Origin of the sequence: Streptomyces sp. NPDC002130 (assembly GCF_040296465.1) — a bacterium.
In the GTDB taxonomy this organism is placed as follows: domain Bacteria; phylum Actinomycetota; class Actinomycetes; order Streptomycetales; family Streptomycetaceae; genus Streptomyces.
This window is the reverse complement of record NZ_JBEOXI010000037.1, coordinates 1-45,391: the sequence shown is the minus strand read 5'-3', so window position 1 is coordinate 45,391 and position 45,391 is coordinate 1. Positions and strand designations below refer to the sequence as shown.

Genomic DNA, 45,391 nt, shown 5'->3' with positions numbered 1-45,391 from the left:
TGACCGGAGGCCGCGGCGCGCAGGCGGCGGAACCACGCGACACGAACGCATCATCATCATCGAGCGCGGCCACGATGCCGTGCTCGGCGATCGCTCTCGCATCATCGGGGTACACCCCACCCAGGAACTCCAGCCCATGCAGATAATCGTCGAGGTACCTGTTCGGGCGCATCCCCTCATTCTTCCATCATGATCACTCCTGCAAGATCGACAAGCCGGACCTACGTCGTGGGCGATCGGTTGTCTCGTTCTTCTTCGCGCGTCATCGTGTCAGTCTCACCGATCCGATGTCGTTCATTGGGAGATGCAATCAAATCGACAGGCAGCAACCGAAACGAGCTGAGAGCAATTCTGCGGGTTTGGGTGTGCATTTTGACCATCGTCATACCGGACGGTGGAGAACGGGCGACTGGGCGCGACTGATGTCATTTTCAGCCCTCCGGCCCCCGCCGCGGCAGCCGGCGCCGGGGCCGGCATCGCCGCGGCCATCCCCACCGCCTGCGCCGCGAGCCCCCGCATGCCCGCCCCGTTCGTCTCGCTCACCAGACGGTCCACGGCCGCCGTACCCGAGCTGTAGCTGGTCCCGTTGCCCAGCTCGGGTACGGCGGCTCCCCTCCTGGACGTCCCGTAGAGCACCTGTTCCAGGCCGGACACCAGGCGACGCACGTCCACCTGGGGGCGCACCACGAGACGCAGGAAGCGACTGGACGAGCCGATCTTGTTGCCGCACTCGCGGACCAGGATCCGGTGCTCGGTGAGCATCCGGTCACGGACCACGGTGCCCTCGGCGCCCACGGGGAGGCGCACGAAGAGGAAGTTGCCCTGCGACGGGTAGACCGTCAGCCCGGGCAGGGAGGAGAGCTGGCCGGCCATGTCGAGGCGGTCGCGGCGCACCTGCTGGAGGCTCTGCGCGTACTCGGCGCCGTGCTCCTTCAGCATGAAGACGACGTGCTCGGCAAAGGAGTTGAGGTTCCACTTCGGCAGCATCGAGCGGACCCGGCCCGCGAGCGCCGGGTTGGCGACGAGGTAGCCGAAGCGGATGCCGTGCAGGCCGAAGTTCTTGCCGAGGCTGCGCAGCACGACGACGTTGGGCCGCAGCATCGCCTCCTGGACGACGGACGGCTCGGCCTCGGCGTCCGCGAACTCCAGGAACGACTCGTCGATGACGATCAGGTCGAGGTCGGCCATGGCGTCCATGAACTGCACGATGGCGTGCTTGTGCAGGAAGCCGCCGTCGGGGTTGTTGGGGTTGCAGATCACGGCGACGCGGGTGCCGCGGGCCCGGATGAACTCCGCGTACTGGGCGAGGTCGAGGGCGAAGCCGCTGGACTCCTGGAGCGGGAACATGTCGACCCGCTTGCCGGTCTCCATGGGCTGGTCGGTCCAGCGGCCGAAGGTGGGGACGGGCACGGCGAGGGACTCGCGGACCAGCAGGTGGTCGATCCACGTGATGAGCTCGGTGGAGCCGTTGCCCATGGCCACGCACTGCGGGGGCAGCTGGAGCAGGCTGCACAGCTCGGCCGTGATCGTGTCGGCGCTGCTCGGGTAGTACGTGATGATGTCGCGCAGCCGGCCCGCCATGTCCTCGAACATGGCCGGGGTCGGGAAGTAGGGGTTGCAGGGGATACAGAAGTCCACGGGGCCGGCTCCTTCGCCGCCCTCACGTGTCAGAGCCGCCATCGACGGGCTGTGTGCCGCGGTACTGCGGAACAGCGACGTGACGTTGTCGGCCATGGAACCTCCGTATGGGGCGGGTTCGTTGGGGACGGACGGACCCGACGTTTAAGGGCGGCCCGCGCGGGGGAGCGCGGGCCGCCCTTTCATACGGAGACCACGGTGACACCGTTCAACCGTCGGTAAGACGGTCGGAACGTGTGTCCGGTCTGTGAAGACCTGTCAGTGGCGTCAGCAGCCGAACGTGTGGATCGTCGTCGTCCGGTACGTCTGCCCGGGCCGCAGCACGGTCGACGGGAACTTCGGCTTGTTCGGCGAGTCCGGGAAGTGCTGCGTCTCCAGGCACAGCGCGTCGCCCTGCCGGTAGGTGCGGCCGGACGGGCCGGTGAGCGTGCCGTCGAGGAAGTTGCCCGAGTAGAACTGCAGGCCGGGCTCGTTCGTGGCGATCTTCATCGTGCGGCCGGAGGCCGGGTCGCGCAGGGTCGCCACGTGCTCGGGCCGGGCGGTGATGCCCTTGTCGAGGACCCAGTTGTGGTCGAAGCCCTTGGCGGTCACCAGCTGCGGGTGGGAGACGCGGATGTCCCGGCCGATCGGCTTGGTCCGGCTGAAGTCGAACGGCGTGCCCGCGACCTTGGCCAGCTCACCCGTCGGGATCAGACCCGCGTCGGTGGGCGTGTAGCGGGAGGCGGCTATCTGCAGCTCGTGGTCCTCGATCGTGCCGCTGCCCTCGCCGGCGAGGTTGAAGTAGACGTGGCTGGTGAGGTTGACGACGGTGGCCTTGTCCGTGGTGGCCTCGTAGTCGATGCGCCACTCACCGCGCCGGGTGAGCGTGTACGTCACCTTCGTCTTCAGCGTGCCCGGGTAGCCCATCTCGCCGTCGACGCTCGTGTAGTACAGGTACAGGCCGACGTCGGAGCCCTTCACGAACGGCTCGACGTCCCACACGCGCTTGTCGAAGCCCTGGGTGCCGCCGTGCAGGCTCTGCTCGCCGTCGTTGACGGACAGCTGGTAGTTCTTGCCGTCGAGGGTGAACTTGCCCTTGCCGATGCGGTTGCCGTACCGGCCGATCAGGGCGCCGAAGTACGGGGTCTTGGCGACGTAGTCCTCGATGTTGTCGAAGCCCGCGGAGACGTTGGCGTAGCGGCCGCGTCGGTCGGGGATCTCCAGGGACTGGACGACCCCGCCCCAGGAGAGGACCTTCAGGCGGGTGCCGCCGTTCTCCAGCGACCAGCTGTAGATCTTGGTGCCGTCGGCGAGCTTGCCGAAGAGATTCTTCACCGGCTTCCTGCCTTCCGCGGCGTGCGCCGTGCCGCCGAGCGTCGTGGCGGCCACTTCGGCCGCCGCTGCTCCCGGGATGACCGTGGGTCGGTTCAGTTCCATATGTGCGGCTCCACCGCATTGGGAAACTGCTGGGAAAGAGCCGGGCCCCGCCGGGCGGCGGGGCCCGGTCCGGCTTACGAACCGACCTTGCGCTTGTTCCACACGTCGAACCCGACCGCCGCCAGCAGCACCATGCCCTTGATGACCTGCTGCCAGTCGGTGCCGATGCCGACGAGGTTCATACCGTTGTTCAGCACGCCCAGGACCAGGCCACCGATGATCGCGCCGAGCACGGTGCCGACACCGCCGCTCATCGACGCACCGCCGATGAACGAGGCCGCGATCGCCTCCAGCTCGAAGTTGAGGCCGGCCTTGGGAGAGGCCGCGTTGAAGCGGGCGGCGAAGACCAGACCCGCCAGGGCCGCGAGCATGCCCATGTTCAGGAAGACCAGGAAGGTGACCTTCTTGTCCTTCACACCCGACAGCTTGGCCGCCGGGAGGTTGCCGCCGATCGCGTAGATGTGGCGGCCGATGATCGCGTTGCGCATCACGTAGCCGAAGCCGACGAGCAGCACGCCCAGGATGAGCAGCACGATCGGTGCGCCCTTGTAGCTGGCCAGCAGCATGGTGAGCGTCAGCACCGCGGCGCCGATCGCGACCAGCTTCAGCAGGAACAGCTTGGCGGGCGGGACGTCCAGGTTGAACTCCTGCTGCCGCTTGCGGTCACGGACCTCCTGGAAGATCACGAAGGCGATCATCGCGAAGCCCAGCAGCAGCGTGAGATTGTGGTAGTTCGTGTTCGGGCCGACCTCGGGCAGGAACCCGTTGGCGACCTTCTGCAGCCCGTCGGGGAACGGGCCGAGGGTCTGGCCCTCCAGGAAGATCTCCGTCAGACCGCGGAAGATCAGCATGCCCGCCAGGGTCACGATGAACGACGGTATGCCGCCGTACGCGATGAAGAACCCTTGTACGGCACCCGCGACAGCGCCCACGGCCAGGCACAGCACCACGGCGAGCGGCCACGGCAGATCCTGTTTGACCATGAACACGGCGGCCATCGACCCGACGAACGCCGTCAGTGAACCGACCGACAGGTCGATGTGTCCGGCGATGATGACCAGCATCATGCCGATCGCGAGGATCAGGATGTAGCTGTTCTGCAGCACCAGGTTGGAGACGTTGCGCGGCAGCAGCAGGTCGCCGTCGGTCCAGACGGCGAACAGGACCACGATCAGGCCCAGGGCGATCAGCATGCCGTACTGCCGCATGTTGCGGCGCATGCCCTCCATCACCAGCTGCAGCAGGCCGTCGCCCCCGGCCCCGCCGCTCTTGCCCGGCGGCGCGGGGGCCGGGCTCTTGGCGGTCACGTCCGTGCTCATCGGGTTACCTCTTTGTCCTTCGTCATCTGACGCATCAGCGATTCCTGGGAGGCCTCGGCCCGCGAGAACTCACCCGTCAGCCGTCCCGCGGCCATCGTGTAGATGCGGTCGCACATACCGAGCAGCTCGGGCAGCTCGGAGGAGATGAAGACGACCGCCTTGCCTTGGGCGGCCAGCTGGTCGATGACCGTGTAGATCTCGTACTTGGCGCCGACGTCGATACCGCGCGTGGGCTCGTCCAGGATCAGCACGTCCGGACCCGAGAAGATCCACTTGCTGAGGACGACCTTCTGCTGGTTGCCGCCGGACAGCTTGCCCACCGGCTCGAACACCGTCGGCGCCTTGATGTTCATGGACTTGCGGAAGCTCTCGGCGACCTGCCGCTCCTCGTGCTCGTCGACCACACCGCGCTTGGCGACCTTGCCCAGGGCGCTCAGCGAGATGTTCCGGTTGATGGTGTCGATGAGATTGAGGCCGTAGTGCTTGCGGTCCTCGGTGACGTACGCGATGCCGTGCTTGACCGCCTCGGGGACGGTCTTGGTACGGATCTCCTTGCCGTCCTTGAGGACCGTGCCGTCCGCGTACCGGCCGTAGGTCCGCCCGAAGACGCTCATCGCGAGTTCGGTGCGGCCGGCGCCCATCAGACCCGCGATGCCGACGATCTCGCCCCTGCGCACGTGGAGCGATACGTCGTCGCACACCTTGCGCTGCTGGTCGATCGGGTGGTGCACGGTCCAGCCCCGGATCTCCAGGGCCGGCGCGGCGCCCTCCTCGGGCTCGTGCGGCGACCGCTCCGGGAAGCGGTTCTCCAGGTCGCGGCCGACCATCCCGCTGATGATCCGGTCCTCGGTGGTCTCCGCGGCCTTCACGTCGAGGGTCTCGATGGTCTGGCCGTCGCGGAGGATCGTCACCGAGTCGGCGACCTTGCGGATCTCGTTGAGCTTGTGGGAGATGATGATCGAGGTGATGCCCTGCTTCTTCAACTCCAGGATCAGATCCAGGAGTTTGCCGCTGTCCTCGTCGTTCAGAGCGGCGGTCGGCTCATCCAGGATGAGCAGCTTCACCTTCTTCGACAGGGCCTTCGCGATCTCCACGAGCTGCTGCTTGCCCACGCCGATGTCGGCGACGCGGGTGTCCGGGTGGTCGGCCAGACCGACCCGGCGCAGCAGTTCGGTGGCGTGCCGGAGGGTCTCGGTCCAGCTGATGATCCCCCGGGTGGCGTGCTCGTTGCCGAGGAAGATGTTCTCCGCGAGGGAGAGGTAGGGCACCAGGGCCAGTTCCTGATGGATGATCACGATGCCGCGTTCCTCGCTGGCCCGGATGTCCTTGAACTGGCAGACCTCTCCCTCGAAGAGGATGTCGCCCTCGTAGGTGCCGTGCGGGTGGACGCCGGAGAGGACCTTCATCAAGGTCGACTTGCCGGCGCCGTTCTCCCCGCAGATGGCGTGGACCTCGCCCTGGCGGACGGTCAGTGTGACGTCCGACAGCGCCTTGACGCCGGGAAAGGTCTTGACGATCGAGCGCATTTCCAGGACGGGTCCCGCCATGGTCGTGCCTTCCAATCAGTGGTGGAGCGTCGGTCGGTGGCGGGGACTACTTGAGGTCGCTCTCCTTGATGTAGCCGGAGTCGACGACCTCCTTCTGGTAGTTCGACTTGTCGACCGCGACCGGCTCCAGCAGGTAGGCGGGGACGACCTTCGAGCCGTTGTCGTAGGTCTTGGTGTCGTTGACCTCGGGCTTCTTCTTGTTGAGCAGCGCGTCGACCATGTTCGAGGACACCTTGGCGAGCTGACGGGTGTCCTTGTAGACGGTCATCGACTGCTGGCCGGCGATGATCGACTTCACCGAGGCGACCTCGGCGTCCTGGCCCGTGACGACCGGCAGGGGCTTGCTCTTGGAGCCGTAGTCGTCGGACTTCAGCGCCGAGAGGATGCCGATGGAGATGCCGTCGTAGGGGGAGAGGACGGCGTCGACCCGCTGGCTCTTGTAGGCCGAGGTCAGGATGTCGTCCATGCGCTTCTGGGCGGTGCCGCCGTCCCAGCGCAGGGTGGTGACCTGGTTGAGCTTGGTCTGGCCGGAGCGGACGACGAGCTGCTTCTTGTCGATGTAGGGCTGCAGGACGTTCATCGCGCCCTGGAAGAAGTAGCGGGTGTTGTTGTCGTCGTTGGAGCCGGCGAACAGCTCGATGTTGAAGGGGCCCTTCTTGGAGCCGTCCTTCAGGCCGAGCTTCTCGACGATGTAGGTGCCCTGGAGCTCGCCGACCTTCTCGTTGTCGAAGGAGGCGTAGTAGTCGACGTTCTGCGTGCCGAGGATCAGGCGGTCGTAGGAGATGACCGGGATGTTCGCGTCCTTGGCCTGCTGGAGCACGTTGTTCATCGACTTGTTGTCGATCGCGGCGATGATCAGCGCCTTGACGCCCTGCGTGATCAGGTTCTCGACCTGCGAGACCTGCTGGTCGGGGTCGTCCTCGCCGTAGACCAGCTTGGTCTTGTAGCCCTTGGACTCGAGGTCGGCGACGACGTTCTTGCCGTCGGCGATCCAGCGCTCGGAGGACTTGGTCGGCATCGCGATGCCGATGGTGGCGCCCTTGGTGTCGCCCTCGCTCTCCTTGCTGCCGCCCTCGCCGCTCTGGCCGCAGGCGGACAGGGTCAGGGCGAGGGACGCGGCTCCGGCTATGGCGGTGAGAGCGGCTCTGCGGTTACGCATGATCATCATCCTTGATCTGTGGCAGGGCTCGGTCTCAGGCGCGAAGTCGATCCGGGTGGTCGTGCCGGAAAGACCGAGAAGAGATGTGGTGGATTGTGGTCGGCTGTGTCTTCTTTTGTGAAGCCGAGTTTCCGGAACGTTATGCCGGGATTTCGAACCGTTGCAGATCGCCTGGCAGGCGCGAGCCCAACGGCGCCATGTCGCCGTCCGCGCCGTGGCGGGCCAGCAGGTCCAGGGCGAGCCGGCCGCGACGCACCCGCTCCTTGGCGGTGGCCAGGGTCACATCCCGCATGTGGTGCCCGTAGGGGTAGATCCCGGGGGCCTTCGACAGGCCGAACTTCAGGTAGAGCGGCGCGCCGCGTCTGATCAGCTCGGCGACCTCGTACATGCGCACATAGCCACCGAGGTCGTCGGGGGCCTCGATGTACATGTCCATGGGGGCGCCGGAGACCCGGCGGATCTCGGTGAGGTGGTCGAGGGTGAGATCGCTCGGCACGTTGATCGAGTCGCCGCCGAGGTTCTCGTACACGGCGTAGGCGGTCGGGTTGACCGGGCCGATCAGCGCCGACACCTTGAAGGTCGTGTCGGCGGGCAGGATCCCGGCGACACGGGCTCGGTGCAGCGTCCACAGCACGCCCTCGTCGGCGATGAGCAGGCACTTGACGCCCAGCTCGGTCGCGCGGACGGCGTCCTCCACACAGCCGGCGACCGCGTCGTGGCCACGGGCTCTGAGGCCGCCGCCCCTGGAGTCGGTACGGGTCGAGCCGCCGATGTCCCAGGTGCCGCGCGGGCCGGTGAAGAGGCAGAGCTCGATGTCACGCTCGGCCGTCGCCTCCACCATCTCGGTGATCTCGGCGTCGGTCAGCATCCAGATGCCGCTGCCCTGGCTGATCCGGTGGATCGGCACGTCGAGGCGCGAGGACTCCTTGAGGACCACGCCGAGCGCCTCGGGCCCCTCCACGGAGGGCACCTCGGTGCGCCAGCGCCCACCGCCCGGAAAGCTGTGCGGGGAGGTGTCAGCGGGGTCGAGGGCGGGCGCGCTCAGTCCGAGCGCGGCAAGCGCCTGCTCGCCGGGCCGGCGCGGCGACGAAGCGGTGGTGTCGGTCACTGGTTGTCCTTCGCGTTCGATATTTCGGACGAGGTTCGCGGCTCTGGGTGCAACAAGATTGTGGGTGTACGCCGGTACGAAGTCGTCAGGTACCCCGTACCGGCGTACGACTGGGGTGGGTCAAGGTCGCAGCAGGACCTTTCCGACCGTCGGGTCGCCGGACCCCACCAGCTCGATGGCCTGGGGGAACTCCTCCAGCGGAAGCTCGTGCGTGACGAGCGGCAGCGGATCGAGGAGCCCGGCCCCGAAGACCCGCACGGTGTGAGCCCAGGCGTCCGGTGCCGCGCCGAACACCGTCTGCACCTCAAGCTGGCGTACGACCAGATCCGTCGGGTCGAGCCCGTCCGCGCCCGGCGCCGGGATGCCCGTCAGGACCAGGCGGCCACCGCGCCGCAGCAGGGCGGCGGCGGTGCGCGCGGCGTCCGCGGATCCGGCGGTCTCGATGACGGCGTCGAAGTCGCCCGGAAGCTCCTGGTCCTTGGTCAGGAACTCCGTGGCGCCGAACCGCTTGGACAGCTCGGCCCGGTCCGGACGGGTGCCCACGACGAGCAGCTCGGCCGGTGAGGCCGCCTTCAGGAACTGAACGGCGAACATGCCGAGCGTTCCGGTGCCCACGACCGCGACCCGCTCACCGGGAACGGCCCTCGCCTTGAGCGCGGCGGCCGCGATGCACGCGGCCGGCTCCAGCAGCGCCGCCGCCGTCAGATCGGCGTCGTCGGGGAGGACGTGCAGCAGACGGGCGGGGAGCGTCAGCGTGGTGGCCATGGCGCCCGGCTGGGTGAAGCCGGTCTCCTCGTACCCCGCGGTGCACAGCGTGGTCTCGCCCGCGTGACAGCGGTCGCACACCTGGCAGTTGCGGAAGCCCTCGCCAACGACCTTGCAGCCTATGAGACTTGAAGGAACACCGTCTCCGACCGCGGTCACCGTCCCGGACCACTCGTGGCCCGGCGTGAGGGGGTAACGGACGTATCCTTCGGGCCGGTTGCCCTGGAAGACCTCACGGTCGCTGCCGCAGATCCCGGAGGCGTGCACCCGGACCAGGGCCTCGCCGGCCTCCGGCTGTCGAGGCTCGTGCGGCACCAGCCGGTGCTCGCCCGGAGCCTCGATCACCACGGCGGTGTTCACTGGTTCCCCCTGGCGCCGGGGCAGCGGGTCCTCACTGGGTGCCCTTCGGCTTGCGCTGCTCCCAGCCCTCGGCCCACAGGTCGAAACGGGCCTGCTGCTGGGGGAACTCCGCCGCCGCGTCCACGTCCAGCTCGACACCGAGACCGGGCTCGTGGGAGAGGTGGAAGCAGCCGTCCTCGGGGTTGACCTGGGGGGCGCCCTTGATGACCTTCTTGATCTCCGCGTCCGCGAAGTCGTTGAAGTGCTCAAGGATCTTGAAGTTGGGGGCGGTGAAGCCGACCTGCAGAGAGGCGGCGGTCAGCACCGGCCCGCCCACGTTGTGCGGGGCGACCAGCATGTAGTGGGTCTCGGCGGTGGCGGCGAGCTTGCGGGTCTCCCAGATGCCGCCGATGTGGCCGACGTCGGGCTGGATGATGTCGACGGCCTGGCTCTCGAACAGCTCGCGGAACTCGATCCGGTCGTGGATGCGCTCACCGGTGGCGACCGGCATGTCGACCTTGGCGGCGACCTTCTCCAGCGCCTTGAGGTTCTCCGGCGGCACCGGCTCCTCCAGCCACGCCGGCTTGAACGGCGCCAGCTCCTTGGCCAGGCGCACCGCCGTGGCGGGGGAGAAGCGGCCGTGCATCTCCAGCATCAGCTCGGCCTCGGGGCCGATGGCGTCGCGGACGGCCTCGATCAGGGAGACCGCGTACAGGGTCTCCTTGTGGTCCAGCTCGAAGTGGCCGGTGCCGAAGGGGTCGATCTTCAGCGCCCGGTAGCCGCGCTCCATCACGCCCTGGGCGGCCTTGTGGTAGGCCTCCGGGGTGCGCTCGGTGGTGTACCAGCCGTTGGCGTACGCCTTGACCTTGTCGGTGACCTTGCCGCCCAGCAGCTGCCAGACGGGGACGCCGAGGGCCTTGCCCTTGATGTCCCAGCAGGCCATCTCGATCACGGCGATGCCGGACATCACGATCTCGCCGGCCCGGCCGTAGTCGCCGTACTTCATCCGCTTGACGAGATCCTCGACAGCGAACGGGTCCGAGCCGAGAATGTGGTTGGTCTTCGCCTCGTGCAGATAGCCGAGGAGCGCGTCGGTGTGGCCCAGCATGCGGGTCTCGCCGACTCCGGTGAGTCCCTCGTCGGTGTGCACCTGCACGTAGGTCAGGTTCCGCCAGGGCGTTCCTACCACGTGTGTGCTGATTCCCGTGATGCGCACGGTACTCCCTGCCCTCATCGAGTTTGTTCGAATTGTTCGAGATTTCGTCAAGTGTTCGAAATGCTGGTCGCGACAGTAAGGACGGCCGGTCGGGGTGTCAATGGGTCGACGCGACAACGGTTTCAGGTCGCTGACCGGGATCGTGACGAATAGGCAGAAACAGCCCCCGCTCTGGCCCTGGAAAGTAGCACTCATTGTGCGCGCGACGACCCGGATGTTGGTCATGTCCACAGCGGATGCCGGGTCGTACCGGCGGGGCGGGCGGTCTTCGTGGGGCGGGTGTCGAGCGACTGTTTCCGGCCATGGTGGCATGGGGCGGGTGGTGATCGGTTTGAACGCTCCGACCTGTCGAAAGGCGGCTCTGGCGGGCCGATCGGCCCTTGTGCCGCCCCGATCCACGGCGGCGGGGCAGCCCGCGTCAACGCGTTCGGGCCAAGGGACTGTCCCCGGCGGGGACGCACCCCGCAGGAGGCCGCCTTCGTGACACTCGGCGACCGGCGCGTTATTCAACCGTGACGGCCGACCTTGCGCAGCCCTCTTGACCGCCCTGAATTGTTAGCGCTCACAATGTCTCCGCGTTCACCACTCGTCGCCCAATGGCCTCTGAGGAGGTACGAGCGTCGTGCCCCAACCGCGTCAACTCGCCTTCCCGCCCGGTGCCTCGGGGCGTACCGGAACCCCGACGTGAAGCCGGCCGAGCGGACTTGTCCGCCCGTGGCACACGTCTTACCCGCAGCACAGGTCTTACCGGCAGACGATTACCAGGGAGGTGCGGCTGTGACCCACTCGCAGTTGCGACCGCCCACCATGGCCGACGTGGCACGCCAGGCCGGTGTGTCCCACCAGACCGTCTCCCGCGTACTGGGCGATCACCCCAACGTGCGGGAAGCGACCCGGGCCAAGGTGCTGCGGGCGATCGAGGAGATGGGCTACCGCCGCAACTTCTCCGCACGGGCCCTCGCCACCCGGCGCACCCGGACCCTGGGCGTGGTCGCCTCCAACACCACGCTCTACGGCCCGGCCAGTACACTCTTCGCGCTGGAGGAGGCGGCCCGGGCCCAGGGGTACCTCGTCTCGACGGTCAGTGTGCGTGAGCTGACGGTCGAGGCCCTGGCCGAGGCGCTGGACCGCCTCAGCGAGGGAGGGGTGGAGGGGGTGATCGCCCTCGCCCCGCAGCGCTCGGCCGTCCAGGCCCTCGCCGAACTCCGCCACCCCTTCCCGGTGGTGGCCGTCGGCACCGGGTCCGGCGCCGAGATCCCCAGCGTCAACGTCGACCAGCACCTGGGCGCGCGGCTCGCCACCGGCCACCTGCTGGCCGCCGGCCACCGCAGGGTCTGGCACCTCGCCGGACCCGAGGACTGGCAGGAGGCGCGGGACCGCACCGTAGGCTGGCGTGAGACTCTCGAAGAGGCAGGCGTGGAACCGCCGATGCCTCTGCGGGGGGACTGGAGCCCGCTGTCCGGCTACCGGGCCGGCCAGGAACTGGCGGGCTGGGTGGGCCGGGGCCTGACCGCCGTCTTCGTCGCCAACGACCAGATGGCACTGGGGGTGTTGCGGGCCCTGCGCGAGGCGGGCGTGCGCACTCCCCAGGACGTGGCGGTGGTCGGCTTCGATGACATCCCGGAGTCGGAGTTCTTCGCCCCACCGCTCACCACCGTCCGGCAGGACTTCTCCACGGTGGGCCAGCGAAGCATCGCCCTGCTGCTGGACCTCATCGAGGGGCGGCCCCCGTCCGGCACCTCCACGGTCGCGATCGAGCCTCAACTCGTCGTCCGTGCCAGTACGTTCCCGTACATCCCCCAACCGGGCACCGCGCCCGGCTGACGCCCCACCATCTCCTGGCTTCCCCCCACTCCACATCCACATGACCGAAATACCGAACAATGATCGACAGGCTGGACGCACGGGCGGCCGGTCCCATCGAGTGACAACCGGGTACCAGGGGCCCTCCCCGAACCGGCTCTTCAAAGGAGAAGACACATGCTCAACAGACGGAACTTCCTCACCGCGGCGGTCGGCGTGGCGGCGGCGGGCACCCTGGCGGCCTGCGCCAAGGAGGACGGCGGCCCCTCCGGCTCCTCCTCCGGCGGCAGCAAGACGATCACCCTCGGCTTCGCCCAGGTCGGCTCCGAGAGCGGCTGGCGCACCGCCAACACCGACTCGGTGAAGTCGGCCGCCAAGGAGGCGGACATCAAGCTGCAGTTCTCCGACGCGCAGCAGAAGCCGGAGAACCAGATCTCCGCGATCCGCAGCTTCATCGCGCAGAAGGTGGACGTCATCGCCTTCTCGCCGGTGGTCGTCAAGGGCTGGGACGCCGTGCTCAAGGAGGCCCAGGCGGCGAACATCCCGGTCGTCCTGACCGACCGGTCCGTCGAGAGCGACGAGTCCCTGTTCGTCACCCTGGTCGGCTCCGACTTCACCGACGAGGGCCGCCGTGCCGCCAAGATCCTGGAGAAGGTTCTGGAGAAGGCCGGCCACAAGGGCAAGGTGAAGATCGCCCAGCTGGAGGGCACCACCGGTGCCGCCCCCGCGATCGAACGCGCCAAGGGCTTCAAGGAGGTCATGGACGCGGAGCACAAGGACGACTGGGAGATCGTCGCCAGCCAGACCGGTGACTTCACCCGCGCCGGCGGCAAGCAGGTCATGCAGGCCTTCCTGCAGTCCAACCCGGACATCGACGTGCTGTTCGCGCACAACGACGACATGGGTCTCGGCGCCATCCAGGCCATCGAGGCGGCCGGCAAGAAGCCCGGCAAGGACATCCTCATCGTCACGGTCGACGGTGTGAAGGACGGCTTCATCGCCATGTCCGAAGGCAAGATCAACGCGATCGTCGAGTGCAACCCGCTGCTCGGCCCCCAGCTCATGGAGGTCGTGAAGAAGGTGCACGCGGGCGAGAAGGTCGAGCGCTGGATCAAGACCAAGGAGAGCGACTTCATGCAGGACCAGGCCAAGGACGCGCTCCCCACCCGTAAGTACTGACCGACCGCACCCACCGGCAGGGCCTCCGGGCGACCGAATCCCGGTCGGCCGGGCCCTGCGGGCCTGCAGCGGCTCGTTCAAGAGGAGCGCTGCCGTGATCCGCCCCACGTCGGGGCTTTCAGCCCAAAGGCTGCGGTCCAGCCCGAACCGACCCCTTGCGGGGCGTGATCAACCCTTAAACGGAATGAAATCACCACCGGTAGAACCGGTGATCCCCTCACTAGGGAGAGGTATGGCAGAGCCGCGGCCCGTCCTGGAGATGACGGGCATTGTCAAAGAGTTTCCGGGGGTACGGGCTCTGTCGGGCGTCGACTTCCGGCTCTTCCCCGGCGAGATCCACGCCCTCATGGGCGAGAACGGGGCCGGGAAGTCCACCCTCATCAAGGTGCTGACCGGGGTCTACTCCCTGGACGGCGGCACCGTCACCCTCGACGGCAAGGCCGTGCGGATCGGCAGCCCGCTGGAGGCACAGCACGCCGGCATCAGCACGGTCTACCAGGAGGTCAACCTCTGCCCCAACCTCTCGGTGGCGGAGAACATCTTCATCGGCCGTGAACCCACCCGCGCGGGCCGCATCCAGTGGAAGCAGATACGCAAGCAGGCCGCGGAGATGGTCGACCGGCTCGGCCTCGACATCGACGTGTCGGCGCCGCTGTCCTCGTACCCGCTGGCCGTGCAGCAACTGGTCGCGATCGTACGGTCGGTGGGCCACGGCGACAGCGACGGCGAGGGCTCCGGCACCAAGGTGCTCGTCCTGGACGAGCCCACCTCCAGCCTCGACCGCGACGAGGTCCTCGAACTGTTCCGCCTGATGCGGCGGCTGCGGGACGAGGGCGTCGCGATCCTCTTCGTGTCGCACTTCCTCGACCAGATCTACGAGATCTGCGACCGCATGACCGTGCTGCGCAACGGCACCCTGGTCGGCGAGCACATGGTCGCCGACCTCGACCAGGTCGGGCTGATCGAGCTGATGATCGGCAAGGCCCTGGACCAGCTCGAGGAGCTCCACGAGCACCAGATGCGCTCCGACGTCGGCGAGACGCTCGTCAAGGCCGAGGGCCTGGGCCGCACCGGCGGTGTCGCCCCCTTCGAACTGGAGATCAAGAAGGGTGAGGTGCTCGGCCTCGCCGGACTGCTCGGCTCGGGCCGCACCGAACTGGCCCGGCTGCTGTTCGGCGCCGACCAGCCCGACAGCGGCAAGGTGACCATCGCCGGCAAGCAGGTCTCGATGAGCGCTCCCAACGACGCCATCGGCGCCGGTGTCGCGTTCTGCTCGGAGAACCGCAAGACCGAGGGCCTCGTCCCCGATCTCACGGTGCGCGAGAACATCATCCTCGCCCTCCAGGCGTCCCGCGGCTGGACCCGGCCCATCCCGGCCTCCCAGCGCGACGAACTCGTCGCCAAGTACATCAAGGCCCTCGACATCCGCCCCGCCAACCCCGAGGCCCGTGTCGGTCAGCTGAGCGGCGGCAACCAGCAGAAGGTGCTGCTCGCCCGCTGGCTGATCACCCAGCCGAAGCTGCTGATCCTCGACGAGCCCACGCGCGGCATCGACGTCGGCGCCAAGGCCGAGATCCAGAAGCTCGTGGTCTCCCTCTCCGAGGACGGCATGTCCGTGCTGTACATCGCGGCCGAACTGGAGGAGGTGCTCCGGCTCAGCCACACCATCGGAGTGCTGCGCGACCGCAAGCTCGTCGCGCGCATCACCAACGGGCCGGAGATCACCACCAGCAAGATCCTGGAGACCATCGCGAGCGGAGAGCACCAGTGAGTACCCCGGCAGTGACCACCCCCTCCCGCTGGCGAGCACTGACGCACCACCACCTCTTCTGGCCGGTCGCGGTCCTGATCTTCCTCCTGCTCGTCAACGTCCCCTTCACCCCCGACTTCTTCGCGATCAGGATGACGGACGGCCACCTCTACGGCAGCCTCGTCTCGATCGTGCTGTTCGGCTCGCCGCTGATCCTGGTGGCGGTCGGCATGACCCTGGTCATCGCCACCGGCGGCATCGACCTCTCCGTCGGCGCCGTGGTCGCCATCACCGGCGCCCTGACCTGTTCGTACATCAGCGACCAGGCCGACCAGAACGCGCTGGCGGGGGTCTTCCTCGCCATCGGCATCGGCCTGGTGGCGGCAGTGGTCTGCGGCCTGTGGAACGGCTTCCTGGTCGCCCGAATGGGCATCCAGCCGATCATCGCGACCCTCATCATCATGGTCGCCGGACGCGGTGTCGCCCAGCTGATCACCGACGGCCAGATCATCACCATCAACAGCGAGCCGTACAAGCTCATCGGCGGCGGCTACTGGTTGACGCTGCCCTTCTCCATCTTCGTGGTGGCCGCCGTCGTGGCCGTCACCGTCGCCCTGACCCGCCGTACGGCGCTCGGCCTGCTCGTCGAGTCGGTCGGCGGCAACGCCGAGGCCAGCCGCCTGGTCGGCATCAGGTCCATGCGCATCAAGATCATGGTGTACATGTTCTGCGCCCTGTGCGCGGGCATCGCCGGCCTGATGATCAGCTCCAACACCTCGGCCGCGGACGGCAACAACGCCGGTCTGTGGATCGAGCTGGACGCGATCCTCGCGGTCGTCATCGGCGGCACCTCGCTGCTCGGCGGCCGGTTCTCCATCGGCGGCACCGTGATCGGCGCCCTCGTCATCCAGACCCTGACCACCACGATCTACACCATCGGCGTGCCCACGCAGACGAACCTTGTCTTCAAGGCCGCCGTCGTCATCGTCGTCTGCCTGCTGCAGTCCCCGAAGTTCCGGGCCAAGGTCTTCGGCGCGAAGGGCGCCCGGACCACCGCCCCGGCGGAGCCCGCCACCTCTGCCGACGCCGCCCCGAAGATGGAGGTGTCGCGATGAGCGCGACCACCAAGACCCGTACGGCAGCGGAAGGCCGTACGCCGTCCACGCCGGCGAAGGCGTCCACGGCCGCGCGCCTGCTCGGCGACCGGCGGCTGCCCGTCCTGGTCACGGTCGGCCTGTTCCTGGCGATGTACATCGGAGGTCTCAGCCGCTACCAGAACTACGGTTTCGGCGAACCGCAGGTCTTCCTCAACCTGTTCATCGACTACGGCTATCTACTGGTCGCCGCCGTCGGCGCCACCTTTGTCATCATGTCCGGCGGCATCGACCTGTCCGTCGGCTCGCTGATCGGCTTCACCACCATGTTCACGGCGTGGCTGGTGGAGCGTCAGGGCCTGCCGCTGCTGCTGGTCATCCCGCTCGCCCTGGGGGTGGGCGCGCTCGGCGGCTTCCTCATGGGCTATGTGATCCACAATTTCGAGATCCAGCCGTTCATCGTGACACTCGCCGGCCTCTTCCTCTTCCGGGGCCTGTGTCTGGTCATCAGCAAGGAGTCCATCTCCGTCAGCGACTCCACGGTGAGCAGCATGGCCCAGACCCGGGTGTCGCTCGGACTGGGGGAGTTGTCGATCGGCGCCATCGTCGCCCTGGCCGTCCTCGCCGCCGCCTTCTACATACTCCACTACACGCGCTTCGGCCGCCGGGTGTACGCCATCGGCGGCAACGAGCAGTCGGCGCTGCTGATGGGGCTTCCACTGGGCGGCACGAAGATCGCCGTGTACACGGTGAGCGGCTTCTGCTCGGCGCTGGCCGGCCTGCTGTTCATGCTGTACATCCAGTCCGGTGACCCGCTGCACGCCGTCGGCATGGAACTCGAAGCGATCGCCGCGGTCGTCATCGGCGGCACGCTGCTGACGGGCGGCTCCGGCTACGTCCTGGGCACCCTCTTCGGTGTCCTCGTGCTGGGCCTGATCAAGAGCATCATCCAGTTCGAGGGCACGCTCAGCTCCTGGTGGACGAAGATCGCCACCGGTGTCCTGCTCTGCGCGTTCATTCTGATCCAGCGGGCCATGACGACCCGAAAGCAGACCTGACCCGACGAGCACGCCCCCCCCGGGACCCACGCGGTCCCTCCCACCCCACGCGGTCCGTCGCACACCCCCCCCCCGTGCGACGGACCGCGTGGCATGTCCGCCCGCCACCGGAGGATCGCGGCGAATGGTCGGGCTTGACCTCAACTGAGCAAAGCGGAAAAGCGGGTTCCGCACACAATCTTCACAGCGGCCTCTAGGAACGCCCCCCGTGCGGAACTTAGTCTTCCCGCGTCATGGACTACTGCGACCCGTGCCGACGGCACCTCAACGGCGCCCTCGCCTGCCCCGGGTGCGGCACCTCGGCCGACACGCTGCGTCGGCGCGACCCGGTGTACGGCGGATACGGCGCCACCGCGTCGGGGCACGCCGGTGACATGCCGGAGGGGTCGGCGGGACCGCACGAGTCGCGCGCCCCCCACGACGGACACGGCGACGCGTACGGCGGTGACGGGTACGGCGGTGACGGGTACGACGATGACGCGCACGGCGATGACGACGGCGACGCATACGGCGATGACGACGGCGAGCGCGTGGGGCGCGCGGCCCGGCGGCGCGGACACGGGCGCGGCCCGGCCCCCGACGGTCCGGGCGGGTCGAGCCGGCGGGACCGCAAGGCCGCGGCGCACCGCCGCCGGCGCCGCCGCACCCTGTTCGTGGCCGCCGGGTTCGTACTGGCGGCCGGCGGCCTGAGCCTCGCCGAACTCGGCATGGACGCCCCCGGCTCGAAGCCGAAGCCGGCAGCGGCCGGTGGCGAGTCGGCGGACGGGGACGCCTCGCCCGAGGCGGGGGAGCCGGGCAGCGGTTCGGGCGGCAAGAGGACTGTCACTGACGACCCGTCAGGATCCGCTTCTCCGACGACATCTGACACACCGTCCGCTTCCGCGTCCCCGAAGGGCGAGAGCTCGGAGTCCCCGAAGGGCGCCGAACCGTCGAAGGATCCCGAGTCGGCGGCGGGAGGCGCCCCCAGCGGCCCGGCGTCCACTCCCACGGCCGCCCCGCCGACCTCGGGCCCGGGCCCCGCCCCGACGTCGGATCCGACCACCCGGCCCCCGGAACCGGAGCCTTCCGCCTCGGAGCCGTGCAAGCGGTTCCTCTGGTGGTGCACGTAGCGTCCGCTCGGCCGGTTTCGCCGAGAGGCCACCGTCGTGAGTGCGCCGGCCCTGTTCCTCGAACGCGCCGCCGCACCCGGCCCTGAGCCGCGAGATCCCTTGACGGCGGCGCCCGGCCTCAGCCCAGCATGCGCCGCAGTGTGTCCCGCAATGCCACCCGCTCCCCCTCGGAGAGTCCTGCCAGGGGCTCCCGGGCGAACCGCAGGGACTCCCGCAGGCTCCGGGCCACCCGCCGCCCCTCCGCCGTCGCCGCCGCCACCTTCACCCGGCGGTCGGCGGGGTTCGGCTGCCGCTCGACCAGGCCCCGCGCCTCCAGCCGGTCCACGATCCCCGTGACGTTCGACGGCTCGCACTTCAGCTGCTGGGCCAGCCTCCGCATCGGAAGCGGCTCGAGGCACAGCAGACTGAGCAGCCGCGCCTGCGCGCCGGTGAGGGCATGCTCCGCCGCCGCGGACTCGTAGTCCTCGTGGAACCGCGCCACGACCTCCCCGATCAGCTCGACGACGTCGAGAGTCAGCTGATCCGGGCGGGTGCCCGTCATTTCGGGCGTCGGTGTGGTGGAAGCCATGCCGTCGAGGGTACCCGGTTATTTGACAACCTGAAATTTTCAGGAGCATGGTTGTTTCACGTACTGAAGCATCGAGCCAGTGAGGTAAGGCGCACCATGACCGACACCCCCGCCCTCCCCGCCGTCAGCCGCGAGTGGCACCTGGCGAGCCGTCCCGTCGGCTGGCCGAAGCCCGAGGACTTCGCCTTCGTCGAGGTGGACGTACCGCAGCCGCGTGAGGGCCAGGTCCTCGTCCGGAACAAGTACCTCTCCGTGGACCCGTACATGCGTGGCCGTATGAGCGACGCGAAGTCCTATGTCGCCCCCTTCGAGCTGGGCAAGGTCATGCAGGGCGGTGCCGTCGGCGAGGTCGTGGCGTCGAACGCCGAGGGGCTGTCCGTCGGGGATCACGTGCTGCACTTCTTCGGGTGGCGTGAATACGCGGTCGTCGGCGCCGAGAACGCCGTGAAGGTGGACCCGGACGCCGCGCCGCTGTCGACGTACCTCGGTGTGCTGGGCATGACCGGCCTCACCGCCTACGCGGGCCTGCTGCGCACCGCCGCCTTCAAGGAGGGCGACACCGTCTTCGTGTCCGGTGCCGCCGGCGCCGTGGGCGGCCAGGTCGGCCAGATCGCCCGGCTGAAGGGCGCCTCGCGGGTCATCGGCTCCGCCGGGTCGGACGAGAAGGTCAAGCTCCTCACGGAGGAGTACGGCTTCGACGCCGCCTTCAACTACAAGGACGGGCCCGTCGCCGAGCAGCTGCGCGCCGCCGCCCCCGACGGGATCGACGTCTACTTCGACAACGTCGGCGGTGACCACCTGGAGGCGGCCATCGGCTCCCTCAACCAGGGCGGCCGGATCGCCGTCTGCGGCATGATCTCCGTCTACAACAACACCGAGCCCGCCCCGGGCCCGAAGAACCTCGCCCGCCTGATCGCCACCCGCGGCCGCATCGAGGGCTTCCTGGTCGGGGACCACTACGACCTGCAGCCGCAGTTCGTGCAGGAGGTCGCGCCCTGGGTCGCCTCAGGCGAGCTGAAGTACCGCGAGACCGTCGTCGAGGGCATCGAGAACAACCTGGAGGCGTTCCTGGGCGTTCTGCGTGGTGCCAACACCGGGAAGATGATCGTCAAGCTCTGACGCCTTCTGTAGGTTTTCGGCATGCGGTAAGTTTTTTCCGAATCCGCTCGGCCCGGGCGCGAGCCGCGGCGGACGACCGAAGGAACACAACCGCATGCCGATCCAGCAGTCCGACGTCCTGTACACCGCCGTCGCCACCGCCGAGAACGGGCGCGACGGGCGGGTCGCCACCGACGACGGCAAGCTCGACGTCGTCGTCAACCCACCGAAGGAGATGGGCGGGAGCGGTGCCGGAACCAACCCGGAGCAGCTGTTCGCCGCCGGGTACAGCGCCTGCTTCCAGGGCGCTCTCGGTGTCGTCGCCCGTCAGGAGGGGGCCGACCTCTCCGGTTCGACCGTCACCGCCAAGGTCGGCCTCGGCAAGAACGGGGACGGCTTCGGGATCATCGTCGAGATCTCGGCCGACATCCCGAAGGTGGACCGGGGGACCGCCCGGTCACTGATCGAGAAGGCCCACGGGGTCTGCCCGTACTCGAAGGCGACCCGCGGCAACATCACCGTGACGCTGGTCTGACCACGCTCGTTGCGTACGCGGAGGCCGCACCCTTGGACGTGGGGTGCGGCCTCCGCCCGTGCGCGGGCGCAGGGGCCCTCAGAGGGCGAGCGCCGCCGTGTGGACCGCCCGCGCCAGCAGGCCGTTCTCCGGGGCCGCCCCGCCGGGGAAGGCGAACCGGCGGCGCGTGTAGCCGTAGGCGAGGCCGCTCCACGGGTCCGCGAAGGCCTGGGAGCCGCCCGCGCCGCCGTGCCCGATCGTCCCGGCACCGAGGAACGGGTACCACGTGTCAGCCGTCATCTGGAAGCCGAGCCCGAAGGACCTGTGGGCCCGGGCCACCAGGTCGTAGCCGGTCGAGTGGAACTGTCCGAACTCCGCCACCGTGTCCGGTTTCAGCAGCGCAGGCTGTTCGCCCACCCCGCTGATCGCCGCCGCGTACATCCCCGCCAGACCCCGAGCGGACGCCACCCCGCCCACCGACGCCGGGCCCTTCGCCCGGATCAGCGGCATGTTGGGAAGCGAGAAGAGCTCGGTCGGCTCCGCCGCGTTGCCGTTGAACGCGATCGAGGCCAGCGTGTGCGGGCCCGTGGGCGTGGCGTCGAGCACGGCCTGCTGCTCGGGGGTCGGGACCATCGGCTGGATGCCCCGGAAGCGCGGTTCCTCGGGCGCGGGCAGGCCCAGGTGGAAGTCCAGCCCGTACGGGGTCCTGATCCGCTCCTGGTAGACCTCCTGCAGGGTGCGGCCGGTCGCACGGCGCACCACCTCCCCGGCCAGGGCGCCGGCGACCAGCCCGTGATAACCGAACGCCGTGCCCGGGCGCCAGAACGGCCGCTGGTCGGCGAGGCGTTCCGCGAGCTGGCGGTCGTCGGCCAGCTCCGCGAGCGTGAAGCCGGTGTCCGTACCGACCACGCCCGCCCGGTGCGCCAGCAGGTCCCGCAAGGTCAGAGCGCCCTTGCCCTCGGCCGCGAACTCCGGCCAGTAGTACGTCACCTTGCGGTCCAGTTCGAGCGTGCCGTCCTGGACGAGCAGAGCCACGACCAGGTAGGCGGCGCCCTTGGTGGACGAGAACACACCGTAGAGGGCGTCGGCGTCGGTCCCCGCCCACAGGTCGACGACCTTCCGGCCGTGGACGTAGGCGCACAGCTGCCCCTCGTAGTCGGCCCGCTCCCCGGCGACGAACGCGGCGAACTCCTCGCGCACCGCCTCGAAGCCGTCCGCCACGCCGCCGTGGATCTCCTGCGTCATCCGCTCTCCTTGACTGAAGCGCTGTGTGCCACTGTGAACAATGCCCTCGCCACCTGCGGGAATTCACCCTTCGGGTGGTCCCGGAAAAGTGGTTCGGTACCGAACAGGACCGTGTGGCCCCCGCTGACGACCGAGGCCTGCCCGGCGGCAGCGGCGGGACCGCCGGAGCCGTCCCGCAGCGGCCGCCAGTGCCCGGAGACCAGCGGATTCCCGGTCGCGTACGACTGCTCCACGCGGACACCGGGGCCCGGGTCGGTGAACCAGAGCGGGGCGTAGACGAAGCCGCGGGCCGGTGCGTCACGCGTGATGCCGCCGGAATTGCGCACCCGCACCACACCGTTCGCGTCCGCGTTGCCCTCCACCGGCTTGACCGCCAGCCGCCCCGCCGCCGCGTTCAGGGCCGCTCCCGCAGCGCCCCGGCCGACCAGGCCGTGCCCGTCCAGGAAGGCGTCCAGAGCCTGCCGGGCGGGTTCGGTGAGGTCCGCGCGGTCCAGGCCTGCGGACACGAACAGCACGTCCGCCCCCGACCAGTCGAAGCCCGCGTTCAGCACGGCCGTCGAGACCGGCGTGACGTCGAAGCCCATCTCCCGCAGGGCGAACAGCTCACCCGGGGTGACGGCCGCGGCGACGCGGAGGCGCTGGAGCGGTGCCGTGCCGGACTGCCGTGTGGCCGTGAAGGAGACGTCGTGCGTGCGGGCGGCCGTGCGCGCCTCGCGGCGCGCCGACGCCGGGACGATCGCGCTGCCGTCCGCCGCCCGCCGCACCGGAACGCCCAGCCGGAGCAGGGAGTTGAGGGCGGCGATTTCGCGCGGATCGGACAGGCGCAGCCGGAGGTCGCCGTGCGCGGGCACGTACGCGACCGGTGCGGCCTCGCCGACCGGGCGCAGCGGCGCGCCCCGCAGGCTGCCCGACGGCACCCGCTCGACGGTGGCGCCCCACAGACTGCCCAGGCTCCAGCCGGAGATGTCGTACATCACCGAGACCTTGCCGCTGATGTCCCGGCCGTCGGCCAGCAGTGCGTTCGCCATGCCGCGCTTGGGCTGGTGCAGGTCGACGACGTACGAGCCCCGGGGGTAGGTCCGGCCGGCCAGCCGGAAGGCGCGGGTGGCGCGGGTGACGCGGACGTCGTTGGCCAGGAGGTGATCGACCAGGCGGGCGGCGGCGGGTCCCGGGCGCCGGCTGCGGGCGTCGCCCGGCGGGATGACGTAGGCGCGCGGGAACGTGGTCGTGTAGACGTCCTCCGGGCCGATGCCGGGAACGCCGGGGACCGTCTCCGGGGACACCGGCACCTGCGCGGCGCCCGCCGCGCCGCGCCGGAACACCTCGATCTGGTCGGTGATCAGGGTGCCGCGGTGCTCGCGGACGTGGTTCAGCGTCGCGCGGATCGCCGCGCCCGCCACGGCCGTGTTGATCGCCGAGCGGCGGCGCAGCTCGGGGACGGGCAGCTCGTCGTACTCCTCGTTGTTCACGGCCAGCGGGATCTCCACCGTGTGGGCGGCCACCGTGCCGTGGAAGGCCGCGTACTGCGGGGTGAAGATCGGCGGCCAGTCGTCCCAGCCTTCCTCCTGGTCGCGGAAGGGGATCTGGGCCGCCTCCACGCCGTCCCTCGCGGGTGTGTAGCCGAGGGCGTTGACCGCGGACTCCATGCCGAGAGCGTTGGCGTAGGTGTTCTTCAGGAAGAGGTCGTACTCGTAGTTCTCGCCGTGCGGGGGAGTGGTGGGCTCGATGAGGGTGCCGTTGACGTAGCCGTGCAGGTCGAGCAGGACGGCCGGCTGTGTGCCGAGCTCGATCTGCCGCATGGCACGGGTCTCGGGCTGGGAGGCGGTGACGAAGTCGCGGTTGAGGTCGAAGCCGTTCGCGTTGGCGCGGGTACCGGCGATACGGCCGTCCGGGTTCGCCGTGATGTTGAAGTACAGGCGGCTGTGCGCGAGGAGGTCCCTGGTTTTCGTGTCCTTCGCCGTGGCGAGCTGCTCGATGACCTTCAGGGAGGCGTCCGTGCCCTCCCACTCGTTGCCGTGGATGTTGTTGTTGACGAAGACCGGCGTCTTGTAGTCGCGGGTGATCTCACGGGACTTCGCCGCTGTGGCAGGCGCGTTCTCGATCAGCTCGCGCATCCGTTCCTGGGCGCGGGCCTGCCGGGTGGTCTCCGGGGCGGTGACGGTGACGAGGTAGAGGCGGTGGCCGCCGGCCGAACGGCCCGTCACCTCCACGCTCACCCGGTCCCCGAGACGCTGCAGGGCGTTCAGCTTCGGCGCGATCGCGTGGTACGGCGTGAGTCCCAGCTTCAGGGACCTGTCGCCGGGGTTCTCCGGGTCGGGGGAGAGGGCCAGGCGGCGGGGGTAGGAGCGGGTGGGGGCGGCGGTGGGGGCGTCCGCGGTCAACGCGCGTCGCGCCGCGCTCGCGGGAGCTCGTGCCGCCCGGTCGTCCACGGCGGAGCCCTCACGGGTGACGGGTAACGGGTCGGCGCCGGCGGCGCCGGGGGCGAGCAGGAGCGAACCCGCCGCGGCGAGGGCCAGGGCGGTGATCAGTGCAGGTCTCGCAGGAACGCTTCTCTTGGTGCGCACGCGTACCTCCTCCTGGGGCTTCCTGAGATCGGTACGGTGAGCTGTACCGGTTCGACTCAACGGCAACAAGAGCGCGTTGGTGTCACGTGTGACCCGGATGGCTCTCACCGGCGCGTCCGGCCTGACCTGGGCGACCCGTGACAGCCGTGTGACCGGAGCGCGTCAAGAGCGCGACCCGGGCCCGGATAGGGTTCCCCCATGCGCGATCTAGGGACGGGTTTCCGGTACCTCCTGAAGGGCCAGCGATGGGTGGCCCGGCACGGCAGGCAGTACGGCTTCGGGCTGCTCCCGGGTCTGATCACCCTCGTTCTCTACGCGGCGGCGCTCGTCTCGCTGGCCCTGTGGGGCGAGGACCTCGTGGGCTGGGCGACGCCGTTCGCGGACGACTGGTCCAGCCCGTGGCTCGGACTCTTCCGCGGCTTCCTGACCGCCGTGCTGTTCGCCCTCGGTCTGCTCCTCTCCGTCGTGACCTTCACGGCGGTGACCCTGCTGATCGGGCAGCCCTTCTACGAGAACCTCTCCGAGAAGGTCGACCGGGACGTGTCCCCGGACGGGCACGCCCCAGAGTCGGGGCTGCCGTTCTGGCGTGAGCTGTGGATCTCCGCCCGGGACAGCCTCCGGGTCGTGCTGCGGGCCGCCCTGTGGGGGGTGCTGCTGTTCGGCTGCGGCTTCATCCCCGTGGTCGGGCAGACGGTCGTCCCGGTGATCGGGTTCTTCGTCACCGGGTTCTTCCTCACCGAGGAACTGACCGCCGTCGCCCTCCAGCGCCGCAGCGTCGAACTGCGCACCCGCCTCACCCTGCTGCGCTCCCGCAAGACCCTGGTCTGGGGCTTCGGCACGCCGCTCGCCGTGGCGTTCCTGGTGCCGTTCGTCGCGGTGTTCCTGATGCCGGGCGCGGTGGCCGGCGCCACCCTCATGGCACGCGACCTGCTGGGCGAGGACATCCACGAGGGCGGCGAAGACGGCGAGGAGGGCGACGGGGCCGCTAAGACGCTTCCGCAGCCACCCTCAGGATGGTCCTCACCTGGGCGATGATGTCCAGCCGGTTGCGCACGAACTCCGGGTCGGTGATCTCGGTGGTGTTCCCGGTGCCGAACTGCAGTACCGGCGTGTGCACATGCCCGCCCGGCAGCGTCTCGCGCAGCCCGAGCCGGTCGCGCAGCAGGGTGGCCCGGTAGGCGATCTCGTTGGAGAGGTAGTCCCCGCCGCCGCCCGCGCGAGCGGTGGAGCCGGGCGTCGGCCCTTCGGGGCGTACGACGGGCTGGGAGCCGCCGGCCGGGATCTCGGTGACGCTGGTGTTGTCGTACACCGGGAAACGGCCGGTCTGCGCGGCGACGATCGCCGCATGGGGCAGCGTGGTCGTCGTCCACTGCGGCTGCGAGGCCGGGTCGGCGACCGGCACGGTCCCGGTGCGGCCGACGGTGTCGTTGTCCGCGAAGCCGCCCCGCCAGGCCCCGTTGGTCCGCTCGATGTCGAACCGTCCGACCCGGCCCTGGCTCACCGTCGTGAACAGGTCGACCTTCGGCAGGTACGGCCGCAGGGTCCGCTCCACCGTGCCCTCGGTGAAGTCCTGCCAGCGCACCGGGAACACGGCCGTCTCGATCCGGGCCGGACCGTCCGCCGTCTCGATCACCGTGCCGTCGAGGGCCAGCGCGGTGGCGCCCGACGGGTTGGAGATACGGATGTCCCGGTCCAGGGTGAACGGATCGAAGCCGGTGAGCAGGATCCGCTTCAGGCCCTTGCCGTGCGGATACCGGATGGCGTCCTGGCCGCGGGAGGTGCGCTCAAGCTCGTCCAGCAGCGCGGCCCGCTGCCCGTCCGTCAGGCCGAACTCCGACTCCCAGGTGCGCACTTCACGCGTCATGCCCAGCCGCGCCCAGTACAGCGGGCGGTCGTCGTCCCGGCTGAGGTCTCCGCCGGACGGGCCGCGCCCCTGGGCCCGGTCGACCGCGTGCCGCCACAGCGACGAGCCCTCGCGCGCCACGGCCCGGCGGGCCTCGCCGTAGGAGCGGGCCGAGTCGAGGGCCCGGGCCAACCGCGGTGCCAGGGTGTCGAATCCGGAGCGGCGCAGGATCTCCTGGGGTGCGGCCCGGTCGAGCCGCTGCTCCTCAACGGTGGGGGAGGGGGCCGCCGGGGCGGCGCTCGCGGCCGTCGGGGTGGTGAAGCCGGTCAGCAGGGCGAGACCGAGCACGCCGAGGCGAACGCGTAGGGATATCAAGGGTGTTCAGGCCTTCCGTCGAGGTGGGGGGTCGGTGCCGGACGGCCGCAGTATCGCGTGACGCGTGGGGTCCACGCCATGGGTGGGGCTCAGGCGGGGATCCTCGCCGTCGCCTCCCGGCCGACCGGTACCAACTGCCAGGCCACATCCCTGCTGCTGTCGCCCGGCGCGCCCCGCGCCAGGGTGCCTCACCCGCATGTGGGGCGGACCGAATCTCTCCCAGCTGTGGCGGATCTACCCCTCGTCAGAGGACCAGGGGCTGACACGCGGAGCGAGGCAACGACTTCTACATGGTCTCGGTCGTTCATCCGCGTTACGCCCTGGCCATCGCCGACCACCTTCAGGGCAACGACCGGCTGGTGGGAGACCAGCCGCCAGTGCTGCGATGCGCACGGTGCCGTCGCTGTTCTGCCGCAGGAACCACCGGTGTGAGTTGTTGTCCGTGGCGAACGGGTCCTGTGCCCAGGTCTGACAAGGTCGGTCACGTCAGTGCTCCTCAGCCTCGAAGTCCTACAGGAGAGGGCGCCCCTGAAACTCAGCGTAACCAGCCGGTTGTTGTTCCTCAGCGCGGCGAACCGGTCGTTTCACGAGGTGAGGGCCTGTCTGGGGGTTCTCGAACGGACAGACGGCGCGACTCGAACCCTCTGACAGAGCGTCACCCACACGCCGCACACCCGGCGCAGCGTGGTGGCAGCGCACCGAGGCGTCCGAACGGATGAGGTGAACGCCCAGCGTCCTGCCCGAGCGGCAAGGACGACAAACTGACAGCCGTCCTGACGAGACGGCTGTCTCAGACTGGCTTCTTCGTCGGCCAATGCGGCGAACAACGCCGCGTTCGGCACGAGCGGCCTTGCCGGCACTCCTCGCCTGATACCCCGGTCTGGTTTCGCGAGCTTGCGGTAAAACGCCCACGCCGAGCCTTCGAGACCGGGACGAAGCGACCGGCTCGTGGTCGCTTGTGAAGGGTTCGTACGAGATCCAGGTCGGACGCTCGATCACGGACCGCAGGATCACCGCGACGATTAACGTCTGATCCGGGACAAGTTCCCCACCGAGCAGCCCCGGCCCGGGACCTGACCTCCGGACCGGGGCTCTTGGTCTGTCGCGGGCCCCCTCAGCGGGTGCCGAACCCGTACACCGTCTCCGAGCGGAACACCTCGCCCGGACGCAGCACGGTCGTCGGGAACTCCGGCCGGTTCGGCGAGTCGGGGAAGTGCTGGGTCTCCAGCGCGATGCCGTCACCGGGCGCGAAGGGTTCGCCCAGGTGGTCGGCCGTGTACAGCTGGAGGCCGGGCTCGGTCGTCGCCACCGTCAGCACCCTCCCGGACGCCGGATCGTGCAGCTCGGCGACCTCCACCGCCGTGTCCGTCACGCCCTTGTCGAGCACGAAGTTGTGGTCGTATCCGGAGCCGGTCTTGCGGGCCTCGCGGAAGTCGAAGCGCGTCCCGGTCACCTCCTCGGGGCTGCCAGCGGGGATCAGTTCCGCGTCCACCGGCGTGTACCGGGAGGCGGCCAGCCGCAGCTCGTGACCGCCCGCGTCACCGGAACCGGCCAGGTTGAAGTAGCTGTGGTTCGTCAGGTTCACCACGGTCGGCGCGTCCGTCACCGCCTCGTACACGATCCGCAGCGCGCCGCTCTCGTCGAGCGTGTACGTCGCCGAGACCTCCAGCCGCCCCGGGAACCCCTCCTCGCCGTGCCGGCTGATCCGGGTCAGCCGGACTCCGTGCTCGACCGGCTCCGCGTCCCACACCCGCTTGTCGAAGCCGCGCGCGCCACCGTGCAACGAGTTCGGCCCGTTGTTCGGTTCCAGTGCGTACGTCCGGCCGTCCAGGGTGAACCGGCCGCCGGCGATCCGGTTGGCGTACCTGCCGACCAGGGCGCCGAGGTACGGCTCCGGATGGGCGAGATACCCGTCGAGATCCGGGAACCCCAGCACCACGTCCCCGGCCCGGCCCTCCCGGTCCGGCACCTCCACGGACTGCACGATCCCGCCGTACGACAGGACCCGCACCCGTACGCCTGCCCGCTCCAGGGTCCAGCGGTGCACCGGCGTCCCGTCGGAAAGTGTTCCGAAGAGTTCGTTCATGTGCGGAACTCTAAGTCAGAGTCCGGGTCAGGGCTTCTTCGCGGTGACGGTGCGGTACGCGATCTCCGCCAACCGGGCCTGTCCGTTCACACTGGGGTGGAAGTAGTCCCAGCGGCTCAACTGGGCGGTGCCGAAGCGGTAGTCGTACACCGCGCCCCCGTCGTAGCGGCACCGCTCGTCCTCGGCGCAGACCTCCTCCAAGACCTTGTTGTAATCCTCCACCCGCTTCTGCACCGTGTCCCGCCGCAGGGTCGCCGCAGAGTCCAGAGCGTCCGGGTCGCCCAGCATCGACGGGCAGATACCCAGCTTCCACACCTGCTTGCCCATCGGGCTGGTACGGCCCTGCGACCACAGCCGCTTCAGGTTCGGCACGCTCGCCACGAACACCTGCGCCTTGGGAAGGGCCTTGCGCAGGGATCGCAGGGAATCCTCGAAGTCGGCACGGAAGGCCGAGACAGGGGTCATCGCCGAGGGCGTCGACCGGCAGGCGTCGTTCGCCCCGACCATCACCGTCACCAACTGCGGCTTGCGCCCCACCGCCCGGGCCATCTGTCCGGGCAGATCGGCCATCCGGGCCCCGCTCACGGCGTGGTTCCAGCTCCGCTGTGCGGCCCCGGTCCGCCCCAGCAGCCGCACCGCGAGCGAGTCGACCTCGGGGCTGGCGCCGGTCGCCCAGGACGCCTCCGGACAGTCCGACAGCACGTCACACGCGTCGAACCCGCGCGTGATGGAGTCCCCGACGGCGGCGACGGAACCCGGGCTGCGGTCCCACAGGGGCGTGGGTTTCGGCGACGGCTTCGCGGATTCGGACGGGGCGGCGGAATCGCCCCCCACGGCATCACACCCGGCGACACCCAGCACGGCCGCCACGACCACGGCCACAACGCCCCGTGTGCGACGGCTTCGCTTCCGCATCCCTGGTCCATCCCCTCGCCACGCCGTGCCTGTCTCCCCAACCCATAACAACGCACGAGGGTTCCCGACCGATCAGGTGCAACGGCTCACACCCGTACAAGCGTCCCCATGGGTGAATGGCAGGCGTTTCCCGGCACCTGGACCGACCGTACGTCACACTCCTTGCGCCCGCGCACGGTAGCCTCGCCATCAACGTGACCCGCCCGGTCACAGCCGTTCCGCCCGTTTGCACCATGTCCCGCTCTGCCCGGAGGTTCCGGTGACGACACGTGGAGTTCTGTACGTGCACTCCGCGCCGCGCGCGCTGTGCCCGCACGTCGAGTGGGCCATCGCCGGGGTGCTCGGCACGCGCGTCAGCCTGGACTGGATCCGTCAGCCGGCCGCCCCCGGCACCTGGCGCTCGGAGTTCTCCTGGCAGGGTCAGGCGGGCACGGCGTCCAAGCTGGCCTCGGCGCTGCGCGGCTGGCACCTCCTGCGCTTCGAGGTCACCGCGGAACCCTGCCCCACCGCCGAGGGCGAGCGCTACAGCTGCACCCCCGACCTGGGCATCTACCACGCCGTCACCGGTATCCACGGCGACATCCTCATCCCCGAGGACCGCCTGCGCGCGGCGCTGCACCGCAGCCGGCGCGGCGAGACCGACCTGGAAGCCGAGATCGGCAAACTCCTGGGCAAGCCCTGGGACGACGAACTGGAACCCTTCAGATACGCCGGAGAAGGCGCCCCTGTCCGCTGGCTCCACCAGGTGGTATGAGTTTTTAGGGGCGCGGGGAACTGCGCGATCAACCCCCACCGGCCCGCACCCGGCACACAACGTCACAGAAACGGCGAATGGCCCGAACCCCACTCAGGGTCCGGGCCATTGAAACGCTCAGAGATCAAACCGTCCGGAACGCCAGCACCACGTTGTGCCCACCGAACCCGAACGAGTCGTTCAGTGCGGCGATGCGGCCTTCCACGGGCAGCTTCCGAGCCTCACCCCGCACGACGTCGGCGTTCGCCTCGGCCTCGGGGTCCAGGTTCTCCACGTTGATCGTCGGCGGCGCCACCCGGTGGTACAGCGCGAGCACGGTCGCAACCGTCTCCACACCGCCCGCACCACCCAGCAGATGCCCGGTCATCGACTTCGTCGCCGACACCGCGAAGTGGTCGGCGTCGTCACCGAACACCTTCCGCAGCGCCTTCAGCTCGGCGATGTCCCCGGCCGGCGTGGACGTCGCGTGCGCGTTGACGTGCACGATCTCCGCCGGGTCCAGGTCGTTTCGGTCCAGCAGGTTCTGCAGGGCGTGCGAGATGCCCCGCCCCTCCGGCTCCGGCTGCACGATGTCGTGCGCGTCGGCGGAGATGCCCTGCCCGACCGCCTCGGCGTACACCCGGGCACCGCGCTTCGCGGCGTGCTCGGCGGACTCCAGGACCACGACACCGGCGCCCTCACCGAGCACGAAGCCGTCGCGGGCGGTGTCGTAGGGACGCGACGCGCCCTGCGGGTCGTCGTTGTTCTTGGACATCGCCATCATGTTGCCGAACGCGGCGATGGGCAGCGGGTGGATCGCCGCCTCCGTGCCACCCGCGACGACGACGTCGGCACGGCCGGTGCGGATCATCTCGATGGCGTAGCCGATGGCCTCGGCGCCCGAGGCGCAGGCGGAGACCGGGGTGTGCACGCCCGCCCGGGCGCCCACGGCCAGACCCACGTTGGCCGACGGGCTGTTGGGCATCAGCATGGGCACGGTGTGCGGGGAGACGCGGCGGACGCCCTTCTCCTTCAGCACGTCGTACTGGTCGAGCAGCGTCGTCACGCCGCCGATACCGGAGGCGATGACCGCGCCGAGCCGGTCGGGGTCGATGTTCGGGTCCTCGCCGGCCTTCGCCTCGAAACCGGCGTCGGCCCAGGCCTCCTTGGCCGCGACCAGCGCGAACTGCGCCGAGCGGTCCAGTCGGCGGGCCTGTGGCCGCGGAATGACCTCGGTCGGCTCCACGGCGACCGGGGCCGCGATCTTGACGGCCTGGTCGGCCGCCCAGTCCTGCTCCAGGGGCTTCACGCCGGACTTGCCGGCGATCAGGCCCTCCCAGGTAGAGGCTGCGTCGCCACCCAGCGGTGTGGTTGCGCCGATACCGGTGACGACCACGGTGCGATTGGTCGAGTTCACGGGAATTCTTTCTCCAACGGATCCGAGGATTAAGCGGCGCCACCGCCGGGTGGCGGGGCAGTCAGCCCGGAGGGCCAGATCGGTTGATCAGCCCTGGTGCTTGAGGATGTAGTCGGTCGCGTCACCGACGGTCTTGAGGTTCTTGACGTCCTCGTCGGGGATCTTGACGTCGAAGCGCTCTTCGGCGGCGACGACGACCTCGACCATGGACAGCGAGTCGACGTCCAGGTCGTCGGTGAAGGACTTGTCCAGCTGGACGTCCTCAACCGGGATGCCGGCGATCTCGTTCACGATCTCGGCGAGACCGGCGACGATCTCTTCCTGAGTGGCGGCCATGTTGGCGCTCCTTCGTAGATATCCAGAGGGTGTGGCAGGTGTTTCCTCCCGTGCCGGATCGCATGATCCGGCACGGAGTGCCTAGGGGAGGGTAACGACTGTCGCGGCGTAGACGAGACCCGCCCCGAAGCCGATGACGAGCGCGGTGTCGCCGCTCTTCGCCTCGCCGGTCGCCAGGAGCCGCTCCATCGCGAGCGGGATCGAGGCGGCCGAGGTGTTGCCGGTGGTGCGTACGTCACGTGCGACCGTGACCGACTCCGGCAGCTTGAGAGTCTTCACCATCGAGTCGATGATCCGCTCGTTGGCCTGGTGCGGAATGAAGACGTCCAGGTCCTCCGCGGAGATGCCGGCGGCGTCCAGCGCCTCCTTGGCGACCTTCGCCATCTCGAACACGGCCCAGCGGAACACCGCCTGGCCCTCCTGCGTGATGGCGGGGAACTTGGCGACCTCGCCGGAACGGTAGTCCGTCCACGGCACGGTCTGCTTGATCGTCTCGGACTTGTCGCCCTCGGAGCCCCAGACGGTGGGGCCGATGGCCGGCTCCTGGGCCGGGCCCACGACGACCGCCCCCGCGCCGTCGCCGAACAGGAAGGCCGTCGCCCGGTCCTCCAGGTCGGTCAGGTCGCTCAGCCGCTCCACGCCGATCACCAGGACGTACTCGGCCGAGCCCTCGACGATCATGCCCTTGGCGAGGGTGAGGCCGTAGCCGAAGCCCGCGCAGCCGGCCGAGATGTCGAAGGCGGCGGCCTTGGCGGTGCCGAGCTTGTCGGCGATCTCGGTGGCGACGGCCGGGGTCTGCTTGAAGTGCGAGACGGTCGAGACGATCACGCCGCCGATCTGCTCGGCGGAGATCCCGGCGTCGGCGATCGCCTTGCCGGACGCCTCGATCGACATCGCGGCGACCGTCTCCTCGTCGTTCGCCCAGTGCCGGGTCTCGATGCCGGAGCGCGAGCGGATCCACTCGTCGGACGAGTCGATCGTCTCGAGGATCACCTCGTTCGGCACGACCCGGGTCGGGCGGTAGCCGCCGACGCCGAGGATGCGCGCGTACGGGGCGCCCTTGCTGGGCTTGATCTTCGCCATGCGGTCGGCTCCTTGGGGGCGGCGGTCAGGCGTGCTCGGCGATGAGCTCGCGAGCCGCGTCGAGGTCGGCGGGGGACTTCAGGGCCAGCGTCTTCACCCCGGGCAGGGCCCGCTTGGCGAGGCCGGTGAGGGTGCCACCGGGGCACAGCTCGACCAGGGCCGTGACACCGAGCTCCTTGAAGGTCTCCATGCACAGGTCCCAGCGGACCGGGTTGGCGACCTGGCCGACCAGGCGGTCCAGCACCTCGCTGCCGGCCGCGACGGTCCGGCCGTCCTTGTTGGAGACGTAGGTGACCTTCGGGTCGCCGGGCGCCAGGGCCTCGGCGGCCTTGGCCAGCGTGTCGACCGCCGGGGCCATGTGGTGCGTGTGGAACGCGCCGGCGACCTTCAGCGCGACGACCTTGCGCACGCCCTCGGGCTTGTCCGCCTCCAGCGCGGCGAGCTGCTCCTTGGTGCCGGCCGCGACGATCTGGCCCGCGCCGTTGATGTTCGCCGGGGTCAGGCCCAGCTTCTCCAGATGCGGAACCGTCACGGCGGGGTCGCCGCCCAGCAGCGCCGCCATGCCGGTCTCCGTGACGGCGGCGGCCTCGGCCATGCCGAGCCCGCGGGTGCGGACCAGGCGGAGCGCCTCCTCGTGGGGGAGCACTCCGGCGAGCGACGCCGCGGTGATCTCGCCGACGCTGTGACCGGCGATCGCGCCGACCTTCCGCGCCAGCTCGGCCGGGTCGTCGAACAGCAGGTTCGCGGACGCGAGTCCGGCCGCGACCAGCAGCGGCTGCGCCACCGCGGTGTCGCGGATCTCCTCCGCGTCGGCCTCGGTGCCGTAACGGATCAGGTCGAGTCCCGCGGCGTCGGACCAGGCCTCGAGGGCACCGCGAACACCGGGGAGGTCGAGCCATTCGGTCAGGAAGCCGGGCGTCTGAGCGCCCTGGCCGGGAGCGACGAGTACGAGCACTCTCACACTCTCTCTTGGGGACGGGCACAACCGCCCGTGGGGACAGGGACGAAGAACACGGAGGGGTTTTGTCGAGCCTCGACAAAACCTTAGGGCTGAGGATCTCCATCGACCAGACGCCCCAGGATCAGCGCGATCCGCAGGGTGAACGCAGAGCGTACATCGGAGGGTGACCAACCGGTGACGTCAGTCACACGTCGGAGCCGGTAACGGACGGTGTTGGGATGGACGAACAGCATCCGGGCGGCGCCCTCGAGACTGCTCGCCTGTTCGAGATAGACACTGAGGGTCTCCAGGAGCGCGGCCCCGGCCTCCTCCAGCGGTCTGTAGATCTCCTCCACCAGTTGCTCCCGGGCCGAGGGGTCCCCGGCCATCGCCCGCTCCGGGAGCAGATCGTCCGCCAGGACCGGGCGCGGGGCGTCCTGCCAGGCGGAACACGCCTTCAGCCCGGCCGCGGCGGCCTGCGCGGACCGGGTCGCGGCCAGCAGGTCCGGCACCACCGGGCCCGCCACGACCGGGCCGGCCGCGAACGGGCCGATGAGCGACTTGGCGACGGCCAGCGGGTTGTCGCTGCCGCCGGCGATGACGACCAGCCGGTCGCCGAGCACCCCGGTGAGCACCTGGAGCTTGGCGTGTCGGGCGGCGCGGCGGATCGCCTCCACGGTCAGTTCGGAGTCGCCGTCGGGCGCCGTGCCGAGCACCACGCACACGTGCTCGGGCGAGTTCCACCCGAGCGCGGCGGCCCGGGACACGGCACCCTCGTCGGCCTCGCCGCTGAGCACGGCGTTCACGACCAGGGACTCCAGCCGGGCGTCCCAGGCACCGCGTGCCTCGGCGGCCTGGGCGTACACCTGGGCCGTGGCGAAGGCGATCTCCCGGGCGTAGACGAGCAGCGCCTCGCGCAGCACCCGCTCGTCGCCGGGGGCCGCGACCTCGTCGATCGCGCTCTCCATGACCTCGATGGTGGTGCGCACCATCTCCACGGTCTGGCGCAGGGTGATCGCCCGGGTCAGCTCTCGCGGCGCGGTGCCGAACACATCGGTGGAGATGGCCTGCGGGGCGTCCGGATGCCGGAACCACTCGGTGAACGCGGCGATACCCGCCTGCGCGACCAGACCGATCCAGGAACGGTTCTCCGGGGGCATGGCCCGGTACCACGGCAGCGTCTCGTCCATCCGCGCGATGGCCTGCGCGGCGAGCGATCCGGACGACTTCTCCAGCCGCTTCAGCGTCGCGGCATGCGGATGGACGTCGTGGGCTGCGGCTTCGTTCTTGCTGGTTTCGGGTTCGGGCACGGGGACAAGACTGCCTTATCCGGACGGGAAGGTGGGCCGCCGGGGTCTACGGTGGACCCCGTGATGGACGTACGGCGCGCGGACGAGCGCTACCCCGGAGGGGACGCGACCGCAGGGATCGAGTCGTGGCACGCCTTCTCCTTCGGGCCCCACTACGACCCGGACAACCTCCGTTTCGGCGCGGTGCTCGCGTGCAACGAGGAGCGGCTGGCGCCCGGGGCCGGCTTCGACGAGCATCCGCACAGCCACACCGAGATCGTGACCTGGGTGGTGGAGGGGGAGCTGACCCACCGGGACTCCACCGGGCACGAGTCGGTCGTGCGCCACGGGGACGTGCAGCGGCTCAGCTCGGCCGGCGGTGTGCGGCACGTGGAGCGCAACGACGGCCCGCAGCCCCTGACCTTCATCCAGATGTGGCTGGCCCCCCTCAGCCCCGGCGGCGACCCGTCCTACGAAGTCGTCCACGGCATCGCCGACTCGACGCCCTACGCCGTCCCGGAGGCCGGCGCGATGCTGCACGTGCGGCGCCTCGGGGCGGGGGAGCGTACGGCGGTGCCGGACGGGCCGTACGCGTACGTGCACGTCGTGCGCGGTGCCGTCCGCCTGGACGGCGAGGAACTGGGCGCCGGTGACGCCGCCCGGATCACGGACACCAAGGGCCTGGAGGCCGAGGGCGTGACCGACGCGGAGCTGTTGATCTGGGAGATGGCCTAGGGCCCCGGCCCTAGAGCTCCGTCAGCACCGCGTCCGTGAACGCGGGCCACGCCTCGGTCGCCCACGGCCCGAACGCGCGGTCCGTCAGCGCCACGCAGGCCGCTCCCGCGTCCGGGTCGACCCACAGGAACGTACCCGACTGCCCGAAATGCCCGAAGGTGCGCGGCGAGGACGAGGCGCCCGTCCAGTGCGGCGACTTGGAGTCGCGGATCTCGAAGCCGAGCCCCCAGTCGTTGGGGTTCTGGTGGCCGTACCCCGGCAGGACGCCCTTGGTGCCCGGGTAGTGCACGGTCATCGCCTCGGCGACCGTGCGCGGATCCAGCAGCCGCGGCGCCTGCACCTCGGCCGCGAACCGCAGCAGGTCCTCCACCGTCGACACCCCGTCCTTGGCCGGAGAGCCCTCCAGGGTCGTCGAGGTCATGCCCAGCGGCTCCAGCACGGCCTGCCGGAGGTACTCCCCGAACGGGATGTCGGTGGCCTTCGTGACGTGGTCGCCCAACTGCTCGAAGCCGGCGTTGGAGTACAGCCGCCGCTCCCCCGGCGGGGCCGTGACCCTGTGCTCGTCGAAGGCGAGGCCCGAGGTGTGCGCGAGCAGGTGCCGGACCGTCGACCCGGGGGGACCCGCCGGCTCGTCGAACTCGATGGCACCCTCCTCGTACGCGACGAGCACCGCGTAGGCGGCCAGCGGCTTGGTCACCGACGCGAGCCGGAACCGCTGCCCGGCCGGTCCGTGAGTGCCGAGGACGGTGCCGTCCGCTCGTACGACCCCCGCCGCAGCGGTGGGAACCGGCCAGTTATCGATCAGGGCGAGGCTCTTCAGCGACATGCGTTCGAGCCTATGCGCTCAGAGAGCGAGCTCCAGCAAAGGGTCGGGCTTGGGGCGGAAACCGAGGGAGACGTACAGCGGCTCGGCCTCCGGGGAAGCGGTGAGCTGCACGCGCCGGGCACCGCGTTCGCGGAACCACTCCAGCAACGAGTTCATGCAGGCCCGCGCATACCCGCGGCGCCGGGCGTCCGGGTCGGTGGCGACGCTGAACACGAAGCCCACCATGCCCTGCGGGTCGCCCGCCTTGCCGATGCGGTAGTCGATCGTCCCGGCCACCAGGCAGGCCAGCGCCCCCGCCCGCTCCGGGTGGTCGACGACGAACGCCGTGAAGTCCCCGTCCGAATCGGCCAGTTTGGCCCTCAGTGTGGGGAGCGACTCCCCGTGCCAGGCGATGGACGGATCGGAGGCGAACACCGCGTCGATCATGACCTGGCGCAGTCGCAGGACTTCCTCGGCGTCGGCGGGCAGGGCGCGACGTACAACACTCATGAGTCCGTACGCTAACCATCCGGATCGAGAAACGTCCTGCCGATTTCTTACCGTCGGCGCTTGCTTGGAGTGCACTCCAGGGTTTTAGCGTGGGGGCCATGACGGTGATGGAGACCACGGGGACCAGGACCGACACCTGCGCCGGCCCGCCTCAGCAGAACCGGCGCCCGGACGGCGACGACCGCTACACGATCAGCGAGGTCGTCGCCTTCACCGGCCTGACGGCACACACCCTGCGCTGGTACGAGCGCATCGGCCTGATGCCGCACATCGACCGGTCCCACACCGGTCAACGCCGCTACACCAACCGCGACCTCGACTGGCTCGACCTGGTCGGCAAGCTCCGTCTGACGGGCATGCCGGTCGCGGACATGGTCCGGTACGCGGAACTGGTGCGCGAGGGCGACCACACCTATGCCGAGCGCTTCGAGCTGCTGAGGACGACCCGGGAGGACGTCCTGGCCAGGATCGACGAACTCCGGGGCACGCTCGCCGTGCTCGACCGGAAGATCAGTTTCTACGCGGACGCCGGGCGTGCCCTGGCGTCGGAGAGGTCCCGATGAAGGACGGCAGGATCACGACGGCGAAGCTCGGCGACCACGGTCCCGAGGTGAGCGTCCAGGGCCTGGGCTGCATGGGTATGAGCTTCGGCTACGGCCCCGCGGACGCGGACGCGTCCCGGGCCACGCTGGAACGGGCGCTCGAACTGGGCGTCACCCTCTACGACACGGCCGACGCCTACGGCGCGGGTGAGAACGAGCGGTTCCTGGCGCCGTTCTTCAAGGCCCACCGCGACGAGGTCGTCATAGCCACCAAGTTCGCGCTGTCGATCCCCCCGGACGACCCCACGCGCCGGGTCATCCGCAACGACCCGCCCTACATTCGCCAGGCGGTCGAGGCGAGCCTGAAGCGTCTGGACGTCGATGCCATCGACCTCTACTACATGCACCGGCGCGATGTGAACGTGCCGATCGAGGAGAGCGTCGGCACCATGGCCGACCTGGTCCGCGAGGGCAAGGTGAAGCATCTCGGCCTGAGCGAGGTCACGGCCGGTGAACTGCGGGCCGCGTACGCCGTCCACCCCATCGCCGCCGTGCAGTCGGAGTGGTCGCTGTTCAGCCGGGACATCGAGACGCACGTCGTCCCCGCGGCCCGTGAGCTGGGCGTGGCCCTCGTCGCGTACTCACCTCTCGGCCGGGGTTTCCTCACCGGCTCCTTCACCGATGCCGACCAGGATCTGACCGCCGGTGACTTCCGCCGCCAGCAGCCTCGCTTCACGGGCGACAACGCCACGGCGAACGCGACGCTGCTGGAGCTGATCCGGTCGGTGGCCAAGGCCCATGACGCCACCCTCGGTCAGATCGCCCTGGCCTGGGTCCAGCAGCAGGCGACGATCCACGACCTCCCGGTCATCCCGATCCCGGGCACCCGCAAGCCCGGCAGGGTGGAGGAGAACACGGCGGCGACCGGCATCGTCCTCACGGACGAGGAACTGGACCTCCTGGAGGGCATAGCGGCTCAGGTGGCGGGCGCGCGGTACGCGGACATGACGTTCACCTCGGCGGGCCGGGAGTAGCGGGGAGCCCCTCAGGGGCGCGCCCTCAGGGGCGCGGGGAACTGCGCGATCAGCCACGCCCGCACCCGCGCCCGTCCACGGCGAGACTCCGGCAGACGCTAGAGCTCCGCCAACAACTCCGCCTTTTTGACCGAAAACTCCTCATCCGTCACCAATCCGGCCTGATGCAACTCGCCCAGGTGACGAATCCGCTCGGCGATGTCCGCAGGATCACGCCGCGGCGCGGGCACGGCGGCCACCGGACTCGACGTCCGCACCGCCGCCAGCACCGCGGCAGCGAACGGCAGCGACTCGTGCACGGGGCCGTACCCCAGCCCGAACACCACGGCAGCAGGATCCAGATCGGCCTGGGTCGGCGCCGCCACCGCCGCATCCCGGCGCAAAAGCCGCAAATGCCCCTCGAAGACCTCCGGTGACCGCCACTCCACCCCGTTCAGCTCGCCGACGGAGAAGCTCTGGTCGCCGGCCTTCCACTTCGCCGACGACGCCCCCGTCCAGAACCACCGGAAGTTCACGGTCCGTCCGTCGAAGGTCGCCTTCCCGTCGTACGCCTTGAACGACAGCGGCCCCTCGGGTGCCGTCACGAGGAACCGATCGGCCGGCCCGGACTCCGTCAGCAGGCCCCGCAGTTCGTCGGCGTAGTACTCCGCGAGGACCTCGCGCTCGGCGGGCAGCACCAGCCGGTAGGGGTCGACGTTCTCCTTCAGCTGCCCGGCGGCCGCCTCCAGCAACGGGTCCGCCCCGGGGCGCGGCTCGACGCGCAGCACGACCGTGCCGCGCTTCCCGCGGGTCAGGGTCACCCCGGCGATCGCCTCCAGGGGCACGCGACGCTCCCCGAGGGCCTGGAAGAGTTTGGGTGTTCGAATCCCCCGTTCGTAGCGGATGAGCACGGAGTCGGACTCGAACTCCCAGGCGGCATGAAATCCGGCCAGTACGTCACCCATGCGGCTCATCGTATGCGGCACGCGCTCCTCCGTCCCCCTCCCGAGCAGACCGCAATTTCTGCGCCTCTACGCGCGTCAGGCCGCCGCCGTGCCGGACATACCGGTACGGCAGACACCGTCTTCGTGCGCGCAGTGCACCGAGCGGTATGCGCCGACGCCGATCTCTGCGAAATTGAACAGACTTGCGGTCCCGGGCTCGAAGTAGCCCGCGTGACCCTTCGCGCCCGCTGCCGACAGCACCCGCGCGCCGAACCCGGCCGACACCGGATCGGCTCCGTGGCCCAGTCCGCCGACCTCCAGGTAGGGCACGTCCTGGATCCAGTCGTCGGAGTCCCGCATCGCCCACACCCGGGCGGTGGTGTGCAGCTGGGCGGCCTTCTCCACGCGCATGCCGGGGCTGCCGGCCACCGCGATGTCGGACACCCGGCCCGGCAGCGAGTGCGCGGCGACGCCGCACACCACGGAGCCGTAGCTGTGGCAGAACAGCGAGACCGGCGAACCGCCCGGCAGCGCCCGCACCAGCGCGTTGAGCCGTACGGCACCCTCCTCGGCGCGCATCGCCGTGGCCGAGTCGATGCCGAGTCCGCTGGGCGCCGTGTAGTCGGCCCAGGCGATCACTGCCGTCCGGGTCGACGGGCTCACCTGCCGCTGGGCCGCGTACAGGGACTTGGCCATGCCGACGGGCGCGGAGTACTTGCGGTGGGTGCGCTGGAAGGTGAGCAGGTCGGTGTCGACGCCGGGGACGACGACCGAGACCCGCTCCGCCCTGCGCAAATTGCCGAAGACCTCCGCCACCCGGCCCGAACCCTCCGGGTCGAAGGCCAGGATGTGCCGGCCCGGCTCCATGAGGTCCTCGAGGCGGTGCATCCTGCGGCCCGCATCGCGCTGCCCGGCCGTGGTGAGGCGCTTGTCGTGCATGCGTTCCCGCTCGACCTTGCGCGCCTTGGCGAGCGCGAGGTGATTGGCGCGGTAGCGCAGCTCGACCGGCGCGCCGTTCATGTTGCCCACCGCGAGCGAGTACTTGCGGACCAGGGTCGAACGGTCCTGCTCGGTGAGCGAGGAGAAGAAGCGGGCCAGCTTCGCCGGCTCGGACTGCGGGTCCGGCAGCCGGTGCCCGCCGATCCGGCCGTGCTCCCAGGCGGAGAGCGAGGCTTGGAGCGGCGTGGCGCCCCGCTGGCTGCGCAGGGCCGTCCAGCCGGTGGTCGCCAGCATCACGAACACGACGGCCAGAGCGAGCAGTGCGCGCCAGACGTTCAGTTGCGGGGAGGTGTCGAAGGAAGTCACTGAAAGGACACACTAGGAGAACGAGAGGGTCTCGCGTTAACCAAGTGACCGGGATCACGTTTCGGTGGATCGGTTAAGGGGACGGCTCCGCGCGCCAGTTCCCGGCCAGTGCGGGGCCCACCTGATCCAGGTATGTGGTGGTGAGTTCGCGCATTCCGTCGAGGGTGACGTCGTCCCCCGCGGACCACAAGCGTTCGGTGACACGAATCACCCCGCCGAAGAGGGCGACGACGATCCTCGGCCGGGGGTCCAGGTCCACATCGAGCCCCTCGCGCTCGGCGATGATGCACGCGAGCTGCTCCTCCAGCTCGGCCGACCGCCGCAGATGGGCGGCGAGCAGCGCGGGCGTCGACTCGATCACCCGGTAGACGCGCATGTGGAGTTCGATCGGCACGAGTTCCACGACGGCCTCGTTGATCGCGTCCCAGCTCTCCAGCACGGACCGGCGCAGCGCCTCCAGCGGCACCTCGTCCGGCGGGCGGGTGCGCAGGGCCTCGACGACGAGCGTCTCCGCGAGGCGCGGCACGAAGAACGCCGTCTCCTCCTTGCCGGCGAAGTAGCGGAAGAAGGTGCGCTGCGAGACGTCCACGGCGGCGGCGATGTCGTCGACGGTCGTCTCCTCGTACCCGCGCGTGGCGAACAGTTCCAGCGCGGCCCGCAGCAGTGCGTCCCGGGTGCGCCGTTTCTTGCGTTCGCGCAGGTTCAAGTCAGGCCTCTCGTCTGAAGTGTTTGTCCAGATCAGGCTATACGGGGATGTCGTGTCAGTTACCGACTGCTGAATTGGTTTGTCAATTGTCAGTGACTGACACTAGCCTCCCGGTATGACTAGTCAGACCACCATCGACACGACGGGGTCGGGGGGCAAGGCACCGGCGGGGCCGTCGGACGCGACGCCGGGCAAGGGGCTGCGAGGGCATCCCTGGCTCACCCTCATCACCGTCGCCGTGGGGGTCATGATGGTGGCCCTCGACGGCACCATCGTGGCCATAGCCAACCCGGCGATCGGCAAGGACCTGGGGGCCTCATGGTCGGATCTCCAGTGGATCACCAATGCCTACTTCCTCGCCCTCGCCGTCTCCCTGATCACCGCCGGCAAGCTCGGTGACCGTTTCGGTCATCGGCAGACGTTCCTCATCGGCGTTGCGGGCTTCGCCGCCTCCTCGGCCGCCATCGGGCTGTCCCAGGGCATCACGGCGGTCATCGTCTTCCGCGTCTTCCAGGGCCTGTTCGGCGCGCTGCTGATGCCTGCCGCGCTCGGCCTGCTGCGGGCGACGTTCCCGGCCGAGAAGCTGAACATGGCCATCGGCATCTGGGGCATGGTCATCGGCGCGTCCACCGCGGGCGGCCCGATCCTCGGCGGCGTGCTCGTCGAGCACGTCAACTGGCAGTCGGTGTTCTTCATCAACGTGCCGGTCGGCGTCCTCGCCCTCGTCCTCGGGGTGCTGATCCTGCTGGACCACCGCGCCGAGAACGCCCCGCGCTCCTTCGACCTCCTCGGCATCTTCCTGCTGTCCGCCGCGATGTTCTGCCTCGTCTGGGCTTTGATCAAGGCCCCCGAGTGGGGCTGGGGCGATCTGAAGACCTGGGCGTTCATCGTCGCTTCGCTCGTCGGCTTCGGGCTCTTCGCCGTCTGGGAGACGAAGGTGAAGGAGCCGCTGATCCCGCTGGGACTGTTCCGCTCCGTCCCGCTGTCGGCGGGTGTCGTCCTCATGGTCCTGATGGCCATCGCCTTCATGGGCGGCCTGTTCTTCGTGACGTTCTACCTCCAGAACGTGCACGGGATGAGCCCGATCGACGCCGGCCTGCACCTGCTGCCGCTCACCGGCATGATGATCGTCGGCTCCCCGCTCGCCGGCGTGATGATCACCAAGTTCGGCCCGCGTATCCCGCTGGCGGGCGGCATGGCGTTCACCGCGATCGCCATGTACGGCATGTCCACGCTGGACGCGCACACGGGCAGCGGCGTCATGTCCGTCTGGTTCGCCCTGCTGGGTCTCGGCCTCGCGCCGGTCATGGTCGGCGCGACCGAAGTCATCGTCGGCAACGCCCCGATGGAGCTCTCGGGTGTCGCGGGCGGCCTCCAGCAGGCCGCCATGCAGATCGGCGGCAGCCTCGGTACGGCCGTGCTGGGCGCGGTCATGGCCTCCAAGGTCGACAGCGAGTTCGCCGGCAACTGGGCGGACGCGGGGCTGCCGCCGCTCACCCCGGCCCAGTCCGAGCAGGCCGCGCTGGCCGTTCAGCAGGGCATCGCCCCGGTGCCCGAGGGCACCCCGGAGCAGATCGCCGCGAAGATCGCCGAGGTCGCGCACACCACGTTCATCGACGGCATGAGCCTGGCCTCCCTGACCGCCGCGGGCGTGGCGGCCGTGGCCGTGTTCGTCGCGTTCCTCACCAAGCGCGGTGAGAACGCGGAAGCCGGCGCGGGCGCTGCGCACATCTGACGGTCCCCGGCGGTTCGTTCCCTCATCAGGGTGAACGCAGCCGCCGAACCCTCCCCTCGGCACGCGCCGCAGGTCACAGTGGGTCAAGTCCTCCGCAGGGCATGGAGGACGGACGCTGCGGCGCGCTGCCGGAGGGGGGTGGCGCGCAGGCAGCGGGATTAACGCGCACCGACGGGGTACCCGCCATGTCATACCCGAAGAGAACCCCAACCGATCGAGGGTTTACGGGAGTTGATGATGGCGAGCTTCGGACACGGTACGCGCAGGCACCCCCGCTCACGTGGCCGGACGTGGTCACGGGCCGGGACGGATCGCGCGACGCTCGGACTCATCGGAGTCATCTGCGCCGTTGCAGGCTTCTTCGTGCTGGGGATCGTTCTCGGTCCCGTCGCGATGGTCTGCGGCTGGCTCGCCATGGGCCGCGCCTGGTCGGGCTCACGCCCCACCGCGGCCGTGATCGCCCTGGTCCTGGGCGCCATCGACACGCTCCTGGCCATCATCTGGCTGTCCGGAGCGGCCACACCGGGCATGGGCATCTTCTGACCCGGGTGAAGAATGTGGGAAGAGCCCCCGGCCGCTCGGCCGGGGGCCCTCTCATTGCTCCGCCGGTGTCCCCTTGAGCGCGGCCAACTCCCCCCGCAGCGCCCGCACCTCCTCCGTCAGCTCCCGGATCGCCTCGGTCTGCCGCTGTTCCTCGGCGTCGTCCTTCTCGAACCGTGCGATGAACCAGGCGGCGATGTTCGCCGTCACCACACCGAGCAGCGCGATCCCGGACAGCATCAGACCGACCGCCAGCATCCGCCCCAGGCCGGTGGTCGGTGCCATGTCCCCGTACCCCACGGTGGTCATCGTGGTGAACGCCCACCAGACCGCGTCCCCCAGGGTGTGGATGGAGGCGCCGGGCTCGTCCCGTTCCACCTCCAGCACGGCCAGCGCACCGAAGACGAGCAGTCCCAGGCACGACCCGGCGACGTACGTGGTGACCCGTACCTGCGACGCCATCCGCGCCCGCTGCCCGGCGAGGAACAGCATCGACACCAGCTTCAGCAGCCGCAGCGGCTGCGCCAGCGGCAGCACCACGGCCAGCAGCGCCAGCGGATTGCCGCGGACGAACCGCAGCCGGTCCTCGGCCAGCCACAGGCGGACCAGATAGTCGGCGGCGAAAGCGGCCCACACCACCCAGTTCGTGACGTGGCACGCGGTAAGCACGTCCTGCGGAGCCCGCGGCGCCACGATCGGTATGGCGTAGGCGATCGCGAACACGACGGCCAGCGCCAGCAGCGGGCCCTGGGTACGCCGCTCCCAACGGGCCAGCGTGGTCGAAGCGGTCATCGGGAGCGTCATGGAGGCATGGTAGGGAACGCGTGGGGCGGCACCGGTCAGGTGCCGCCCCAGGGAAACCGCCCTCGGCGTCCTACGCGTCGCCGCCCGCGGCTCCCGGGTCGGCGGCCGACACGTCGAGCAGCTGGTACCGGTCGATGGCCTGCTTGAGCACGGAGCGGTCGACCTTGCCCTCACGGGCCCCCGACGCAACCGTCCTCGTCGCCTCCCTGGTCGTGTCCACCAGCAGCTCGGAGGAGCGGTTCCGGG

At 69.8% G+C, this 45,391-nt stretch carries 40 protein-coding genes; 15 read left to right on the top strand and 25 right to left on the bottom strand.

What is annotated here, in order from left to right:
• Positions 1-294 precede the first annotated feature (294 nt).
• The 8 genes from ABT116_RS10035 to ABT116_RS10000 all read right to left on the bottom strand — a co-directional run bounded on the left by ABT116_RS10035 (position 295) and on the right by ABT116_RS10000 (position 10,507).
• The gene (locus ABT116_RS10035) at positions 295-1,734 is read right to left on the bottom strand and encodes a pyridoxal phosphate-dependent aminotransferase (RefSeq protein WP_351630406.1); all 1,440 of its coding nucleotides are present in this window, start codon (positions 1,732-1,734) and stop codon (positions 295-297) included.
• A gap of 171 nt (positions 1,735-1,905) precedes the next feature.
• A complete protein-coding gene (locus tag ABT116_RS10030; protein ID WP_351630403.1) occupies positions 1,906-3,054 on the bottom strand; it encodes an aldose epimerase family protein in 1,149 nt (382 codons plus the stop codon).
• A gap of 74 nt (positions 3,055-3,128) precedes the next feature.
• Positions 3,129-4,373 (bottom strand): multiple monosaccharide ABC transporter permease, encoded by a 1,245-nt coding sequence (gene mmsB / locus ABT116_RS10025; protein WP_351630401.1) that lies wholly within the window; start codon positions 4,371-4,373, stop codon positions 3,129-3,131.
• Positions 4,370-5,920 (bottom strand): multiple monosaccharide ABC transporter ATP-binding protein, encoded by a 1,551-nt coding sequence (gene mmsA, locus ABT116_RS10020; protein WP_351630398.1) that lies wholly within the window; start codon positions 5,918-5,920, stop codon positions 4,370-4,372. Before mmsA ends, mmsB begins: the two co-directional genes overlap by 4 nt.
• A 46-nt stretch (positions 5,921-5,966) precedes the next feature.
• On the bottom strand, positions 5,967-7,079 hold the full coding sequence (chvE, locus tag ABT116_RS10015; RefSeq protein WP_351630395.1) for a multiple monosaccharide ABC transporter substrate-binding protein: 1,113 nt from the start codon (positions 7,077-7,079) through the stop codon (positions 5,967-5,969).
• A gap of 139 nt (positions 7,080-7,218) precedes the next feature.
• Positions 7,219-8,187 carry a hypothetical protein gene (locus ABT116_RS10010; protein WP_351630392.1) on the bottom strand — a complete coding sequence of 323 codons (969 nt, stop codon included), beginning with the start codon at positions 8,185-8,187 and terminating at the stop codon, positions 7,219-7,221.
• Between the two features lie 120 nt (positions 8,188-8,307).
• The gene (locus ABT116_RS10005) at positions 8,308-9,312 is read right to left on the bottom strand and encodes a zinc-dependent alcohol dehydrogenase (RefSeq protein ID WP_351630390.1); all 1,005 of its coding nucleotides are present in this window, start codon (positions 9,310-9,312) and stop codon (positions 8,308-8,310) included.
• 31 nt (positions 9,313-9,343) lie between these two features.
• Positions 9,344-10,507, bottom strand: coding sequence for a mandelate racemase/muconate lactonizing enzyme family protein (locus ABT116_RS10000; protein WP_351630387.1), 1,164 nt, complete (start codon positions 10,505-10,507; stop codon positions 9,344-9,346).
• Positions 10,508-11,284: 777 nt separating this feature from the next.
• On the opposite strand from ABT116_RS10000, the gene ABT116_RS09995 reads away from it, so the two are divergent.
• From ABT116_RS09995 to ABT116_RS09970, 6 genes are all read left to right on the top strand, one after another.
• Complete coding sequence (locus ABT116_RS09995) at positions 11,285-12,331, top strand: LacI family DNA-binding transcriptional regulator (RefSeq protein ID WP_351630384.1); 1,047 nt, start codon at positions 11,285-11,287, stop codon at positions 12,329-12,331.
• A 156-nt stretch (positions 12,332-12,487) separates the two neighbouring features.
• Entirely contained in the window at positions 12,488-13,489 is a 1,002-nt protein-coding gene (locus ABT116_RS09990; RefSeq protein WP_351630381.1) for an ABC transporter substrate-binding protein, read from the top strand.
• Positions 13,490-13,721: 232 nt separating this feature from the next.
• Positions 13,722-15,260 (top strand): sugar ABC transporter ATP-binding protein, encoded by a 1,539-nt coding sequence (locus ABT116_RS09985; RefSeq protein ID WP_351630378.1) that lies wholly within the window; start codon positions 13,722-13,724, stop codon positions 15,258-15,260.
• Positions 15,257-16,354, top strand: coding sequence for an ABC transporter permease (locus ABT116_RS09980; protein WP_351630375.1), 1,098 nt, complete (start codon positions 15,257-15,259; stop codon positions 16,352-16,354). Before ABT116_RS09985 ends, ABT116_RS09980 begins: the two co-directional genes overlap by 4 nt.
• Positions 16,351-17,391, top strand: a complete 1,041-nt coding sequence (yjfF, locus tag ABT116_RS09975; RefSeq protein WP_351630372.1) for a galactofuranose ABC transporter, permease protein YjfF — start codon at positions 16,351-16,353, stop codon at positions 17,389-17,391. The genes ABT116_RS09980 and yjfF overlap by 4 nt, the downstream gene beginning before the upstream one ends.
• 233 nt (positions 17,392-17,624) lie before the next feature.
• The gene (locus ABT116_RS09970; RefSeq protein ID WP_351630369.1) at positions 17,625-18,500 is read left to right on the top strand and encodes an SCO2400 family protein; all 876 of its coding nucleotides are present in this window, start codon (positions 17,625-17,627) and stop codon (positions 18,498-18,500) included.
• Positions 18,501-18,618: 118 nt separating this feature from the next.
• Here the strand turns inward: ABT116_RS09970 and ABT116_RS09965 are convergent, their stop codons facing one another.
• The gene (locus ABT116_RS09965; RefSeq protein WP_351630367.1) at positions 18,619-19,068 is read right to left on the bottom strand and encodes a MarR family winged helix-turn-helix transcriptional regulator; all 450 of its coding nucleotides are present in this window, start codon (positions 19,066-19,068) and stop codon (positions 18,619-18,621) included.
• Between the two features lie 96 nt (positions 19,069-19,164).
• Here ABT116_RS09965 and ABT116_RS09960 point away from each other — a divergent pair, with 96 nt between their 5' ends.
• Both ABT116_RS09960 and ABT116_RS09955 read left to right on the top strand, forming a co-directional pair.
• Entirely contained in the window at positions 19,165-20,187 is a 1,023-nt protein-coding gene (locus ABT116_RS09960) for an NADP-dependent oxidoreductase (protein WP_351630364.1), read from the top strand.
• Between the two features lie 94 nt (positions 20,188-20,281).
• Positions 20,282-20,701, top strand: a complete 420-nt coding sequence (locus ABT116_RS09955) for an organic hydroperoxide resistance protein (protein WP_351630361.1) — start codon at positions 20,282-20,284, stop codon at positions 20,699-20,701.
• Between the two features lie 78 nt (positions 20,702-20,779).
• Here the strand turns inward: ABT116_RS09955 and ABT116_RS09950 are convergent, their stop codons facing one another.
• Positions 20,780-21,925, bottom strand: coding sequence for a serine hydrolase domain-containing protein (locus ABT116_RS09950; RefSeq protein WP_351630358.1), 1,146 nt, complete (start codon positions 21,923-21,925; stop codon positions 20,780-20,782).
• Positions 21,922-24,489, bottom strand: coding sequence for a M14 family zinc carboxypeptidase (locus ABT116_RS09945; RefSeq protein WP_351630355.1), 2,568 nt, complete (start codon positions 24,487-24,489; stop codon positions 21,922-21,924). The genes ABT116_RS09950 and ABT116_RS09945 overlap by 4 nt, the downstream gene beginning before the upstream one ends.
• A 198-nt stretch (positions 24,490-24,687) precedes the next feature.
• Between ABT116_RS09945 and ABT116_RS09940 the strand changes: the two genes are divergently transcribed.
• Positions 24,688-25,524 carry an EI24 domain-containing protein gene (locus ABT116_RS09940; RefSeq protein ID WP_351630352.1) on the top strand — a complete coding sequence of 279 codons (837 nt, stop codon included), beginning with the start codon at positions 24,688-24,690 and terminating at the stop codon, positions 25,522-25,524.
• On the opposite strand, the gene ABT116_RS09935 is transcribed toward ABT116_RS09940, so the two are convergent.
• The 3 genes from ABT116_RS09935 to ABT116_RS09925 form a co-directional block, all read right to left on the bottom strand.
• Positions 25,475-26,707 carry a pyroglutamyl-peptidase I gene (locus tag ABT116_RS09935; RefSeq protein ID WP_351630350.1) on the bottom strand — a complete coding sequence of 411 codons (1,233 nt, stop codon included), beginning with the start codon at positions 26,705-26,707 and terminating at the stop codon, positions 25,475-25,477. The genes ABT116_RS09940 and ABT116_RS09935 overlap by 50 nt on opposite strands.
• 1,114 nt (positions 26,708-27,821) lie before the next feature.
• Positions 27,822-28,793, bottom strand: coding sequence for an aldose epimerase family protein (locus tag ABT116_RS09930; protein WP_351630347.1), 972 nt, complete (start codon positions 28,791-28,793; stop codon positions 27,822-27,824).
• A 27-nt stretch (positions 28,794-28,820) separates the two neighbouring features.
• A complete protein-coding gene (locus ABT116_RS09925) occupies positions 28,821-29,708 on the bottom strand; it encodes an SGNH/GDSL hydrolase family protein (protein WP_351630344.1) in 888 nt (295 codons plus the stop codon).
• A 259-nt stretch (positions 29,709-29,967) separates the two neighbouring features.
• Here ABT116_RS09925 and ABT116_RS09920 point away from each other — a divergent pair, with 259 nt between their 5' ends.
• On the top strand, positions 29,968-30,462 hold the full coding sequence (locus tag ABT116_RS09920) for a DUF3145 domain-containing protein (RefSeq protein ID WP_351630342.1): 495 nt from the start codon (positions 29,968-29,970) through the stop codon (positions 30,460-30,462).
• Positions 30,463-30,586: 124 nt separating this feature from the next.
• On the opposite strand, the gene fabF is transcribed toward ABT116_RS09920, so the two are convergent.
• The 5 genes from fabF to fasR all read right to left on the bottom strand — a co-directional run bounded on the left by fabF (position 30,587) and on the right by fasR (position 35,527).
• Positions 30,587-31,858 carry a beta-ketoacyl-ACP synthase II gene (gene fabF / locus ABT116_RS09915; protein WP_351630339.1) on the bottom strand — a complete coding sequence of 424 codons (1,272 nt, stop codon included), beginning with the start codon at positions 31,856-31,858 and terminating at the stop codon, positions 30,587-30,589.
• Between the two features lie 87 nt (positions 31,859-31,945).
• Positions 31,946-32,194 (bottom strand): acyl carrier protein, encoded by a 249-nt coding sequence (locus ABT116_RS09910; RefSeq protein WP_003989952.1) that lies wholly within the window; start codon positions 32,192-32,194, stop codon positions 31,946-31,948.
• Positions 32,195-32,275: 81 nt separating this feature from the next.
• Positions 32,276-33,277, bottom strand: a complete 1,002-nt coding sequence (locus ABT116_RS09905) for a ketoacyl-ACP synthase III (protein ID WP_344457744.1) — start codon at positions 33,275-33,277, stop codon at positions 32,276-32,278.
• Positions 33,278-33,302: 25 nt separating this feature from the next.
• Positions 33,303-34,232, bottom strand: coding sequence for an ACP S-malonyltransferase (locus ABT116_RS09900; RefSeq protein ID WP_351630336.1), 930 nt, complete (start codon positions 34,230-34,232; stop codon positions 33,303-33,305).
• A gap of 89 nt (positions 34,233-34,321) precedes the next feature.
• Positions 34,322-35,527, bottom strand: a complete 1,206-nt coding sequence (gene fasR, locus ABT116_RS09895; protein WP_351630333.1) for a fatty acid biosynthesis transcriptional regulator FasR — start codon at positions 35,525-35,527, stop codon at positions 34,322-34,324.
• 60 nt (positions 35,528-35,587) lie between these two features.
• Between fasR and ABT116_RS09890 the strand changes: the two genes are divergently transcribed.
• Positions 35,588-36,241, top strand: coding sequence for a pirin family protein (locus ABT116_RS09890; RefSeq protein ID WP_351630330.1), 654 nt, complete (start codon positions 35,588-35,590; stop codon positions 36,239-36,241).
• Between the two features lie 10 nt (positions 36,242-36,251).
• Here ABT116_RS09890 and ABT116_RS09885 read toward each other — a convergent pair whose 3' ends face one another.
• Positions 36,252-37,067 carry a serine hydrolase domain-containing protein gene (locus ABT116_RS09885; RefSeq protein WP_351630328.1) on the bottom strand — a complete coding sequence of 272 codons (816 nt, stop codon included), beginning with the start codon at positions 37,065-37,067 and terminating at the stop codon, positions 36,252-36,254.
• Positions 37,068-37,085: 18 nt separating this feature from the next.
• A complete protein-coding gene (locus ABT116_RS09880) occupies positions 37,086-37,556 on the bottom strand; it encodes a GNAT family N-acetyltransferase (protein ID WP_351630325.1) in 471 nt (156 codons plus the stop codon).
• A 98-nt stretch (positions 37,557-37,654) separates the two neighbouring features.
• Here ABT116_RS09880 and ABT116_RS09875 point away from each other — a divergent pair, with 98 nt between their 5' ends.
• Together ABT116_RS09875 and ABT116_RS09870 are read left to right on the top strand one after the other, a co-directional pair.
• Positions 37,655-38,119 carry a MerR family transcriptional regulator gene (locus tag ABT116_RS09875; RefSeq protein ID WP_351630323.1) on the top strand — a complete coding sequence of 155 codons (465 nt, stop codon included), beginning with the start codon at positions 37,655-37,657 and terminating at the stop codon, positions 38,117-38,119.
• Positions 38,116-39,132 carry an aldo/keto reductase gene (locus tag ABT116_RS09870; RefSeq protein ID WP_351630321.1) on the top strand — a complete coding sequence of 339 codons (1,017 nt, stop codon included), beginning with the start codon at positions 38,116-38,118 and terminating at the stop codon, positions 39,130-39,132. Before ABT116_RS09875 ends, ABT116_RS09870 begins: the two co-directional genes overlap by 4 nt.
• A 98-nt stretch (positions 39,133-39,230) precedes the next feature.
• Here the strand turns inward: ABT116_RS09870 and ABT116_RS09865 are convergent, their stop codons facing one another.
• From ABT116_RS09865 to ABT116_RS09855, 3 genes are all read right to left on the bottom strand, one after another.
• Positions 39,231-40,085, bottom strand: coding sequence for a DUF4429 domain-containing protein (locus tag ABT116_RS09865; protein WP_351630411.1), 855 nt, complete (start codon positions 40,083-40,085; stop codon positions 39,231-39,233).
• A 66-nt stretch (positions 40,086-40,151) separates the two neighbouring features.
• A complete protein-coding gene (locus ABT116_RS09860) occupies positions 40,152-41,360 on the bottom strand; it encodes an alpha/beta hydrolase (protein ID WP_351630319.1) in 1,209 nt (402 codons plus the stop codon).
• A gap of 73 nt (positions 41,361-41,433) precedes the next feature.
• The gene (locus ABT116_RS09855) at positions 41,434-42,066 is read right to left on the bottom strand and encodes a TetR family transcriptional regulator (RefSeq protein ID WP_351630318.1); all 633 of its coding nucleotides are present in this window, start codon (positions 42,064-42,066) and stop codon (positions 41,434-41,436) included.
• 115 nt (positions 42,067-42,181) lie between these two features.
• Between ABT116_RS09855 and ABT116_RS09850 the strand changes: the two genes are divergently transcribed.
• Positions 42,182-43,801 carry an MFS transporter gene (locus ABT116_RS09850; RefSeq protein WP_351630316.1) on the top strand — a complete coding sequence of 540 codons (1,620 nt, stop codon included), beginning with the start codon at positions 42,182-42,184 and terminating at the stop codon, positions 43,799-43,801.
• 234 nt (positions 43,802-44,035) lie between these two features.
• Positions 44,036-44,344, top strand: a complete 309-nt coding sequence (locus ABT116_RS09845; protein ID WP_351630314.1) for a small hydrophobic protein — start codon at positions 44,036-44,038, stop codon at positions 44,342-44,344.
• 51 nt (positions 44,345-44,395) lie between these two features.
• On the opposite strand, the gene ABT116_RS09840 is transcribed toward ABT116_RS09845, so the two are convergent.
• On the bottom strand, positions 44,396-45,145 hold the full coding sequence (locus tag ABT116_RS09840) for a potassium channel family protein (RefSeq protein ID WP_351630312.1): 750 nt from the start codon (positions 45,143-45,145) through the stop codon (positions 44,396-44,398).
• Between the last annotated feature and the right edge of the window lie 246 nt (positions 45,146-45,391).

Coding starts and splice junctions, on each gene's coding strand:
- ABT116_RS09960 (WP_351630364.1), top strand. CDS start 19,165: ATGACCGACACCCCCGCCCTCCCCGCCGTCAGCCGCGAGTGGCACCTG.
- ABT116_RS09940 (WP_351630352.1), top strand. CDS start 24,688: ATGCGCGATCTAGGGACGGGTTTCCGGTACCTCCTGAAGGGCCAGCGA.
- ABT116_RS09870 (WP_351630321.1), top strand. CDS start 38,116: ATGAAGGACGGCAGGATCACGACGGCGAAGCTCGGCGACCACGGTCCC.
- ABT116_RS09845 (WP_351630314.1), top strand. CDS start 44,036: ATGATGGCGAGCTTCGGACACGGTACGCGCAGGCACCCCCGCTCACGT.
- ABT116_RS09875 (WP_351630323.1), top strand. CDS start 37,655: ATGACGGTGATGGAGACCACGGGGACCAGGACCGACACCTGCGCCGGC.
- ABT116_RS09880 (WP_351630325.1), bottom strand. CDS start 37,556: ATGAGTGTTGTACGTCGCGCCCTGCCCGCCGACGCCGAGGAAGTCCTG.
- mmsA (WP_351630398.1), bottom strand. CDS start 5,920: ATGGCGGGACCCGTCCTGGAAATGCGCTCGATCGTCAAGACCTTTCCC.
- ABT116_RS09865 (WP_351630411.1), bottom strand. CDS start 40,085: ATGAGCCGCATGGGTGACGTACTGGCCGGATTTCATGCCGCCTGGGAG.
- ABT116_RS09965 (WP_351630367.1), bottom strand. CDS start 19,068: ATGGCTTCCACCACACCGACGCCCGAAATGACGGGCACCCGCCCGGAT.
- ABT116_RS09905 (WP_344457744.1), bottom strand. CDS start 33,277: ATGGCGAAGATCAAGCCCAGCAAGGGCGCCCCGTACGCGCGCATCCTC.
- mmsB (WP_351630401.1), bottom strand. CDS start 4,373: ATGAGCACGGACGTGACCGCCAAGAGCCCGGCCCCCGCGCCGCCGGGC.
- ABT116_RS09990 (WP_351630381.1), top strand. CDS start 12,488: ATGCTCAACAGACGGAACTTCCTCACCGCGGCGGTCGGCGTGGCGGCG.
- ABT116_RS09930 (WP_351630347.1), bottom strand. CDS start 28,793: ATGAACGAACTCTTCGGAACACTTTCCGACGGGACGCCGGTGCACCGC.
- ABT116_RS09910 (WP_003989952.1), bottom strand. CDS start 32,194: ATGGCCGCCACTCAGGAAGAGATCGTCGCCGGTCTCGCCGAGATCGTG.
- ABT116_RS09850 (WP_351630316.1), top strand. CDS start 42,182: ATGACTAGTCAGACCACCATCGACACGACGGGGTCGGGGGGCAAGGCA.
- ABT116_RS09955 (WP_351630361.1), top strand. CDS start 20,282: ATGCCGATCCAGCAGTCCGACGTCCTGTACACCGCCGTCGCCACCGCC.
- ABT116_RS09985 (WP_351630378.1), top strand. CDS start 13,722: ATGGCAGAGCCGCGGCCCGTCCTGGAGATGACGGGCATTGTCAAAGAG.
- ABT116_RS09925 (WP_351630344.1), bottom strand. CDS start 29,708: ATGCGGAAGCGAAGCCGTCGCACACGGGGCGTTGTGGCCGTGGTCGTG.
- ABT116_RS09885 (WP_351630328.1), bottom strand. CDS start 37,067: ATGTCGCTGAAGAGCCTCGCCCTGATCGATAACTGGCCGGTTCCCACC.
- chvE (WP_351630395.1), bottom strand. CDS start 7,079: ATGCGTAACCGCAGAGCCGCTCTCACCGCCATAGCCGGAGCCGCGTCC.
- ABT116_RS10035 (WP_351630406.1), bottom strand. CDS start 1,734: ATGGCCGACAACGTCACGTCGCTGTTCCGCAGTACCGCGGCACACAGC.
- ABT116_RS09950 (WP_351630358.1), bottom strand. CDS start 21,925: ATGACGCAGGAGATCCACGGCGGCGTGGCGGACGGCTTCGAGGCGGTG.
- ABT116_RS09840 (WP_351630312.1), bottom strand. CDS start 45,145: ATGACGCTCCCGATGACCGCTTCGACCACGCTGGCCCGTTGGGAGCGG.
- ABT116_RS09970 (WP_351630369.1), top strand. CDS start 17,625: ATGGACTACTGCGACCCGTGCCGACGGCACCTCAACGGCGCCCTCGCC.
- ABT116_RS10030 (WP_351630403.1), bottom strand. CDS start 3,054: ATGGAACTGAACCGACCCACGGTCATCCCGGGAGCAGCGGCGGCCGAA.
- yjfF (WP_351630372.1), top strand. CDS start 16,351: ATGAGCGCGACCACCAAGACCCGTACGGCAGCGGAAGGCCGTACGCCG.